At 64.4% G+C, this 52,850-nt stretch carries 37 protein-coding genes and 4 pseudogenes; 20 read left to right on the forward strand and 21 right to left on the reverse strand.

Annotation, left to right across the window (positions count from 1 at the left end; all coding sequences use genetic code 11):
* Window positions 1-52: 52 nt before the first annotated feature.
* Both CKO27_RS16000 and CKO27_RS16005 read right to left on the reverse strand, forming a co-directional pair.
* Complete coding sequence (locus CKO27_RS16000) at window positions 53-499, reverse strand: hypothetical protein (RefSeq protein ID WP_200375915.1); 447 nt, start codon at window positions 497-499, stop codon at window positions 53-55.
* 196 nt (window positions 500-695) lie between these two features.
* Complete coding sequence (locus CKO27_RS16005) at window positions 696-2,291, reverse strand: alpha/beta hydrolase (protein WP_200375916.1); 1,596 nt, start codon at window positions 2,289-2,291, stop codon at window positions 696-698.
* A 145-nt stretch (window positions 2,292-2,436) separates the two neighbouring features.
* Between CKO27_RS16005 and CKO27_RS16010 the strand changes: the two genes are divergently transcribed.
* Both CKO27_RS16010 and CKO27_RS16015 read left to right on the forward strand, forming a co-directional pair.
* Window positions 2,437-2,637, forward strand: coding sequence for a Trm112 family protein (locus CKO27_RS16010; RefSeq protein WP_200375917.1), 201 nt, complete (start codon window positions 2,437-2,439; stop codon window positions 2,635-2,637).
* Between the two features lie 115 nt (window positions 2,638-2,752).
* Window positions 2,753-3,907 (forward strand): GGDEF domain-containing protein, encoded by a 1,155-nt coding sequence (locus CKO27_RS16015; RefSeq protein WP_200375918.1) that lies wholly within the window; start codon window positions 2,753-2,755, stop codon window positions 3,905-3,907.
* A gap of 232 nt (window positions 3,908-4,139) precedes the next feature.
* Here the strand turns inward: CKO27_RS16015 and CKO27_RS16020 are convergent, their stop codons facing one another.
* Together CKO27_RS16020 and rapA are read right to left on the reverse strand one after the other, a co-directional pair.
* Window positions 4,140-7,658: a PPi-type phosphoenolpyruvate carboxykinase family protein gene (locus tag CKO27_RS16020; protein WP_242470952.1), complete on the reverse strand. Its 3,519-nt coding sequence runs from the start codon at window positions 7,656-7,658 to the stop codon at window positions 4,140-4,142.
* 186 nt (window positions 7,659-7,844) lie between these two features.
* Window positions 7,845-10,625, reverse strand: coding sequence for an RNA polymerase-associated protein RapA (gene rapA / locus CKO27_RS16025; RefSeq protein WP_200375919.1), 2,781 nt, complete (start codon window positions 10,623-10,625; stop codon window positions 7,845-7,847).
* Window positions 10,626-10,946: 321 nt separating this feature from the next.
* On the opposite strand from rapA, the gene CKO27_RS16030 reads away from it, so the two are divergent.
* The 8 genes from CKO27_RS16030 to CKO27_RS16065 all read left to right on the forward strand — a co-directional run bounded on the left by CKO27_RS16030 (window position 10,947) and on the right by CKO27_RS16065 (window position 15,479).
* Window positions 10,947-11,150, forward strand: a complete 204-nt coding sequence (locus CKO27_RS16030; protein ID WP_200375920.1) for a hypothetical protein — start codon at window positions 10,947-10,949, stop codon at window positions 11,148-11,150.
* A gap of 96 nt (window positions 11,151-11,246) precedes the next feature.
* Window positions 11,247-12,101: an STAS domain-containing protein gene (locus CKO27_RS16035; protein WP_200375921.1), complete on the forward strand. Its 855-nt coding sequence runs from the start codon at window positions 11,247-11,249 to the stop codon at window positions 12,099-12,101.
* Complete coding sequence (locus CKO27_RS16040) at window positions 12,098-12,490, forward strand: STAS domain-containing protein (protein WP_200375922.1); 393 nt, start codon at window positions 12,098-12,100, stop codon at window positions 12,488-12,490. The genes CKO27_RS16035 and CKO27_RS16040 overlap by 4 nt, the downstream gene beginning before the upstream one ends.
* On the forward strand, window positions 12,483-12,893 hold the full coding sequence (locus CKO27_RS16045) for an anti-sigma regulatory factor (protein ID WP_200375923.1): 411 nt from the start codon (window positions 12,483-12,485) through the stop codon (window positions 12,891-12,893). The genes CKO27_RS16040 and CKO27_RS16045 overlap by 8 nt, the downstream gene beginning before the upstream one ends.
* Window positions 12,894-12,939: 46 nt before the next feature.
* On the forward strand, window positions 12,940-13,392 hold the full coding sequence (locus tag CKO27_RS16050) for an anti-sigma regulatory factor (protein ID WP_200375924.1): 453 nt from the start codon (window positions 12,940-12,942) through the stop codon (window positions 13,390-13,392).
* Window positions 13,383-13,988 (forward strand): SpoIIE family protein phosphatase, encoded by a 606-nt coding sequence (locus CKO27_RS16055; protein ID WP_200375925.1) that lies wholly within the window; start codon window positions 13,383-13,385, stop codon window positions 13,986-13,988. The genes CKO27_RS16050 and CKO27_RS16055 overlap by 10 nt, the downstream gene beginning before the upstream one ends.
* Entirely contained in the window at window positions 13,981-15,093 is a 1,113-nt protein-coding gene (locus CKO27_RS16060; RefSeq protein WP_200375926.1) for a sensor histidine kinase, read from the forward strand. The genes CKO27_RS16055 and CKO27_RS16060 overlap by 8 nt, the downstream gene beginning before the upstream one ends.
* Window positions 15,090-15,479 carry a response regulator gene (locus tag CKO27_RS16065; protein WP_200375927.1) on the forward strand — a complete coding sequence of 130 codons (390 nt, stop codon included), beginning with the start codon at window positions 15,090-15,092 and terminating at the stop codon, window positions 15,477-15,479. Before CKO27_RS16060 ends, CKO27_RS16065 begins: the two co-directional genes overlap by 4 nt.
* A gap of 21 nt (window positions 15,480-15,500) precedes the next feature.
* On the opposite strand, the gene sbcB is transcribed toward CKO27_RS16065, so the two are convergent.
* The 5 genes from sbcB to rpsP all read right to left on the reverse strand — a co-directional run bounded on the left by sbcB (window position 15,501) and on the right by rpsP (window position 18,999).
* Window positions 15,501-16,940, reverse strand: a complete 1,440-nt coding sequence (gene sbcB / locus CKO27_RS16070; RefSeq protein WP_200375928.1) for an exodeoxyribonuclease I — start codon at window positions 16,938-16,940, stop codon at window positions 15,501-15,503.
* A 55-nt stretch (window positions 16,941-16,995) separates the two neighbouring features.
* Window positions 16,996-17,340: a 50S ribosomal protein L19 gene (rplS, locus tag CKO27_RS16075; RefSeq protein ID WP_200375929.1), complete on the reverse strand. Its 345-nt coding sequence runs from the start codon at window positions 17,338-17,340 to the stop codon at window positions 16,996-16,998.
* A 20-nt stretch (window positions 17,341-17,360) separates the two neighbouring features.
* Complete coding sequence (gene trmD / locus CKO27_RS16080; protein WP_200375930.1) at window positions 17,361-18,110, reverse strand: tRNA (guanosine(37)-N1)-methyltransferase TrmD; 750 nt, start codon at window positions 18,108-18,110, stop codon at window positions 17,361-17,363.
* A 93-nt stretch (window positions 18,111-18,203) separates the two neighbouring features.
* Complete coding sequence (gene rimM, locus CKO27_RS16085) at window positions 18,204-18,713, reverse strand: ribosome maturation factor RimM (protein ID WP_200375931.1); 510 nt, start codon at window positions 18,711-18,713, stop codon at window positions 18,204-18,206.
* Window positions 18,714-18,735: 22 nt separating this feature from the next.
* Window positions 18,736-18,999 (reverse strand): 30S ribosomal protein S16, encoded by a 264-nt coding sequence (rpsP, locus tag CKO27_RS16090; RefSeq protein WP_200375932.1) that lies wholly within the window; start codon window positions 18,997-18,999, stop codon window positions 18,736-18,738.
* A gap of 511 nt (window positions 19,000-19,510) precedes the next feature.
* Between rpsP and CKO27_RS16095 the strand changes: the two genes are divergently transcribed.
* From CKO27_RS16095 to cydC, 3 genes are all read left to right on the forward strand, one after another.
* Window positions 19,511-20,926: a sigma-54 dependent transcriptional regulator gene (locus CKO27_RS16095; RefSeq protein WP_200375933.1), complete on the forward strand. Its 1,416-nt coding sequence runs from the start codon at window positions 19,511-19,513 to the stop codon at window positions 20,924-20,926.
* A 132-nt stretch (window positions 20,927-21,058) separates the two neighbouring features.
* The gene (gene cydD, locus CKO27_RS16100; RefSeq protein ID WP_200375934.1) at window positions 21,059-22,858 is read left to right on the forward strand and encodes a thiol reductant ABC exporter subunit CydD; all 1,800 of its coding nucleotides are present in this window, start codon (window positions 21,059-21,061) and stop codon (window positions 22,856-22,858) included.
* Window positions 22,855-24,591: a thiol reductant ABC exporter subunit CydC gene (gene cydC, locus CKO27_RS16105; protein ID WP_200375935.1), complete on the forward strand. Its 1,737-nt coding sequence runs from the start codon at window positions 22,855-22,857 to the stop codon at window positions 24,589-24,591. The genes cydD and cydC overlap by 4 nt, the downstream gene beginning before the upstream one ends.
* Before the next feature lie 209 nt (window positions 24,592-24,800).
* Here the strand turns inward: cydC and CKO27_RS16110 are convergent, their stop codons facing one another.
* The 4 genes and pseudogenes from CKO27_RS16110 to CKO27_RS16125 form a co-directional block, all read right to left on the reverse strand.
* Window positions 24,801-26,027 (reverse strand): DUF1615 domain-containing protein, encoded by a 1,227-nt coding sequence (locus tag CKO27_RS16110; RefSeq protein ID WP_200375936.1) that lies wholly within the window; start codon window positions 26,025-26,027, stop codon window positions 24,801-24,803.
* A gap of 19 nt (window positions 26,028-26,046) precedes the next feature.
* A complete protein-coding gene (locus CKO27_RS16115) occupies window positions 26,047-26,391 on the reverse strand; it encodes a hypothetical protein (RefSeq protein WP_200375937.1) in 345 nt (114 codons plus the stop codon).
* A complete protein-coding gene (locus CKO27_RS16120; RefSeq protein WP_200375938.1) occupies window positions 26,363-26,812 on the reverse strand; it encodes a hypothetical protein in 450 nt (149 codons plus the stop codon). The genes CKO27_RS16115 and CKO27_RS16120 overlap by 29 nt, the downstream gene beginning before the upstream one ends.
* Window positions 26,813-26,825: 13 nt before the next feature.
* A pseudogene (locus tag CKO27_RS16125) lies at window positions 26,826-29,226 on the reverse strand (DEAD/DEAH box helicase).
* Between the two features lie 546 nt (window positions 29,227-29,772).
* Between CKO27_RS16125 and CKO27_RS16130 the strand changes: the two are divergent.
* Both CKO27_RS16130 and CKO27_RS16135 read left to right on the forward strand, forming a co-directional pair.
* A complete protein-coding gene (locus CKO27_RS16130; RefSeq protein WP_200375939.1) occupies window positions 29,773-30,966 on the forward strand; it encodes an AAA family ATPase in 1,194 nt (397 codons plus the stop codon).
* Window positions 30,963-31,520, forward strand: a complete 558-nt coding sequence (locus CKO27_RS16135; protein WP_200375940.1) for a DUF4276 family protein — start codon at window positions 30,963-30,965, stop codon at window positions 31,518-31,520. Before CKO27_RS16130 ends, CKO27_RS16135 begins: the two co-directional genes overlap by 4 nt.
* Before the next feature lie 65 nt (window positions 31,521-31,585).
* Here CKO27_RS16135 and CKO27_RS25315 read toward each other — a convergent pair.
* Window positions 31,586-32,441: pseudogene (locus CKO27_RS25315) on the reverse strand (DEAD/DEAH box helicase); the annotation flags it as partial.
* A gap of 414 nt (window positions 32,442-32,855) precedes the next feature.
* On the opposite strand from CKO27_RS25315, the gene CKO27_RS16150 reads away from it, so the two are divergent.
* Window positions 32,856-33,308 carry a hypothetical protein gene (locus CKO27_RS16150; RefSeq protein WP_200375942.1) on the forward strand — a complete coding sequence of 151 codons (453 nt, stop codon included), beginning with the start codon at window positions 32,856-32,858 and terminating at the stop codon, window positions 33,306-33,308.
* Window positions 33,309-33,433: 125 nt separating this feature from the next.
* Here the strand turns inward: CKO27_RS16150 and CKO27_RS16155 are convergent, their stop codons facing one another.
* Both CKO27_RS16155 and CKO27_RS16160 read right to left on the reverse strand, forming a co-directional pair.
* Complete coding sequence (locus CKO27_RS16155) at window positions 33,434-35,113, reverse strand: Eco57I restriction-modification methylase domain-containing protein (protein WP_420825838.1); 1,680 nt, start codon at window positions 35,111-35,113, stop codon at window positions 33,434-33,436.
* A gap of 78 nt (window positions 35,114-35,191) precedes the next feature.
* Window positions 35,192-36,286 (reverse strand): restriction endonuclease, encoded by a 1,095-nt coding sequence (locus CKO27_RS16160; protein ID WP_200375944.1) that lies wholly within the window; start codon window positions 36,284-36,286, stop codon window positions 35,192-35,194.
* Between the two features lie 758 nt (window positions 36,287-37,044).
* On the opposite strand from CKO27_RS16160, the pseudogene CKO27_RS25320 reads away from it, so the two are divergent.
* The 3 genes and pseudogenes from CKO27_RS25320 to CKO27_RS16170 all read left to right on the forward strand — a co-directional run.
* A pseudogene (locus CKO27_RS25320) lies at window positions 37,045-37,329 on the forward strand (methyl-accepting chemotaxis protein); the annotation flags it as partial.
* Between the two features lie 63 nt (window positions 37,330-37,392).
* Window positions 37,393-37,746, forward strand: a complete 354-nt coding sequence (locus tag CKO27_RS25325; RefSeq protein ID WP_242470954.1) for a CZB domain-containing protein — start codon at window positions 37,393-37,395, stop codon at window positions 37,744-37,746.
* A gap of 212 nt (window positions 37,747-37,958) precedes the next feature.
* Window positions 37,959-40,682, forward strand: a complete 2,724-nt coding sequence (locus CKO27_RS16170) for a cation-transporting P-type ATPase (RefSeq protein ID WP_200375953.1) — start codon at window positions 37,959-37,961, stop codon at window positions 40,680-40,682.
* A 278-nt stretch (window positions 40,683-40,960) separates the two neighbouring features.
* On the opposite strand, the gene CKO27_RS16175 is transcribed toward CKO27_RS16170, so the two are convergent.
* The 5 genes from CKO27_RS16175 to CKO27_RS16195 form a co-directional block, all read right to left on the reverse strand.
* The gene (locus CKO27_RS16175; protein ID WP_200375946.1) at window positions 40,961-41,899 is read right to left on the reverse strand and encodes a class I SAM-dependent methyltransferase; all 939 of its coding nucleotides are present in this window, start codon (window positions 41,897-41,899) and stop codon (window positions 40,961-40,963) included.
* Between the two features lie 116 nt (window positions 41,900-42,015).
* On the reverse strand, window positions 42,016-47,019 hold the full coding sequence (locus tag CKO27_RS16180; RefSeq protein WP_200375947.1) for an AMP-binding protein: 5,004 nt from the start codon (window positions 47,017-47,019) through the stop codon (window positions 42,016-42,018).
* Window positions 47,020-47,151: 132 nt separating this feature from the next.
* Window positions 47,152-48,519, reverse strand: a complete 1,368-nt coding sequence (locus CKO27_RS16185) for a GumC family protein (RefSeq protein ID WP_200375948.1) — start codon at window positions 48,517-48,519, stop codon at window positions 47,152-47,154.
* Entirely contained in the window at window positions 48,516-49,499 is a 984-nt protein-coding gene (locus tag CKO27_RS16190) for a sulfotransferase (RefSeq protein WP_200375949.1), read from the reverse strand. The genes CKO27_RS16185 and CKO27_RS16190 overlap by 4 nt, the downstream gene beginning before the upstream one ends.
* A 128-nt stretch (window positions 49,500-49,627) precedes the next feature.
* Window positions 49,628-51,238 carry a DUF4832 domain-containing protein gene (locus tag CKO27_RS16195; RefSeq protein ID WP_200375950.1) on the reverse strand — a complete coding sequence of 537 codons (1,611 nt, stop codon included), beginning with the start codon at window positions 51,236-51,238 and terminating at the stop codon, window positions 49,628-49,630.
* 614 nt (window positions 51,239-51,852) lie between these two features.
* Between CKO27_RS16195 and CKO27_RS16200 the strand changes: the two are divergent.
* A pseudogene (locus tag CKO27_RS16200) lies at window positions 51,853-52,850 on the forward strand (hypothetical protein); the annotation flags it as partial.

The following is a 52,850-nucleotide window of genomic DNA, read 5'->3' on the forward strand; positions in this document are numbered from 1 at the left end:
GGGCGAGGCTTGCGCCCCGCCCCCTTCGATTCACACCGAAACCAGCGTTACGTTACGCCACCTGTTTGTCCTCACCCTCGAGCTTGCGGATCAGCGGGTAGAGGTACTCGGTCTCGCGTTGCAGGCGGTCCATCACCAGGGCGAACATCTGCTCGGTGTCCTGTAGGAACGATGCGTGGTCGCTGATGGTCAGGGCGTGGCGCTTCTGCGAGCACCATTGCTTGACGTAGGAGGCGAAGATGCGCTTGATCTCGGTCGAGCCGGACAGGAATCGGTTGGCCGTGTTCTTCACGGACTGATCCGGGTAGGAGATCAGTTTGCCGCAGAGTTCGCGGTCCACCAGTTCCATGTGCTCGCGCACGCGATTGGTCAGGTCGAAGAAAACGTCACAGGCCACGTCCGTGTCGCACATGGAACGCTCGCGAACCAGGTAGAGGAAGACGTTCGAAAGCTCTGTAATCTTATGGTTTTGAGCGTGCAATTGGGCAAAGGCGACCATGGTAGATACTCCTCCGGTCGATCGGTGGATAGCGGTAACGGTTATTTTTGGTGTTCCTAGGGAAGAGGCTCCCTGTCGGGATAGCTGGTGGCACAGGCCGCGTTTGGTATCGTGGCTCAAGTAAACCATAGCGCTTTTCGTATCTTACGCGAAACGTCGGTGTGAATGTAGATTGCGCATGATCAATATTTATTTCTCAAGCACCAACCAGCGGGAAGGTCACGGCGGTCGCGATGGCGAAAACGACCGCGTTGGCGATGGCGCCGACCATGGGATGGCCGACGCGCCGGTAGATCCAGCCGCCGATGAGCCCGTAGACCAGGAAAAAGATCAGGATCGCGGGCACGATGATGATGAGAAAGAAGAGTTCGTTCAAGTTGAGCCCCACGGCCAGCAGCAGTGACAGCAGGAACAGGAGCTTGGTCAGGGCATGCCCCCCGCGCGCCGCGCCCTCTCCGCGCGTCGCCCACTCGTCGGCACTGAAATAGACGAGGGTTCCGATCAGCATCGCGATCACCACGCCGATGCGCTCCGGCCCTGGCAACAATGTGGTGACGAAGCGATCCGTCGTCAATCCGATCGCCAGCGTTCCGTAGGCGGTGGCCGCCAGGGTCGCCAGGATGAAGCCGCGCCATCCGAAAGCCCTCGGCTCGGCCGGCCGGGTCGCTTTGGGCGATCCCGACCAGACGCCGGATTTCATGATCCAGAGCCCAAGCGCCGTGATGGCGCCATAGAGCGCGAAATGCAGGGCCAGGTAGTCGCCGACCAGGATCGGCAGGAAGTCGCTCGGCAGCTTCCAGAGGATCAGCGGCGTCAGCACCGCCGGGGCGAGCGCCACCGGCCACAGGCGACGCCAGCACAGGCCGGCGCCCAGCGGGCGGGTCGAGAGACGCGGCAGCAACAGGGAGAGCGGCCAGGCCAGGACCACCAATCCAAGATAGAGCAGACCGAGCCAGGGACCGCGCTGGTCGAGATAGCCCTCGCCCGTGCGTCCGAACGTCTGGTCGAGCCAGGCGAGCGTCTCCGCGAGCCCCTCGCGGCTGTAGAGCACGCCGATGTGCTCGACTCCGTCGGCGAGGATCAGGCGGCGCGCGCGACCATCCGCTGGCGCGCCCTGGGTGACGCCCTCCTCGGCCGCGCCCTCGCCGGCCTCCGCGAGGATCTTGAACCCTTGTTCATGCAGCATTCCCGGTTCGAGCGCGCCGTAGATCAGAAGCAGGTTGCTCAAACTCTCCGTGACGACCTGTTCGGAGAGATAGGGCGATAGCAGCACCATGGCCGACACCGACCCAGGATGGGCCTGCGCGTGATGGGCCAGCACATCGCCGGCCATGGAGTGTCCGACTAGGGCGAGCCGACCATCCGCGCCTGGCTCGGCCATCCCCAGGGCGATGGCCGGTTCCAGCCCGGCGAGCAGGACTTGCAGCCGCTTGTCCCGATCCATGAGGCTGGAGACGAAGGGGTTGGCGTTGCGGCCATGACCGGCGAAATCGAAGGTGACCGCGATGTAGCCGTTGCGCGCCAGGGTGACCGCCTGGGGCTGCATGAGCGTCTGGGAACCGGCGAAGCCGTGGGCGATGACCACCACCGGGGCGGAGACCAGACCAGACGGACGGTAGAGCGTGACCGGAACCGTTCCGACCCAGGCGCGCGTGACCTGGAGCCCCTGCGTGCCCGCGAGCAGTTGCGAGAGCCCGACGGCGATCGCCAGGGAGGCCGCCAGGGCGAGAACCAGGGCGAGGCGACAGCGGCCCCGGCAACGCGCCAGGCTGGCCGAAATGATCCGATGCATTGAGTTTTCCGATCCGAGTAGGTGAATGAGGCGGGTCGATGGGCACCCGAGGCCGCTTTCCGAGTCGGTCTTGTACCCACCCTGGCCTCCGAGGGTTACACTTCCGGCTGTTCCTGAATCCGTCTCGCCGAGGAGCGATCAACCCATGCTAGACAAGAAATTACTGGATATCCTCGTCTGCCCCGTTACCAAGGGGCCGCTGATCCTGGACAAGGGGCGTGGCGAACTCATTTCGCTGTCCGCTCAACTGGCCTATCCGATTCGCGACGATATCCCGATCATGCTCGAGGAGGAAGCCCGACGGCTCTCGCTCGATGAGATGGACGCCTATCGCCAGGCCCGTTAGCCAGCGGCAGGACGCGCGATATCTGGCCGGCGATCGCGGATAGCCGGCCAGGGCTTGGAGAACGTGGCCGGACTTTCGCCAAGGCGGATGGCACGGGAATTGTCGAGGCGTCCTGTTGAAAAGACTCTTTTCCCATCCGACCGATCCCCTGGCCCAGCGCATCCGCGCGCTCAAGGTCGAGCATGCCTATCGCCAGCTCCCAACGTCCCTGCTCGTCAACACGATCAACGGCCTGATCCTGGTCCTGCTTCTTTGGGGCTCGATCGACGTGGAACGCTTGCTGGGCTGGTTGCTGCTCCTCTATGCGGTCACCCTGGTCAGGCTTTGGTGGCTCCGTCGCTATCTCGCCACGAACGATCAGACGACCCCGGCCGTCATCGCCTGGAGGATTTTGTTCGCTGTCGGCGCCCTGGCCTCGGGTCTGACCTGGGGCTCGGCCGCCCTGCTCCTCTTTCACCCCGACTCCTTGAACCATCAGATCTTCCTGGCCTTCGCCCTGGGAGGAATGGTGGCTGGGGCCTTGCCTCTGCTCTCGGCCCTGCCGCCCGCCTTTCCCTTGTTCGCCATTCCGGTCAGCCTGCCGATCCTGGTCCAACTCTTCCTCCAGGGCGAACGCCTGCCGGTCACGATGGCGATCCTGTTCCTGATCTTCACCGTCGCCATGCTCGTATCCTCGACCCAATTCAGTCGGATCTTCCGGGAGTCGGTCGAACTGCGACTCAGACTGAAATCCTCCATCGAGGAAAAAAGACAGCAGGCCCTGCTGGCACGCCTCGACACACTCACCGGCATCGCCAATCGGCGTCATTTCGATGAAGCCCTGGAGAGCGAATGGAAACGCGGCGCACGGATGCACACCCCGCTCGCGATGATCATCGCCGACGTCGATTACTTCAAACGCTATAACGATCACCTGGGCCACGTCGCCGGCGATAGCTGTCTGACGCGGGTCGCCCAGACCATGGCGACGGCGGCCAGACGCCCCGGCGACCTGGTCGCGCGGATCGGCGGCGAGGAATTCGCCTTCCTGCTGCCCAATACCTCGTTGCGAGACGCCGCCCTGATCGCGGAGCGCGTGCGCGAGGATCTGTTGGAGGAGCGGATTCCACACCCCGCCTCGCCGGTGGCCGATCGGATCACCCTCAGTCTGGGCGTGGCCAGCCTGATCCCCGACGATGGCGCCACCAAATCGGATCTCGTCAAGGCCGCCGACGCGGCGCTCTATCGGGCCAAGCAGGCGGGTCGCGATCGATTCGCCATGATGACCTGAATCAAAAGCCGCCGGGGCGCATCGCGCCCCTATCGGGTGCGACCAAAAGTGGGTAGTACCTTGATTCGTAGGATGACGACAAGCATGACGACAAACGAGCCCCCCGTGGGAGCGGCTTTTAGCCGCGACGAGCGCCGACGCGAGGTTTTTCGCGGCTAAAAGCCGCTCCCACGAAATCCTATCGATTGGGGCGCTACCCAAAAGTGATGCGTACCGGCCATCACACAACCTCTCAGGCCGCTCGGCGCTCCTCGACGACCCCGATCTGGCGGGCGGGTTGCAGGGGATCCGCTCCCAGTGTGCCGACCAGGGCGTCCAGATAGGCGGGATCCCGCGCCCTGGCGAGTTGGGCCTTGGCGCGCTCCAGACGCGCGGCGGCGTCCAGACGATCGGCCTCGTCGGCGTAATGGCTCAGCTCCAGGAACTGCTGGAGGTTGAACACCAGACGCCGGGCGAGTTGGACATCGCGCGCCTGCTTGACCTCCAGCCGCTCGCGATACCAGTCCGAGGCCAGCAGCGACTCGCGCGAGAAGAGATCCCGGACGGCGGGATCGCGGATGGTGCGCCCCTGATGATGACCCTCGGCCATGATGTGGATCAGGGCTTGGAGCGGCGGGCAGGCATCCTCGATGCTGCCGTCCTCCAGATAGCGCCGCGCGACCCGCTCCTGCGCCTCGCGGATATTCTCGACGCCATCCACGAAGACCCCGAGATCCTGGGTCTCGGGACGCAGGATGGCCGGGGTGAAGACCGCCTGGGGGTTATCGAAGATCTTGCCGAGGAAGTGGGCGACGAAACGCTCGGTGATCCGATAACCCAGCCGACTCGCCAGCACCTGGCGACCCTGGTAGTCGAAGTCTTTCAGCGGTTCCAGATAGCCGTGCTCGATCAGATAGGCGGGATCGCGCTCCTGCTCCGAGAGCCGCGCCCAGATCTCCGGAATCAAGAGGGACACGTCATGGGCGACCTTGACGTCCGGCCCGATGTAGCCGGCGGAGCTGGAGAAGCCCGCGTAGCCGGTCAGGATGTAGGAGACCAGGGCGTTGTTGAGGTCCACGGTCGGGCGCAGGGCGTTGAACGGGGCCTTGGTGAGCGCGCCCTCGCTACCGGCCCCGGTGGTCGAGGGGGATTTGCCGGTCAGGGAGCAGATGAAATCCATGAAAAGCTCTGGAAGCTCTTGATAGTGGATGGGGTTGTAGACCGCCAGCGCGCGCACGCCGGGTTCCGGCGGATTGTTGCGCCGTCCGGTGAGGACCGCGTTCACCGGGTGGCCGATGGGGACATCGAGCGGCAGTTTGCGATGAAAGCGGGCGCCGATCTCGGCGACATAGGCGCGCATCGGATCGACCAGGTCCGGACGGATCTGGAGATAGCGCGGATTCTTGGACGGCTTGCCGTCGACCAGCCGGGGATGGGCGGAAGAGACCACGGCGACCCGATCGCGCGCCGCCTGCTCCAGACGCTCGCGCATGGGCGCGCTGAACTTGCCCAGGGTCAGGACATCGTTCACCACCGCGTCCAGTGACTCGCCCTCCAAGGGCTCGTAGTTGGCCATGAAGTTGCCGGGCTGGGCCATCTCCAGCTCGGTCTGGCGGTCGAAGCCTGGAAGGATGGCGTCATCGGGACGCTGGAACAGCCGGTACTCGCAGTTCTTGGTCAGCTTGACGCTCTGGCCGGAGGCGCGGATCGCCGCCTTGCAGCCCTTGAGCGACTTGGCCGGAACCACGACCGAGGCGGTGATGTCGTCCTCCATCTGCACCTTCTCGGCGGCGATGAAGTCCTGACGCAGCTTGAAGGTGCGCCACTTGCCATCCAGGTCGAATCCGACCCGCAGATAGGAGGCGACGATGCGCCGATCGAACGCCTTGAGTTCGTGCCCCGGCGCGCCGTCCACCTCGTCCACCGAGAAATAGCCGCGCCAGTTGTCGCCCCACTCCCGACGATAGAGACGTTTGATCATGAAGGTCAGCGCCAGCAGACGCGGCGGGGTCTCTTGCAGCCAGGCGTTGAATTCCGGCCGGTAGCTCGGCGATGGGGTGAGGAGTTTGATGACCGATCCGAGACTGCGCTCCGGGGACAGGGGTTTGCGCCGGGGATCGCGATCCTCGTGCTCGTAGCCTGGCCGGAAGCGGTCCTGGTAATCGCGTTCGAGGATTTCCTGAACGCGGTCCAGATCCCGGCCCAGATCGTCCACGAAAATGGGGCCGTAGAGCACGGCATCGTTCAGCGACTTGGAGATCTCCGACTTGCCGCCGCCCGACACGGTGCAGGGCTTATGGCAGAAGGTTCCTTCCGGCTGGGTTCCGATCAGGCGCCAGGACGGCGCGCCCGGATGCTGGCGCATCTCGATGCGGTAGCCATTGGGCTGGACATAGATCCGGTCCGGTCGCAGACGGATCGACTGGGTGACGCCCTCCCTGTCCCAGGTGATGCTCTGGGCATTGAGATCCATGCGCAGCGCCTGCGGGACATAAATGATCCGCGGAAAACGTCGATCGATGCCGTAACCCTCGGGTCGCGGATCCATCAGATCGCCATAGCGCGCGAGCGTGTCGGCGAAATCATATCCCGGCTCGCGGGTGGTGCTGCCCACCCCGAACTCCTCGCCGTGATTGATCCGGGGGAAGGCGAGCGCCCCGCCGGCATGCTCCTCCTCCGCCAGCCCGAAGAGGTTGGCGGCGAAGCTGATCTGGGTCTTGACCTCTTTCTTGCAGTAGCCGAAGTAGTTGTCCGCCAGCAGGGTGAAGATGACTCCGGAGGCATCGCGGGCGGTGAGCTTGAACGCCTGACCGTCGTTATAGCGCTCCTCGGGGTCGCGCCAGCACATACCGTCCCGGCGCTGACGCTCGCTGGCCTGATCCCAGCGAGGCAGACCCAACGCCTGCTTGGTGAGCGCGGTCAGGTGCGGCGCGAGCAGGACGCAGCCGCTATGGCCGGACCAGTGATCCACGTCGAGCGCGGCATCGAACTCGGCGAGATGGGGGTTACCACCATTGCCGAAGATGCTCTCGACGAAGTCCAGATTGGAGACCAGATTGCCGGGGGCGAAAAAGCGGATCTCCATGTTCTTCTCGGGCTGGAACCCCGGCACCTCGGGACAGATCACCGGGCGCAGCAGCAGCGAGACGAACATCCGCGCGGGCCGTTCCTGATTGGCCGAGAAGGGGATGGTCATCAGATCCGCCGGGGGCTGGAGCGCGGCCTCCAGCATCCGGGCGAACACCGCCTTGGGCACCGCCTTCTTGTCTCCAGGGATCGGCAGGCCGCCCTCGGCGACGTGGAAGGAGCCCTCGGTGGTGCGCCGGTCGCTCGCCGGGTTGTGCAGCACACCCTGGGCGACGCGGTAGCTGGAGACGATATCGGAGTGAAAGCGGTCGCTATCGATGGGGATCGATAGCTCGCGCGCCAGACCATGACGGTCGAGGATGAACGACTGGACCGGAAGGGTCGGAGTTCGATCCAGCTCCAGTTCCTCGAAATAGCGGTTGAGGAAGTCCTGAAGGCGTCGATCCACCGGACAGTGATAGGACGACAGCAGACGATTCTTCTCGCGATAACTCAGCAGCAGGTCATGCGCGATCTCGATGAACCGGGCCGTCTCGCCGACGCCGCACGAAGGCTGACCGGACGAGACCAGCTTGAGGTTGATGTACAACTGGAGGTCTTGGCGCTCCTGCGACGTCAATCCTTCCGGACCCTGGTCGGTGGAAGCCTCCTGGGGGTCGAAGCCAAGCTCGCGGATGGTGGGCATCTATCGGATTTCCTGTATGAAGCGCGGCGTTTGGATTTCAAAAGCAAATATGGCGCCAACGCCTGTCGAAGCGGCGAGAAACAAGGGGATGGCTGGCTGGGCAGGGTGTGCGGCCTCGGATCGAGTCGCACCTCGATGGTGCGGGCGATACCAAGGCGGGGGCTTCGATCCCGTCGGGAATCCGGCTCAGGTCGTGACGATCACGCGCGCGGCGTCCAGGCGCGGATGGGTCTTGCGTAGCGACTGTCCCAGCCGCTCGCGCCGTCGCCGCAGGCGTTCGATCTCGTCCTCGCGGACGGATGGATTGACGCGGGCAAGCGCGATCAGACGGTCCAACTCCTCGCCGAGCACCTGTTCCATGCGCGTCATGGCCTCCTGCTCCAGACGCACGACCGCCTCCTGGGCCAGCGTCTCGCCACGCGCCAGCATGGCGCTCAGCCGCGGGGCCTGGGAGCCGATCACCGAGCGGGCAAGCTTGAAGTTACGGGTCAGACAGTCGCCGCGCAGCGCCTCGTGCGCGATCTCCCCGGCGTGGTCCCTACCCTCCGCATCCAACAGCAGACGCACCAGCGTCGGCGGCAGGAAACGCCCCACCAGCAACTCGGGCGGCGCCGGACATTCGGCCACGTAGAGCAGCTCCAGCAAGAGGGTGGCCCTTTTGAAGCGCGCGTCCCTGACCAGGATCAGGACCGAGGTTCCGAGATCCGAGGCGGTCAGCAACTCCATGGCCTCGCGCGCCATGGGATGCTCCCAGGTCAGGAATTCGCGATCCTCGTGAGCCAGGGCGCTTGAGCGATCGAAGGTCGCGGTCAGCCCATCCTCCGGCAGACGGGGAAAGGTCTCGTGGAGCATCTGGGATCCGGGGCGCACCACCAGCGAGCCACCCGGCCCGGATTCGTGCTCGACCCCGAAGGCATCCCAGAATCGCGTCAGATAATCCGACGCCTCGCGGCTGGCATCGATCTCCTCGATGGCGTCCACCAACGCGGCGTCCCGATCGGAGCGATGGGAGTGCAGTTCCAGCAGGCGATCGCGTCCGGCGGCCATCTCGGCGTTGAGTTCCTCGCTCAAGGCGCGCGCCTCGGCGACCAGGGCGTCGGTCAGCGACGGATCCGCCAGCGCCCGCCGCAGCGTCTCGCCCTGACGGGCGAACACGGCCGAGGCGGCCGGACAGACGCGCTCGAAGGCATTCAGGCCCTCGGCATACCAGCGGAACAGCACCTCGCCCGGTCCACCGCTTAGATAGGGGACATGGAGTCGAATGGTCTGGGTCTGGCCGATGCGGTCGAGCCGACCGATGCGCTGCTCCAGCAGATCCGGCTCCAGTGGGAGATCGAACAGGATCAGATGATGCGCGAACTGGAAGTTGCGGCCCTCGCTGCCGATCTCCGAGCAGAGCAGGAGTTGGGTTCCGTCCTCGACGGCGGCGAAATAGGCCGCCGCCCGGTCGCGTTCGACGATCTCCATTCCCTCGTGGAAGATGGCGGCATAGAGGCCGGCGCGACGCAGCAGGGCCTCGCGCAGGTCCAGCACCGTTTGGGCCTGGACGCAGATCAGCAGAACCTTGGCGGGGCGCAACTCGCGCAGGGTCGCGATAAGCCAGTCGACGCGGGGATCCAGGGCGTCCCATCCGGGACCGAGGACGCGCTCGGGCGTCAGACGGGCGAGCGGATCGCTCGTCGAGGTTCGGTAGGCTTGCGGCTCCGGCAGCGGATAGGGAACCAGCACGCGGCCCGGGAAGCCTGGAATCGAGGCGCGCGTGTTGCGAAAAAGGACGCGCCCGGTCCCGTGACGATCGACCAGACGCTCGATGACCTCGTCGCGCCCCATCCCCTCGATATCGCCGAGCAGGGAACCCAGGGTCGCCCAATCGGCGGCGGCGAGCGGTTCGTCGTCGAGCAGCCGGGCCGCCAGGGCGGCGATCGGTGCGTAACGCGCCTCTTCCTCGCGGAAGGCGGCATAGTCATGAAAGCGGGCGGGATCGAGCAGACGCAGACGGCCGAAATGTCCCGCGCGTCCCAGTTGCTCGGGCGTCGCGGTCAGCAGCAGGACGCCCGGCGTGCGCTGGGCCAGCGCCTCGATCAGGGTATAGGCGTGACTCGCGCCCGACTCCGACCAGGCGAGATGATGGGCCTCGTCCACCACCAGCAGATCCCACTGCCCATCCAGGACGGCCTGTTCCGCGTCGGGCCGGGAGACGAGCAGATCCAGGCTGCACAGCACCTGTTGCTCGGCCTGGAAGGGATTGGTCTCGTCGATCGCCTCGAACCGCTCGCGATCGAAGAGGGCAAAGCCGAGATTGAAGCGCCGGCGCATCTCGACCAGCCATTGATGCAGCAGCGGCTCGGGCGTCACCACCAGCACCCGCCGCGCGATCCCGGTGAGCAGCAGGCGGTGGAGGATGAGTCCGACCTCGATGGTCTTGCCGAGCCCGACCTCGTCGGCCAGCAGCACGCGCGGGGCATCCCGCCCAGCCACCTCGGCCGCGATATGGAGCTGATGCGCGATGAGCGCGACCCGCGCGCCCAGCAGCCCGAAGGTCGAGGCGCCGGCCTCGCGCATCCCCTGCCGCCAGGTCCGGTAACGCAGGCCGAACCAGTGGTCACTGTCGATCCGCCCGGACAAGAGGCGCTGCTGGGGCCGGTTGAAGCGCTGGTGATCGTCCAGTTCCGACTCCGGCAGCTCGTGGTCCAGTCCGTCGAGATCCTCGCAACGATAGGTGATGAGCCCGCGCTCGGCGCGCGCGCCGATCACCCGCAGCTCGCGCCCCTGGCGATCCCGGATCCGTTCGCCGACTCCCAGTTCCAGGCGCGCCAGCGGCGCATCGCGCATCGCGTACAGACGGGTCTCGCCCGTCGCCGGATAGTCGATCCGCACGCAGCGCCCATCGGTCGCCATGACAATACCCAGGCCCAACTCGGCCTGGGTCTCGCTCAGCCAGCGTTGGCCAGGCACGAAATCTTGCATCTTGGTCGGTCGCTCAAGCCGTTCGTGAAAAGCGGGGTATCCTACACCCAGTTCCCATTCAACCCAATTTCTCGGGGCCTTCGGGTGCGACCATAACTGATGCTTGGCCCGCGATGCGCCCCGTCATAGACAGGATTCACAGGATTTCGCAGGATTGACAGGATTTATAAGGAATCATCAGTTAAACGATTGTAAGAACCTGTTTTTAATCCTGTAAATCTTGAAAAATCCTGTGAATCCTGTCCAATTCCGGAGCTTTCGGTCGGGTACGGAGGGCGTTTTTCCTTTACGCCGTCGCCATCCGGGCGCCCGAGAAGCACGATGGAGGATTTCAAACGCGACACGCGGCGTCTGCTGATCGAGCATGCGCATGAATTCGCTCCGGAGGAACGCCAGGCCCGGCTGAAGCGCCTGGCGGTGGAGGATCGGCGGCGCGGACTGGATCCCGAGTTGATCAGGGATTGGCTCAAGCGCGGCGGCCAGGGCGCCTCGGCGGACAACGGGTCTCGCATCGATCTGTTTTGAATGCGCTACCATGCGGTTAGATGAGCGGCATGCCGGCCGAGTCCGCGCGCCCTTGAACCCCCACCCCCGGAATTTTAAGGAGGGCGAGACCCAACCATGACGACCTTACTCCAGCAACTCCTGCGCGAGCACCGCGCGGAGCTGCTCGCCGACTGGCTCAAGAGCCTGCACGCCCCTTGGGAACATCCGACCCCACAAGACGGCACCCACCACGAGCCAAACCAGCGGCTGCACGCCCTGTTCGAGGATATCCTCACGGCCCTGGAGCGCCCGCCCAGCGACCGTTTCGAGCTGGACGCGCTGGATCCGCTGGCCAAGCATTTGCGCCAGCTCGTCGCCGATCAGGCCCGCCGCGGCGCTGGCTCCAGCGAGACCATTGGCCTGATGCTGTCTCTGAAGCGACTGATCTCCAAGCGTCTGATCGAGCAATCACCGAGCGACTCAAGCGGCGATCTACTCTGGCTGGAACAGGTCTTCGAACAGTTGACGCTCCTGGCCTTCGCCGCCTTCCTCGATATCCGCGAACACCTCATCACTCAGCAGAGCCTGTCGCTGCTGGAGCTGTCCACCCCGGTGCTGCGGCTCTGGCATCGGATCCTGCTACTGCCGCTGGTTGGCGTCATCGACACGGGGCGCGCGCGCCAGATCACCGAGAGCCTGCTCGAGGCGATCGCCCGGCACGAGGCGCGGGTCACCATCCTCGACCTGACCGGGGTGCCGGTGCTCGACACCAGCGTGGCGCAACATTTGATGAAGACGATCGACGCCGCGCGTCTGCTCGGCACCCGCGTCGTGATGACCGGCATCAGCCCGGAGGGCGCGCAGACGCTGACCAAGCTCGGCATCCGCTTCGCCGATGTCATCAGCCGAGCCACCCTGCGCGCGGGCATCGCCGAGGCGCTGCTGATGGTCGGCCAGCGGATCACGTCCATCGAGGATGGGCGCCCATGAGGATCCCCATCCTGCGACTGGAACGGACCCTGCTGGTCTCGATCCAGGTCGACCTAACCGACAACGACGCCATGCAGTTCCAATCGGATCTGGTCGAGCGCGTGGCCGAGATCGAGGCGCTCGGGGTCGCGATCGACATCACCGCCCTGGACGTGGTGGATTCCTACATGGCGCGGGTCATCAACGACACCGCGAGCATGGTGCGCCTGCTGGGTGCCGAGGTGGTCATCTGCGGGGTTCAGCCCTTCGTGGCCCTGACCCTGATCGAGATGGGCCGCGACCTGATGGGAGCGGACTGCGCCTTCAACCTCGGGCAGGGTCTGGAGATCCTCAATACCCGTATCGCCACGCGCGGGGACACCCGCTTCAACGAGGACGAGGATGCCTGAGCTATTGGTCAGCGAGCGGATTCCGGTACGCATCGCCACCGACATCGTGATCGCCCGCCGCGCCGCCCGCGAACTGTGCGAGCGACTGGGTTTCGGCAAGGCCGACCAGACCCGGCTCGCCACCGCCGTCTCCGAACTCGCCCGCAACGTCATTCAATATGCCGGCGAGGGCGTCTGTCTCATCGAGGACCGCTCGGACGGGGTCTCCCGGCGGATCCGGGTCGTGGTCGAGGACCAGGGGCCGGGCATTGCGGATCTGGGACGCGCCCTGACGGATGGCTTCAGCACGGGCGGCGGACTGGGTGCCGGACTACCAGGCACGCGCCGCTTGGTCGACGAGTTCCAGATCGAATCGGCACCCGGCCGTACCTGCGTGACCATCGTCATGGCCAAGCCTTTTTAGCCCTGGCGGAAGGCCCAGGAATCAACGATTGGTGTCACGCCAAGCCATGAAAGATCGATTGCTGGATGAACCCTTCGCGTCTGGGCTCGTCGACGGGCGCGTGCGCGTCCTGGTCGGCGTCGAGCAGGACGTCATGTCGGCCTGCCGCCAGGCGCGCCAACTAGCCGAGACGCTGCGCTTTTCACGAACCGCCGCCTATCACATCGCGACCGCCGCCTCCGAGCTGGCGGCGAATCTACTGATCCATGCCGGCGGTGGTCTGCTCCAGGCCAGCGCGCTACTCAACCCGACGCTGGACGGCGAGACGCTCGGACTCGAGCTGCTGGCCGAGGACCAGGGTCCGGGGATCGCCGACCTGGCGCTGGCCCTGACCGAGGGTTACAGCACGGGCCATGGCCTGGGCTGCGGATTGCCCGGCGTCAAGCGGCTGATGGATGAGTTCGGCATCGAGTCTCGACCGGGGGTCGGCACCCGGATCAGGGCGGTCAAATGGCTCTGATCCCCAGCCAATCGGCGCCGAGCGGGCGAATCGGCCAGGCCCTCCGCGCCCTGCATGGCGAGAATGTTTGCGGCGATCAATTGGGCTGGTGGATCCGCGATGGCCATTGGCGTCTGGCGCTGGCCGATGGCCTGGGTCACGGGCGCGAGGCCCACACCGCCGCGGCCGCGGCCATGCGCCGGCTCGCCGAACGGGGCGAGCCCGGACTCAGGGAGGTCTTCGGTGACTGTGACCAGGCGCTCATCAACACGCGCGGGGTCGCGCTGGCGGTGGTGGATATCCGGCCCGCGGAGGCGACGATCGACCATGCGTCGGTCGGCAACATCCGGACCCTTCTGATCCAGTCGGGGCAGGTAAAGCGACTCGGTGGCGCGCGCGGCATCGTGGGGGCCGGGTTTCGCGGGCTGCGGCCGGAGCGCCTGGCGATCGCCCCCGGCGACTGGCTCGTCCTCTTCTCGGACGGCATCCGCGAGAACGCGGGGCTCGCCGAAAGCCTGATGGATGCACAGCCCTCCGACCGACTGGCCGAACGCCTGCTCGAACAATGGGCCGGCGACCAGGACGACGCCAGCCTGCTGCTCTATCGCCATGACTGAGGCCCTGACCGACTCCGACGTCTCCGCGGTATCGCCCGAGATCGCCCAGCGCTATGCCGATCTGCTCCAACGCGCGGTCTTCGCCAGGGATCCGCTCGCTTCCGAGGGCGCGCTGGCCGAGGCCGCCGATCTGGGCCGCGAGCTGGTCGCCCGCGAGATCCCGCTCGAGGAGGTCAGCGAGCTGCATCACGAGGCGCTGGTTCAACTCGCGCGCGCCAATCCAGAGCTGCGCTTGAGCCAGGTCGCGACGCGGATCACGGCCCCGCTGATGGAGACCTACATGGCCTACAGCCTGGCCTTTCGCCAGCAGCTCGAACGCCGCGCCGAGGCGACCGTCAACGCCCGGCTGGAACAGTCGCGCCGACTGGAGGCGATCGGTACGCTCGCCGCCGGCATCGCTCATGACTTCAACAACATCCTCGGCGCCATCCTGGGCTTCAGCGAGCTGTTGGGCGAGGATCTGCCAGCCGACTCGCCGGGCCAGCGTCACTTGGGATACATCCAGCAAGCGAGTTTTCGCGCCCGCGACCTGATCGCGCGTCTGCTGACCTTCGCGCGGGCGGTGGCCGACTCGCCTACGCCCGTCGAGGTCGTCGCCCTGGCCCAGGAGACCCTGAACCTGCTGCGCGCCTCCTTCCAGGCCGGCATCCGTCTGCGCTTCGAGCCCTCGGTCGCGGCGGCCTGGGTGCTGGCCGAACCGAGCCAGATTCAGCAGATCGTCATGAATCTCTGCATCAATGCCGCCGATGCCATCGGCCATCGCCAGGGCTGCATCCATGTGGTGGTCGCGCTCGTCCCAACCTCCGGCCTGGAGATGGATGGCGACAACCTGGTCAGGCTGACGGTCGGCGACGATGGCGAAGGCATGCCTGCCGAGGTACGGCAGCGCGTCTTCGAACCCTTCTTCACCACCAAGGCGCCCGGCAAGGGCAGCGGACTCGGACTCTCGGTCATCCACGGTCTGGTCGGCAAGCTCGGAGGCACGATCGCGATCGACAGCACGCCCGGAGCGGGCAGTCTCTTCACCATCGACCTGCCGAGTCTGCCGCCGCACAGCCATCGCCCGAGCGCCCCTCCAACGATTCAGCCGGAGACCCCCGCATGATCAAGGTATTGATCGTCGAAGACGACGAGATCTTTCGCGCCATGCTCGAGGAAATGGTCCGGCGCGAAGGCTACCAAGTCAGCGCCGTCACCAACGGAAACGAGGCGCTCGCGGCCATCGAACGGAACCCTCCCGACCTCGTCATCACCGACATTCTCATGCCCGAGAAGGATGGCATCGAGCTCATCATGGATCTGGCGCGACTCGGCAGCCAGGTTCCCATCATCGCGGTCTCGGGGGGCCGGCGCGCCATCAGTCTGGAGTTCAATCTGGAATCGGCCAAGCTCCTGGGCGTGCGCGCCACCCTGCCCAAGCCATTCACCCGCGAGGCCCTGCGTCGCGCGATCGCGGAAGCCCTGACGCCGACGGATGAGACGGATTCCTGAGACCGGCGGATTCGCGCCGCTTCAGCCTTCCGCGTCGAGCACCCGCTCGGCCCATTGCGTCAGGGATTCGAGAATGGCGAGCTTGGCTGGATCGCCGGCATGGATCCTGGCCAACTCCGCCAGGCGCGTCTCGTACTGGTCGATCTGGAGGCTCCCACCGCCGCCGGGATCGGTCAGCCGGTCGAACCGGTAGGCGTCCCAGTCCTCGCGCTCCTCGGGCGTCAGGGTCTCTGGCCAGTTGCGGGCACGATAGCGGAACAGCAGCGTGGCGAGTCGCGGATCCTCGAAGCTGGGCGAGGATTCGGCCAGCTCGGCGGGCGTCGAGCGCTGGATCTTCTCCATGGCGCGACGATCCGCGTCGGAGAAAAAGCCACCGGAATAGAGCATCAGGTCGGGATCGGTCTCGCCCGAGGTTTCCGGCGTCTGGTGAACGGCCTGGACGCGCCGTTCGATCTCGGTCGCGGCGGCCGTGATCTGTCGGGCACGGCTCGCGACCAGATCCGGATCGATGCGCCAACGCTCGGCGGATGCCGGGGTCAGGGTCGACATCGGCGCCAGAACCGGCGCGCGATTGAGATGGATCGTCTTGAGCGGGACGCGCTCCGTCCCGGCGGGCAGATCGGAGACTGGGGTGAAGAGTCGCCGCCGGATCTCCTCCACGGACAGATCCAGGAGTTGGGCCGGATCGGCGCGCAGATCGAAGACGATGACGCCATTGCCGTTGGTGGGATGCCGGGCGACCGGAAAGACCGGCGCGAGGCAACCGAGCGCGGCCGGAAAGCGGGCCGAGACATGCAGCAGCGGCTGGCCCTTGTCGAGCCATTCGCGAACCCGGCGCTTATCGCGCAGGGTCAGGGCATAGTCGAAGAGTTTCGGTTGAACCCGGCGCAACAGACGCGCCAGGGCGATGGTCGCCCGCACGTCGGCCAGCGCCTCATGGGCCTGCGCATGTCCGATACCGTTGGCCGCCGTCAGATGCTCAAGCTTGAAGGAGGTCGTGCCGTCCTCGTGGGTCGGCCAGACGATTCCCTCGGGACGCAGCGCGTGGGCCAGCCGAAGCACGTCGATCAGATCCCAACGAGAGTTGCCGTTCCGCCACTCGCGGGCATAGGGATCCTGGAGATTGCGATAGAACAGATGACGGGTGATTTCGTCGTCGAAACGCAGGCTGTTGTAGCCCACGCCGCAGGTCGCGGGCCGGCTCAGCTCGGCTTGAATGGCCGCCGCGAACTCGGCCTCGACCAGTCCTTCGCGCTCGGCGAGTTGGGGCGTGATGCCGGTAATGAGACAGGCGTCCGGTTGCGGCAGCAGATCCGCCGCGGGACGACAATAGATAAGCAATGGATCACCGATCTCATTGAGATCGGCGTCGGTGCGCAGGCCAGCGAACTGGCAGGGGCGGTCGCGACGCGGATCGGCGCCCCAGGTCTCGTAGTCGTGCCAGTAGAAGGTCTCGGACACAGGCGGTAAGCCCAGCGCCGACGGACAGCCGCCCGGAGGGACGGCCGCCCGCGAATCAGATCTTTTCCTTGATGCGAGCCGCCTTGCCGGTCAGGCCACGCAGGTAATAGAGCTTGGCGCGACGCACATCGCCCTTGCGCTTGACCTCGATCCCGGCGATCGCGGGGCTGTGGGTCTGAAAAACGCGCTCCACGCCCTCGCCATGCGAGATCTTGCGCACCGTGAAGGCGGAGTTCAGGCCGCGACTGCGAATGGCGATGACAACGCCTTCGAAGGCCTGAAGACGCTCACGGACGCCCTCCTTCACCTTGACCTGAACGACGACGGTATCGCCGGGGGCGAAGTCAGGGACTTCGCGGGTCATTTGCTCTTGATCGAGCTGCTGAATGATATTGCTCATGGTTTCCTTGGCTCCTGTGCTCACCCGGCGCCACCCTCGCGATGGGCCAGCATAAATTCATCGAGTAACGCCCGCTCGGCCTCGCTCAGCCCGCGGCGCTTGAGTAGATCCGGACGCCGCCGCCAGGTCCGTCCAAGCGCCTGTCGCAGCCTCCAACGTTCGATCGCGGCATGATCGCCGCCGATCAGCACCGGGGGGACCGAGATTCCGTCGATCGTTTCCGGGCGGGTGTAATGCGGACAATCCAGGAGCCCATCCATGTGCGAATCCTGCCGCGCGGAATCGGCATGTCCAAGCGCGCCGGGCAGCAATCGGATGACCGCGTCCATGACCACCATGGCCGGCAGTTCACCGCCGCTCAGCACATAGTCGCCGATCGACCATTCCTCATCGACATTGGCCTCGATCAGACGTTCGTCGACTCCCTCGTAGCGACCCGCGACCAGGATCCAGCCGGAGCGTGAAGCGATTTCGAGCATCGCCGCCTGATCGAGTCGCCGCCCCTGAGGCGAGAGATAGGCCACCCGACTGTTCGGCGCGACCGCGCGCGCGGATCGGATGGCGTCGCGCAGCGGCTCGACCTTCATGACCATGCCGGGTCCGCCACCGTAGGGGCGATCGTCCACCGTGCGGTGCGGATCCTGGGTGAAATCCCTGGGATTCCACAGATGCAACTCGGCCAGCCCGCGCGTCATCGCCCGCCCCGTGACACCCTGGTCCGACAGAACGCGGAACAGATCCGGAAACAGGGTGATGACATCGAACCGCATGAACTTGCCCTTCGGTTGGCGGCGCTGCGGCTCGTCCGCCGATTTGCCCGGTCCGGGCCGGTGTCGAACGGCTTGGCCGAACGACGGAACAGGCTAGAAGTCGGCGTCCCAATCGACCCGGATCCGCCCGCGCTCGAAATCGACATCCTTGATCACATCGCCCCAGACGAAAGGAACCAGGCGCTCTCGATCGCCTTGGATGACCAACACGTCGTTGGCTCCGGTCGAAAAGAGATGTCCGACACGACCGAAATCGATTTCCTGCTCGTTCACGACGGCCAGCCCCTCAAGATCGAACCAGTAGAACTCGTCCGGTCGCGGCGGAGGCAATTGCGAACGCCTGACGGCGATCTCCTGACCGATCAGCAAGGCCGCCTGATCGCGATCTTCGCAGCCCTCGAAACGGGCGATGACACCCTTGCCATGCCGCCGGCCCTCGACGATGCGACGGGGATGCGCGTCCGGACCCACGAGCCAGGGCGCGTAGCGAAGAATTCCCTCGCGCGGGTCGGTATCCGAAAAGATCTTGACCCAACCCTTGACGCCATGCACACCGCTGATCCGCCCGAGAGGGATCCGCGCCTGTTCGTCCCGCTCGACCACTGTGGGCGTCCGAGGCGTCTGGCTAGGCCGCGATCGCCGCAGCCTCGCGCGCGGCCTGTTTGATCAACTGCTTGGCGCGATCGGTCGGCTGGGCGCCTTGACGGATCCAGTGCTGGGCGCGCTCGCCGTCGATGCGCAGTGGAATTTCACCGCCACGCGCGTTCGGATTGAAGAAACCGAGGCGCTCGATGTAACGACCATCCCGCTTGGAGCGGATGTCGGCGACGACGATCTGATAGAAAGGGTTCTTCTTCGAACCACCCCGAGACAAACGAATCGTGACCATGTGCTGTCCTGGCTCAAGACTGACAATAGGGCGTCGCAGGGAAGGCCCCGCGGGTAAACGCGCCAATATACAGAACCAGGCGAAAAATGGAAGAGCCGATTCATCCATCCCAAGCGCGCCGAATTGGCGCAAACCCCCGTAAAACGGCCGGATTCACCGACCCGCACGATGGACGTGAGCCTTCCTCAAGCAAGCGACCCATATAAACGACGGCTCGATTTGGCCATTGGACCGGAATCGCGCCGCCCGAGGCGGGTCTCCCCAAGCCACGGATGCGTGCCATCGCCGTGGGTCCGCGACCAGAATTGCCGGCAGCATCACAATTTTGCTTAAAAAACAACAAATACGTCTCTAGGGGGTGACATTTAGTGTCTCAATGTTGTTATGCTTCATTCTCGGAAGCCCATCGGGATTCGCATTGCCGCGCCGACACCGAGTCGGCTGGCGAGGCCCCTGGATAAAGGTTCGGCATGACGCCGACCGCGGACCTCATGTAATTGGACCCATGCCAATGCGTAAGCTACTCGTTGTTTCGCAGGAAGATTTACCAGCGGATGTCGTTTCCATCCTAGAGCGGAAACATTGGTCCATTACCTACGCGCGGGAGATCGACAGCCTTGATTCTCCAGCTTCAGAGGAAGCCTTTCTCATCGGTCTGGTCGTTTTCCCCGACTCACGCGACACGCGGCACGAGACCTATCTGCAACAGCGTGTCGAGGCGCTGACAGGAGTCAAATGGGTAGCGGCGCTCACCGAGGAGCAACTCATCCAGAGTGGCATCAGACATTTCATCGCCGATCATCTCTATGATTTCCACGTCTTCCCGTTCGATGCCGAGCGGTTAACGACGGTTCTCGGACATGCCTACGGGATGGCCCGGATCGAACGCGAGATGACCAGCAAGTCGAACGCGCGTCAGCCGACCCGTTTCGGACTGGTGGGAGAAAGCCCCGTCATGCGGTCTCTCTACCGGATGCTGCAACGCGCCGCCGAATCGGAGGTCTCGGTGCTCATCACCGGGCCGACGGGCACGGGCAAGGAACTGGCCGCGCGGGCGATTCACGACCACTCGGCGCGCTCCAAGGGTCCCTATGTCGCCATCAACTGCGCCGCGATTCCACCCTCCCTGCTCCAATCGGAGCTGTTCGGCCACGAAAAGGGCTCCTTCACGAGCGCGAACGCGCGCAAGCACGGATACATTCAGAGCGCGGCCGGAGGCACACTCTTCCTCGACGAAATCGGCGACATGCCGATGGAGTCGCAGGCCACCCTGCTGCGCTTCCTGGAGGACAAGATCGTCACCCCCATCGGAAGCACACGCGGCCAGCGCGTGGACGTGCGCATCATCGCCTCCACCAACGTCGACCTGGACCAGGCCATCCGGGACCGCACCTTCCGGGCCGATCTCTACTATCGGCTCGCCTTTCTCACCATCCAGACCCCGGAGCTGCGCGAACGGGGCAGCGATATCGAACTGCTGGCCAGCCATTTTCTGGACGAGGTCACCGCCGACGCCGGAACGCGCAACCTCAGGCTCGGCAAGGAGACGCTTGCCAGGCTGCGCGGCTATGCCTGGCCCGGCAACGTGCGCGAATTGCGCAGCGTGATCTTCCAGGCCGCGCTGAGCTGCGAGGGATTGTCGATCCGCCCGGACGACCTGAAGATCCAGCTCGACGGAGCGAAGAACGGCGAGAGGCCTGGAGAGCCCAACTCCCCGCCCCCCGAGAAACTCAACGGCTCATCGCGCCACCACGTCATGGGAACCCTGAAAAGCGCGCGCGAGCAGTCCGAGAAGCGCAATCTCGAACACGCCCTGGCGCGCAACGCGAGCAACATCACCCGCGCGGCGCAGGATCTGGGGGTCTCCAGGATGACGCTCTACCGCCTCATGTCCAAGCATGGCGTGACCCGCGCCACCGCGGACTGACAGCCCCCCTTGTCGCTCGATTCCCAGCGCGCCTCCAAGGGCGATGCCTGAATCGCGCATTGCCCAGCGAGGCCCTGGTTCCGTATCCTCCCGGTTCCGATAGCGACCGAGGTCACGTACGGAACGCCTCCCATGTCAGTCAACGCCTGGCTCAAATCCCAACGGCCCCTCGCCGGCGGGGCACTTACACGGACCCTTTGGCTCAATACAGCCAACGGGCTGCTTGCCGTCACCCAAGCCTGGGCGCTGGCGGTGATCCTGAACGACGTGATCTTCGAGGGAGCGGGGCTGACGGACATCCGCGCCTGGCTGTGGGGACTCCTCGGGCTCTTCGCCCTGCGCGCCCTCATCGTCTGGCTCGCGGAACGCTCCGCCTTCCAGGCCGCGGCGGACGTGCGCGCCACGCTGCGCGACCAGGTCCACCGGCATCTGCAACGGCTCGGACCCAGCTATCTCTCCGGCCAGCGCAGCGGCGCCCTGGTCGAGACGCTGACCAAGGGCATCGACGACCTGGAGGGCTATTACGCCCGCTTCGTCCCGGCCATGACGCTGGTCATGATCCTGCCGCTCGCCATCCTCACCGTCGTGATGCCGGTCGACTGGCTGGCCGGCCTGGTGCTGCTGCTGACCGCGCCCATGATTCCGCTCTTCATGATTCTGATCGGCTCGGGCGCGGAGGTACGCAATCAGCGCCAGTGGAAACAGCTCGCGCGCATGAGCGCGCACTTCCTGGACGTCATCCAGGGATTGACGACGCTCAAGCTGTTCGGCGCCAGCCGACGCGAGGTCGAGGTGGTCGCCCGCGTATCGGACGAGTATCGCCACAGCACCATGCAGGTGCTGCGCGTCGCCTTCCTCTCATCGGCCGTGCTCGAATTCTTCGCCAGTGTCGGCATCGCCATCGTCGCCGTTTTCATCGGGTTCCGGCTCTACGGACTGGCCGTTCCCGTGGCTCCCTGGCTGCATGTGCCGGAGATCGGCTATCTACAGGGGCTGTTCGTACTCATGCTGGCCCCCGAGTTCTACGCGCCCTTGCGCAATCTCGGCACCCAGTATCATGCCCGCATGGGCGCCGTGGCCGCCGCCGAACAGTTGATCCGGGTGCTGGAGACCGAGCCCGACCGGACCAATCCGGGAACCGAACCGCTGGCCGCCACCCGCCCGCTCGGCGTGCGTTTCGAGGCCGTGCGCTTCCGTTACGAGGAGGGTCGCGAGGCGCTCCAGGATCTCAGCCTCGAAATCCCGCCCGGTCAGCGGATCGCGCTGGTCGGCACCAGCGGGGCCGGCAAGACCACGGTGGTCAATCTGCTGCTCGGCTTCCTGGTGCCGACCGAGGGGCGGATCCTGATCGGCGCGCAGTCCCTGTCCGACATCGATCTGGACGACTGGCGCCGGCACCTGGCCTGGGTGCCCCAGCAACCCCGGCTCTTCCAGGGCAGCATCGCCGACAACATCCGCCTCGGGCGACCCGAGGCGGATCTGGAAGCGGTGCGCGAGGCGGCCCGCCGGGCACGCGCGGATGGTTTCATCGAGGCGCTTCCCGACGCCTATGACAGCCCCGTGGGCGAGCGCGGCGCCGGTTTCTCCGGTGGACAGATCCAGCGGATCGCCCTGGCGCGAGCCTTTCTGCGCGACGCGCCGCTGGTCATCCTCGACGAGGCCACCGCCAATCTCGACCCGGAAAGCGAGCGCCTGGTGCAGGAGGGCATCGACGACCTCGCCCGCGACCGCACCCTGCTGGTGATCGCGCACCGCCTAGCGACGGTGCGCCGCGCCGATCGCATCCTGGTGCTCGATCAGGGTCGGGTCGTCGAGCAGGGCCGGCACGACGAGCTGATCGAGACCGGCGGACTCTATGCCCGCATGATCGCCGCCGACGGCGCTTCCCATCTTGCCCAAGGGGGTATCGGACAGGGGATCGAGGACCGATGAACGAACTGCTGCGTCTCTGGAAGCTCTTCCAGCCCTACCGTCACTGGATGCTGTTCGGCACCATCGCCGCCATCCTCACCCTGCTCGCCAACGTCACCCTCATGGCCGCCTCGGGATGGTTCCTGACCGCCATGGCCGCCGCCGGACTGGCCGGCGTATCCATGAACTACTTCACCCCGGCGGCCATGATCCGCGGCAGCGCCATGCTCCGCACCGTCGGGCGTTACGGGGAGCGGCTCGTCAACCACGAGGCCACCTTCCGGCTGATCGCCAGTCTGAGGGTCTGGTTCTATCAGCATCTGGAGCCGCTGGCCCCGGCGCGTCTTCAGCAGTACCACAGCGGTGATCTCCTGAGCCGCATCCGCGCCGATATCGATGCCCTGGACAATCTCTACGTGCGGGTGCTGGTCCCGGTCGTGGTGGCCAACGTGAGCATCCTGCTGTTCACGCTGTTTCTCTTGCTTTATCACCCCTTCCTGGCCCTGTCCGGCCTGACCTTCCTGGTCATCGCCGGCGTGGGCCTGCCCATCTGGTCGCAGGCCAGGGGCGCGCGGCCGGGGCAGCGCATCGCCGAGGACGAGGGCGCCCTGCGCGCGGCCGTCATCGACGGTGTCCAGGGCATGGCCGAACTCACCCTCTACGGGGCGACCGAGCGTCAGGCCCAGCGCGTGGACGCCTTAAGCCGCCGCATGATCGCCGACCAGACGCGCCTGAGCAGCGATCACGGATTGACCCAGGCGGCCGTCGGACTCTGCGCCAGCCTCAGTCTCTGGGTGCTGCTCTGGCTCGCCATCCCCATGGTCAACGATGGACGCCTCCTGCCACCCCAACTCGCGATGCTCGCCCTCTTCACGCTCGCCAGCTTCGAGGCCGTCGCCCCCCTGCCCCACGCCTTCCAGCTCCTCGGACGCTCGCTGGCCGCCGCGCGCCGGCTCTTCAGCATCGTCGACACCCAGCCCGCCGTACCCGAGCCGACGGGCCTCTCCCCGCGACCCGCGCACTTCGATATCGAATTCGCGGATGTGGGTTTCAGCTATCCGGACGCGCCCCGGCCAGCCGTGACGGACATCCGGCTGCGGGTCGCCGAGGGATCGCGCGCCGCCGTGATCGGCGCCACCGGCTCGGGCAAGAGCACCCTGTTCAACCTGCTGCTGCGCTTCTGGGCGCCGGACTCGGGGACGATCCGCATCGGCGGCCACGACATCCTGGATTTCCATGGCGACGACCTGCGCCGTCACATCGCCGTGGTCAGCCAGCACACCCATCTATTCGACACCACCATCCGCGAGAACCTGCTGATCGCCAACCCCGAGGCCTCGCAGGGCGCCATCGAGGCGGCCTGCCGGGTCGCCCAGATCCATGACTTCATCGCCGAGCTACCCGAGGGCTACGACACCTGGGTCGGCGAGACCGGCGTGCGGATGTCCGGCGGACAGGGCCGACGGATCGCGGTCGCCCGCGCCCTGCTCAAGGACGCCCCCATACTGCTCCTGGACGAGCCGACCGAGGGCCTGGACGCCGCCACCGAGCGCGATCTGATGCGGGCGCTGGACAAACTCATGGTAGGGCGCACCGTCCTGCTCATCACCCACCGCCCGGCCGGGCTGGACTGGGTGGACCAGGTACTGGTGCTGGATCAGGGCCGCGAACTGGCCCGAGGCGACACCTCGGTCATCCCGGCGGCGATGCAAGCGACGCTGCTGCCGCTGCGGCCCAGGATAGAGTCCGCCTGATGGATCGGAACGGCCGTGCAAGACAGGGACCGTGAAAGTGAACCCTTCGCCTTTGACGCGAACAACTGAAGATCCGAAACCTGACCGACCCCTCACCCAGACGTCTTACCGCGACTCACGGGTACGCCCGATAGAGCGAAATGCCGAGCGGTCAAGGGAAGCACGAACGGCTGGATGTTCCGCGGTCTCGATTCGCCACCTCAATGACTCTAAATCGCCTCCGGCGTATCCCGCGCCAGACAGCGCCGGTAACGTCCCTCGACCCGCTCGGCGAACCAGCGGGTGGTGAGCTTGCGGGTGATCTTGGGACTCTTCAGGGCGATATCCGGAACCGCGGCGACCGGAACCGCAAGTCCACGCTGCCGGGCTAGATCCCGCACCCGCCCGTACAGCTCGGTGCGCTCGAAATCGAAACTCTTTTCCAACAGCAGGTCGCGCTTGATGGCCGCACGCCCCAGGCCGAGAGCGGGGATGTCCTCCAGCGCGGCCTGGGTCTGGCTGCCGCCGACCGGCTGGCCGTCCTTGTAGCGCAGGAGATCGCCGTCGGGCGCCAGCTCATGCCCCGACAGGGCCGCCGCCAGACGCTGGAAGGCGGCGTTGCGGCTGGCATAGCGGCCGGCGTTGAAGTCGGCGAAGCGGTAGATCATGCGGTCGTAGCTCACCGGATAGTCGAGCAGCATGGCGGTTCCGAAATAGACGCCGCCACGGCGGGTGAAGACCTCCTCGCGGGCGCTCCCGGCCTTGCGCCAGGGATAGGGTCGCTCGCGCATCACTTGGGCCGCGAAGCCGACGCTCACCTGCATCGGGCCGCCGGTACGCACCGGATTCATGCCGCCGAGGAAGCGTTCGCCTTGCGGCAGCTCGGCGATCATCTCCTCGTAAAGCAACGAGAGTTCGCGCTCGGTGCGCAGCCCGGCGATGCGTTCCGCATAGGTCTTGCCGTTGGCTGACTCCTTGCGCAAGGCCACGTCCAGGACCGCGCCGGGGATCATGTAACGATCCAGTTTCTTGTCCATCTCGCGCCGCGCGATGCCCGGAAGGTCATGCACGACCGGGTCGGCCTGCCAGCCCGATTCCTGTTCGATGATGGCCGCGACCGCGCAGATCTTGTGCGGCTCGGAGGGAATGGACAGGGCGACGAGACTGGTCGCGATATCGCGCGCCCAGCCGTCGCGGTCACGGAGATCCGGCGGCAGCAGCTTGTTGGCGAGCGCCAGCGCCCGCGCGCGAGGGGATTTCGGGATGGCCGGCGCACTGGGCTTGGACGCGGATCGCGGCGCCCGCGTCAAGGGCTCGGGAGGACGCGCCGGCGTGTCGGCGCCCTTGCTGGATGTGACCGGCTTGCTGGCGCAACCCACCAGCATCGCCAGCACCGAGCCCATCAGCAGTAAACCGACCAGCCTAGACCATGCCTTCACCTTGGTTCCAACCGCCATCGCTATCGCCTTTCGTTGTTCAGCCGACATCCCCCTTCCCTATCGCCAGCTTCTCGCGCAGCCGCTCGCAGCGCCGCTCGCGCTCGGGTCCGGCCGGCAGGTCCAAGGCAAACGCCAGAACCTGACGCCGGTCGTGGGTCTGGTGCTCATGATACTTGGCGAGCGCCGCCCGCGCGCTCGGATCGCCCTCGGCAGCCAACGCCTCCCAAATCCGGACGGCTCCGCTCCAATCGCCACGCCGCCGATAGAGCCGCGCCAGTTCCAGCCGTCCGGCGGCCAGCGCGCCCTCCTCCGGCTCGGGCCGCGCCGGCTGACCGCGCGGACGCCTCAGGCGTTCAGCGACGGATCGGTCGGGCCTGTCCATCGACCACGCGCCGACGCGGCAGCGGTTGCCGGAAAAACTGAATCAGACCCACCACCAGACAGGTCAGGGAGACGCCCAGCGCGAACGCCGAGTAGACCGCCTTATGGAGCAGGGACGCCTTGACCGGCGCCCAGTTGTTTAGACGCACCTTGAACAGTTCGGGTGCCACGAAATAGGCCAAGCCGTTCGTGTCGAGGGCGGTCAGCGAGCGACGCTCCAGATGGTTCTGGATCGGCTCGTTGTCGAGGAAAAGCTGGAAGCTTCCGCGCGTCTGCTCCAACGGCAAGGCCATGGTCGCGGGGGTCCACCAGATCTGGTCGTCGCCCCAAATGGCGCGGCTATAGTCGACGCCGAATTGGGCTCCGGCGACGGGGGCACCGATCAGCCCGATCAGCATCAAGGCATTCATCTTACGTGTCATAGCTTGGGTGTCATCAAAGGAGATCCAAAACGGTCAAGGCCGCCTGACGCGGGGTGAGCGCGCGACTCGTCGCCCGGCGGTATGGGGCCAACACAGGCCGGACAGCCGCCGACGCAGGCGCAGCCAGTCACCAATTCCCGCGCGTCGGCGACCAGCCGTCGGGCATCGTCATAGAGCGGCGCGGAAAGCCCGACGCCGCCCGGATAGTTATCGTAGAGAAAAAGGGTGGGCTCGAAGCGGTCGGCCGCCGCGACGTCGAGCGTGCTGTTGTCCGGACCGCTCATCCGACCGCGTCTATCGCCGATAGCGAACCAGGTGCCCTGCCCGTCCCCCACCGCGCGCCCGAGATCGCGCAACTCGGCCATCGCCCGCAGGGCCGCGACATGATGCAGGACATAGGCCGCGCCAAGGAAGCCCTCGATCGCCTGCTGTCGATCCGGCAACGCGATCTCCAGCGCGACCGGATCGGCCTGCCACCAGACCGCCGTGGTGTGCATCTCCTGATCCGGGAGCGCGATGTTGCCATAGCCGATGTTGTCGTGGCTGTAATAGCGGATCTTTTTATAGCCGGAATAGCGGCGGACCAGATGCACCTCGCCATTGGCCACCGCGCCCCGACCCCGAGCCCGGCCCTCGAAACGGTCAAGGATTTTAAGCCGGCTGTAATCGATGGCGTCGGTGTAATAGTCGGCTCGGGTGGGGGTGACGAACGCCTTGCGGCCGGTCCAGTCGAGCCGTTCGACCTGGTAGGGCTGGGACTGGACCATGTAGATGGCCCCTTCGTAAAGGGTGCCCGGCGCGCTGCTGAAATCCACCTCGGCGATGATGGTCTGACCGCCCCCGGTCGTGTCGATGACGACAAAGTTGCCCTCCGCGACCGAACGCAGCGAGACGGCGTTGGCCGGGTAGCTGTCCGCGACCCAATACCAGTGCTCCCCCTGGTGCTGGAGCACGCCCTCGTCGCGCAGATAGCCGAGCATCTCGCCCAGATCCTCCGCGCCGAAGGTCTCGCCGTCGCGAAACGGCAGCTCGAAGGCGGCGCAGCGCACCTGCTCCAGCAGGATGAGGAGTTGATCCGGGTGGATGCGGGCGTGCTCGGGCGAGGCGTCGAACAGAAACTCGGGATGGCGGATGAGGTATTGGTCAAGCGGATCGCTGGTCGCCACCAGCACCCCGAGCGAGGGTCGCAGCCGCCGCCCGGCCCGCCCAAGCCGCTGACGGGTCGCCGCCACCGTGCCCGGATAGCCGTTGAGGATGGCCACATCCAGCGCCCCGATGTCCACCCCCAGTTCCAGCGCCGAGGTCGCGACGACCAGATCCACCGTGCCCGCGCGCATCGCCTGCTCTCCACGCCGCCGCTCGCTCGGCAGATAGCCGCCGCGATAGGCCAGCACGCGCGGCGGGCGGCGCGGGTCGCGGTCGAAGACGTCCTTCAGATATTTGGTGATGACCTCCACCATGAGCCGCGAGCGGGCGAAGACGATCACCTTGAGCCCCAGCTTGGCCGCCAGGCGGGCGATGCGGGTCGTCTGCGAGCGGGCCGAGGCGCGGATGCCGAGATCCGGATTGATGACCGGTGGGTTCCAGAGCAGCAGATGCCGCTCGCCCTGAGGCGCGCCGCTCTCCAGGATCGCCTCGACCGGCGCGCCGATCAGCCGCTCCGCCAGCTCGGCCGGATTGGCGATGGTCGCCGACGCGAAAACGAAGGTCGGCTCGACACCGTAGAAGCGGCAGATGCGCCGCAGACGGCGAAAGACGTTGGCCACATGCGAGCCGAAGACACCGCGATAGCTGTGCAGCTCGTCGACCACCACGTACTCCAGCCCCTCGAAGAACCGAGCCCACTTGGTGTGATGCGGCAGGATCGCCTGGTGCAGCATGTCCGGGTTGCTGACCACGATGTCGCCACGCGTGCGCACCGCCTTACGCGCATCGCCCGGCGTGTCCCCATCGAAGGTGAACGCCTTGACCCCCTCCCCGCCCGCCTCGGTCAGCGCCCGGCTCAGCTCCATCAGTTCCGCCACCTGATCCTGGGCGAGCGCCTTGGTCGGGAAGAGATAGAGCGCCTTGCGGCCTTCGCTCAGGACGGATTGCAGCACCGGCAGGTTGTAGCAGAGCGTTTTACCGGACGCGGTCGGGGTCGCGACCACCAGATGGCGATGGGCGCGCGCCAGATCCCAGGCGGCGCGCTGGTGGCTGTAGAGCTGACTCAGACCGCGCGCTCGTAGCGCCTGGCTTAGGGTCGGATCCAGATCGAAGGGCAGATCACGCCAGCGCGCCGCGCAGGCTGGCTGTGTCTGCTGGGCGGTAATGCGGTAGGCATATTTGGCGAGCAACCTAACACTCAAGCGTTCGATCGGCAGAATCGCCGATTCAGCGCGATGGCTGACTGTAGATTCATCGTGCGATTTCAGGAGTGTCACTTCCGGATGGCCTGCGTCTCGTCGCAAAAAATTGGGCACTACTTGGCCACTGCGCAACGCGCTGGCATGGTCGAGAGGATCAATAACGGTAACTGTTGATTACACGGCTTGGAAAACCACTTCGCCAAACACGCACGACCAATCGCCTTCCGCGCACCAGCCTCGCCGATTGTGTTACAGCCGAGTGCGCGACACCGTTCACGTTCCCGACGAGTCATCGAAATGCCGAAGAATGGTCGGATCAGACCCAGTTGCTCCAAACAAACTTCACCCAGCTCCCGACATGCCGCAGAAAGGCTCGACGGCACGCGCAGTGTCGATCTTACTCGGCGAGCGCCGACACTGGTACGTCATGGCGATGAAACATCATTTGCCAAGAACACACAGCGGTTAGCTGATCGACCGCCTTTCGATGCAACCACAGCAATTGAATTGGCATCCATTGGTGTCCAACGGGGCCAGCAATGAGTATCTTGATGCACTGTTGACACTCCGACAGACCGCATCCTCGAAAACAGCAAGCTCAGGATCTTCGCCATGCAGATCGAATCCATACGCCTGAAGAACTTTCGCGCCTTCAGGGACGTGCATCTGAGAGAGCTTCCGCGCTTCTGCGTGCTGGTAGGCGCCAACGGCACCGGCAAGAGCACGCTGTTCTCGGTGTTCGCCTTCCTGCGCGACGCGATGACGACCAATGTCACGGCGGCGTTGGGACGGTTGGGCGGTAGCCGCGGCCTGACCGAAGTCCGCAGCCGGGGATGTTCGGATCCGATCGAGATCGAGATCAAATTCCGTGCGACGCTCGCCAAGGGTCAGTCGCGGCGAATCACCTATGAGCTTCACATCGACGAACAGGCGGGCCGGCCTGTCGTCAAGCGGGAGATCCTGCAATACCGGCGCGGCAGCCGGGGACAGCCTTGGCGCTACCTCGACTTTTCCTGCGGAGTCGGCGATGCGGTCACCAACGAACTGGAGTCGGTGAGCGACGAGACCCAGTTGCAGCGTGATCAGCAGACACTGAAGAGCCCGGACATCCTGGCGATCAAGGCGCTGGCCCAGTTCGAGCGTTTCCCCGCCGTGGTCGCGCTTGGCAATCTGATCGAGAACTGGCACCTGTCGGACTTCCACATCAGCCGTGCACGACCCGAGACCGACGCCGGCTATGCGGAACACCTGTCACGCGAAGGGGAGAACCTCTCGCTGGTGGTGGACTACCTCTACAAGCAGCATCCGCCCGTCTTCCAGGACATCCTGGATCGGCTGAAGCATCGCATCCCAGGCATCACGCGCGTGGAAGCCAAGCCCACCGAGGAGGGACGGGTGCTGCTGAGATTCCAGGATGGGGCTTTCGAGGATCCTTTCCTGGCGCGTTATGTCTCGGACGGGACGATCAAGATGCTGGCCTATCTGGTCCTGCTCTACGATCCGCATCCGCACCCCCTGCTCTGCGTCGAGGAGCCCGAGAACCAACTGTATCCATCCTTGCTGTGGGATCTGGCGGAAGAGTTCAGGGCTTACGCCCAACGTGGCGGACAGGTGTTCGTCACCACCCATTCGCCTGATTTTCTCAATGCCGTCGGGATCGACGAAGTCTTCTGGCTGGTCAAGGAACAGGGTTACACACAGGCCTATCGCGCCGCCGACGATCCCCAGATCCAAGCCTACATGGAAGCAGGCGATCAGATGGGTTATCTCTGGAAGCAGGGACTTTTTCCAGGTGTGAACCCGTGATCGAGCATCTTGTCTTCCTGCTCGAAGAGCCGTCCGCCGCAGACTTTCTGAGAGGTACGCAACAGCACTGGCTGCCGCTCGGAGTGACAGCGCATTTCCTGGTCTTTGAAGGCAAACAAGATCTGGAAAAGCAGATGGTGCGGCGACTGCAAGGGTGGTTGCGGCCCAACAGCCGCTTCCTCGTCCTGAGAGATCAGGACAGCGGCGATTGTGTGCAGATCAAGATGCGCCTGGCCGACCTGTGCTCTCAGGCCGGCAAACCAGAAGCCATCGTCCGGATCGCATGCCGGGAGCTGGAAGCCTTCTTCGTGGGTGACTGGCAGGCGGTGTCGGAGGCGTTCGACAAACCCGCGCTCGCGGCGCACGACCGCAAGGCGAAGTACCGCAACCCGGATAGCCTAGGCAGTCCGTCACGCGAACTGTCCAAGGCGATTCCAACTTACCAAAAGGGCGACGGCGCTCGCCGGATCGCACCGCTGCTGATACCGCAGCGGAACCGCTCGACGAGCTTCCTGGCACTGTACCGGTCACTGATCCAGTTGGCAGAGTCGTAGCCAGAACGGCTCGTCGTGTCAGGACCTCGCATCTGCAACGCGAACTCAGATCCAGCGCTACCGAGGGACGCAAAGATGAAGGTCGGCTCGACCCCATAGAAACGGCAGATGCGCCGCAGACGGCGAAAGACGTTGGCCACATGCGAGCCGAAGACACCGCGATAGCTGTGCAGCTCGTCGACCACCACGTACTCCAGCCCCTCGAAGAACCGAGCCCACTTGGTGTGATGCGGCAGAATCGCCTGGTGCAGCATGTCCGGGTTGCTGAGCACGATGTCGCCGCGCGTGCGCACCGCCTTGCGCGCATCGCCCGGCGTGTCCCCATCGAAGGTGAACGCCTTGACCCCCTCCCCGCCCGCCTCGGTCAGCGCCCGGCTCAGTTCCATCAGTTCCGCCACCTGATCCTGGGCGAGCGCCTTGGTCGGGAAGCAGCAATTCCCGGCGAACGCTAACCTCTTGAAAAGATAGGTTACTATTTTGCAAACCTTGTTGCTTCCAAAAGCCAGATTATTTCTAAATCAGCGGCTTACGATCCGTTCGCCGGGAATTGCTGGTCGGGAAGAGATAGAGCGCCTTGCCGCCTTCGCTCAGGACGGATTGCAGCACCGGCAGGTTGTAGCAGAGCGTTTTACCGGACGCGGTCGGGGTCGCGACCACCAGGTGGCGATGGGCGCGCGCCAGATCCCAGGCGGCGCGCTGGTGGCTGTAGAGCTGACTCAGACGGCGCGCGCGCAGGGCATGGACGAGCTGGGGCGAGAGGTCCGAAGGGAAATCACGCCAGCTCGCCGGGCGCGCCGGCTCGACCCGCTGGGCGGCGATGCGGGCGCGATACTTGGCCGCGAGGCGATACGTCAGGCGAGAGACCGCATCCTCGGAGAAATCGCTCCGCCCGCCAGGGGCGTTGCTCGACATGGAGCGCATTGGCCTCTACCTGCTCGTTTCGGTTCACATGGATTCGCCAAACAGAAGTCGACCCGGCGGCGCGACTCTTGCCGTCGGTCCTTGGCTTTGGCGCCTGGTCTCACCAAAGAGTTTCCACGGGTCACGACATGGGGGCATTTTGGTATTCCTGACAGGCACCGCGGCTCGCGCGACGGATCGACGATCCGCGCGCCAGCCTCGAACCGATCCCCGAATGTCTGGTCAAGCGTTTCGGTGCGGAAGCCTCGTAGATGGGTCGAGCTTGTCCTGAGCGAAGCCGAAAGGCGCGGTGAAACCCATCGCCCCGCGCCGCCCCGAAAAACCGGGGGCCGGGCTTGTGCCCAATGGCCTTGCCGGGTCGCGCCGCGATCCGCTAGAGTTTGTGTATTCAGTGGTTTGACAGAGGACACGGGCATGGCCCTGGCCCAGGAAGACATTGCCTTTATCAAGGCCCACCTCGGGGACTGGCTGGCCGAGCAGAGCCTCGGCAAGCCGCCGGTGGTCTATGAGATCGAACTGCGCGAGCGCATGGTGCGGGTGGAGGAAGAACTCAAGCACCAGCGCGAGTTGATGCGACAAGGCTTCGAGCAGATGGACAAACGCTTCGAGGCCATGCAGACGAGCATGGACAAGCGCTTCGAGCAGATGGACAAACGCTTCGAGACCATACAGACGAGCATCGACAAGCGCTTCGAGCAGATGGACAAGCGCTTCGAGGCCATGCAGACGAGCATGGACAAACGCTTCGAGCAGGTGGACAAGCGCTTCGACGAGATGCTCAAGCGTCACGACCAGCAGTTTTTTTGGCTGGTTGGCTTTATCGCGACCGGAGTGGGACTGGTCATCGCCGCCCTGCGGTATCTATAGCAGGGATGGGTAGAGCGACCAGGCCGCGACGCCGATCCGCGGGCTGCCGCGAATCATCCACGGCACTGTCGGGTTGGAGGCCGCTCGACATCCGCGTCGCGCGTCGATCCAAGCCTTGGAACCGATCATCGCGCGCCCGGCATCCTCGGCGGCGCGGTGCGCCACAGCAGGTCGATCTCCGCGTCGGTGAGTTGATACGCCTGGATGACCAGATCGGACATCCGCCGTTCCAGGGCGCGCCGTTGGGCGGCGCGGGCCTGTGCGGCGGTGGCGTAGCGACGGTGGGTGTCGGTCAGCTCGGTCAGGGTCCGGGGGGTGAGACGGGGCGCACCCTTGGGACGGCGTTTGCAGACCTCGGCGGCGAACGCCTCGCCGGTCAGGTCGGCGAAGGTCTCCAGACGCTGACCGGGCTTCTCCACCCCCAGTTCCAGACGCAGCCAGGTCAGCAGTTCGCCGGATTCCCGCTGGGTGAGGCGCGTCAGCTCCAGGGCGGCGGCGGCCCGCTCCTCGACCTCGCGGCGGATTTCGGGGGTCGGGTCGGCGATCGGCAGGGTGGTCGTGAAGGAGTTGAACAGGCGCAGCGCTTCATCCTTACCGTGTTGAGCGTGACGCCACATATAGGCCCACATCACCGGGGAGTTCATGGCGGCAAGGGCGAACAGATCCGCCGTGGGCCAGATGTAGCAGGTGTTGACGAAGTAAAGCGGCCCATCCGAATAGGCGAACTGGGGGTACCAAGCAATGTCCGTGTGGATGATTTTCGGCTCATCGAAGATTCCGTAGTAATCGCAGGATCGCAGTTCCCACCAATACCGCCCCTGGTCCTGACGCGCCCGCAGACGTTCCTCCATACCCTTCATGTGACCATGGAGACTCGGATAGGTCCGTGCGAAGACCGCCTCCGCCTGGTCGCCCGACTCCTGCCAGGGCCAGGCGAAGTTGAGGCTCGACTTGAGCACGATCATCCACAACCCCTGCCAATCCGGTGCCCAACGCTTGATGTCCTGACCCCGCAGATAGGGCTTAATGACATCCGCGCAGCCGGGATCCTGGCGGATCAGCTCGGCGCGGGTCGTCTCGTCGATCAGGAAGGCTTCGTTGAGTCCGGTCTTGATCCCGTACATGGGCTTCACGCCGACGAACTCGGCCAGCGGCACCCCGCGCTCGCGCAGCCGGCCCATCAGGGTCTCGACCTCGGGCGACTCCAGGCTCCAGGGTTCGGCGCCGTAGCGCGACCAGGGCACGGGGTAGCCGTGCTCGTGGACATAGTTGTCCAGCGACAGCTCGGCGGGACGGTCGCGCGGAACCGGACAGACCCGCACCAGGGATGGCTCCGGCCTTGGCTCGGGGGGCCGATGGCGGGCGATCAGGATGCAGGGAAAGGTGTCGGCGTCCTCGAAGATGGGCGCGTGACCGAAGTCCAGGATCTCCTCGATCTCAGCGCGCTCGGCGAAGAGTCGGCGCAGTGGCTCGCCATAGCCGGCGCGCAGCCATTTGTTGGTGACGATGTAGCTCAGTTTGCCCTGGGGGGCGAGTAGCTCCAGGCCGCGCTCGTAGAAATAGACATAGAGATCGGCGACCCCGTGATAGCTGGCGTAGCGCGCGGCCAGATAGGGCTTGAACGGGCCGAGCGCTGCCTGGCGCACGTAAGGCGGATTGCCGACGACGATGTCGAAGCCGCCCTGGGCCATGACCTCGGGAAAGGCGGCCTGCCAGTCGAAGACGCGGCTGTCCGCCGGCAGGCTGGCGAAGGCGTCGCGCAGCGCGGGCCAGTGACGGCGGTCAACGCGGGGGGGCCGTGTCAGTGGGTCAGACGGTGACGATCAAAAACGGCGCGGCCTATCCTGTGACCAAGGTGGGGGTGAGGTATGCATTGTGAGGGGTCAATTAACGGCTGTCAGTGAAAACCCCTCACGATGCCAGCGCGTCAGACGTTCACCGTCCACCAGCAGGAGGCGGTCAGTTTTGGCCGCGCTCTCCATCGCGCGCGCCGTAAACGCACTGGTGGTCACGAACACGCCTAAATCCGCTGCGTTTTCCTCAACCACGCCCTTGAATTGCTGAATCGCTGGGCGTCCGACCGGGTGATCGAGCGCGTAGCGCTTGCATTGGATCAGCAAAACGCGCTGGCCATCCTTGGCGACGCCATCAATGCCGCCATCGCTACCAGCGGGCGTGGCCCACGCGGTCATGCCCGCTTCGGCAAAAAAGGCCATGACATGACGCTCAAAATCGAGCGAGGATAAGCTCAACAGTTTTGCGAGAATGTCCGCTTGTGCTTGTGGTATCGACTGCCTGCAGGGGACCGTGATGTCTTGAGCGACGGCTTCGCGGGTGGCTTGCTTCAAGCGGAACAGCGCGCCATCGGTCGCCAGAATCGCCAGGATGCCTTGCATGAACAATGCGGACTCGTCGTCGGTGTGCAGCAGCGCGGCGATGATGCTGGTGATTCCTGACGCGCCCAGAAAAAACACCAGAAGCGCTGGCAGTCCGATGGCACCGCCAAAGGCGGCAATGCCAACGCCGGTTCCGCCCAGAAAAGGGATGGCGGCGACCGTGGCGGGCAGTGATAAGCGCAACGCCAGCGGTAGTCGTTGGTAGCCGTTCCAAACCGCGCCGCTGGCTGTTTTCAGGATAGAGAGCGTCGCGCCCGTGGGCTGGCTGTCGTTCAGTTTGTCCAATTTTTCGGTAATAGAGAGCTGCTCGCTCGCCAGAATATTCCGCGCGGAGAGCAACCAGGCGATGACAGATGCCTGACTTTGCTCGTCCTTGCCGGTGGCGGCGAATGTATTGGCGATGTCGTCAGCCGCCGCTGCGGATTGATCACCGTTATGCTTCAGCCAGTTCAAAAGCGCTTGACGTTCTGACGCGGACAAATGGTCTAAGTTTTTCGGCACAAAATCGGTGTGGTCAACTGGCTTGACCGGGCTGTCCGTCATGAGCCAGTCGAGAATGTCTTGCGGTTGCTTTGACGCCATGTGTGCCTCCTGTGATAAATCTGTTATTGCCTCGCGTCGAAAACTATACCAGGCCGGACGGGGCATTCGCCCCGTCCGTAACGTTTGATGACCAGCCAGGGGTTCGGCGGTGGCCGATCCGTTCGGAAAATGTTCAGGACGGGGTGTATACGCCGTACCGCCCTAGATCCTCGGCGATCACGCATCCCCATGCTTATCGCATGTAAGCATATTAGTGAACCTTGATGCGATTAGACCGCTCGATGACCGACTTGAATTAGGTAGAATCCCGTGACGAGCCTCGGCGAAACGCGCGCGACCTTAGGCGAGACTCTTTCGACAGGGGCCATGATCAGACAATCCTCGGAGGCACGATGTTCGTTACCAAATCAAGACATGAACACCACGTCCGCGCCTTGATGGAGAAAAACAGGGGTTTGGTGGCTGAAAACGCCCTACTGCGCGAGGAGCTTGAGCAATTGCGCGAGGAGATCGCGTTATGGCGTACTAATGAGCAACGCGAGCAGCAGCTCAACGTGCTCATGACCTTTCAGGATGAACAGCTCAAGACCGGACTCGTGGACATTCAAGGTAACCTTGCCGTCTCCATCGGCGAGGCCAAGCAGACGTTGTCAACCATTGACAACCTCGCCGGCGATTTCAATGCCGTCGCCACTGAAATCGTTCAGATCACGCATTTTCTCGATTCATTGGCGAATACCGCCCAAGAGTCCAATCAAGTCGTCAGCCAACTATCCGCCCATGCGGCCAAGATCAATGCGGTTCTGACGCTGATCCGCTCCATCGCCGAGCAAACGAATCTCCTGGCCCTGAACGCGGCGATCGAGGCGGCCCGCGCGGGCGAAGCCGGTCGGGGTTTCGCGGTCGTGGCGAGCGAGATCCGTTCACTAGCGGATAAGACACAGTCCGCGATCCTGGAAACGCGCGATGTCATTCATAACATGCTAACCAATATCACCAGTGTGCAGGAAACCTCGCTGACGCTCATGGGTGGCGTTCAGGAGATCAATGGCAATGTCGTCGGATTCGAGAAAAACCTGAACACGCTTCAGACTCACGTCAACTCGTCATTCCATGAGGTTCGGACCATGTCGGACAGTGTCTTCATGAGTCTGGCCAAACTGGACCATGTGATATGGAAGGTCAACACCTACCTGTCCATCAGCAAGCATGAACCGGCCTTTCAGTTCGTCGATCACCATAATTGCCGGCTTGGAAAATGGTATGAAGAAGGTGATGGAAAGCTGTTTTTCGCCCACACGCGATCCTATCGCGATCTGGACGCGCCACACGCCAAGGTGCACGATTGCACCCATCAGGTCTTCGATCTTATCGGACAATCGCCACTTGACTACCGGGCGCTGCTGGACACCCTGGACGTGATGGAACGCAATAGCCGCCAGGTCTTTGAATCGCTCGACCGGATCCGTTCCGATCTGGGATCATCCAAGGCCCCATGAAGAGGGCCGAGCCTGTTTCGTTCATTGGAAATCGCAACGCCAGAATCCAGGATGGTCCATGAACAGGATTGCAATCCGGGTGATTGGATGAATGACCGAGACCGAGGATTCGACAATACTTGTCGGTGATCGCCCGGACCAGAGGCCCGAGGCGAGGATTCAGGCCAAGGCAAGCCGGGAGTACAAGCAAGTCGGAGGTCTTCGTGGAATCCATGCACTGGCACCGTTTGACCCCAGCGGAAACGTTCGAGCGGCTTGACGCCCACGAGAAAGGTCTCGCGTCCGACGAAGTCCACCGACGCCTGGCGCGCCATGGACCCAACCGGCTTCCCGAGGCGAAGCCGCGCGGCGCCTTGAGGCGTTTCCTGGCCCAGTTCCACAACGTCCTGATCTACGTTCTGCTCGCGGCGGGAGTGATGACCGCGTTCCTGCGCCATTGGGTGGACACCGGTGTCATCCTGGGCGTGGTCCTGATCAACGCGGTGATCGGCTTCGTGCAGGAGGGCAAGGCGGAAGACGCCCTGCGGGCGATTCGCCGGATGCTCTCGCCGCGCGCCATGGTCTGGCGCGATGGCCACCTGATCACCCTGGATGCCGCCGAGCTGGTGCCGGGCGATCTGGTGCAACTGCAATCGGGGGACAGGATCCCGGCCGACCTTCGGCTCATCCGGGTCAAGGGCTTGCGGATCGATGAGGCGGCCCTGACCGGCGAGTCGGTTCCGGTGGACAAGGGCGTCGATCCCCTCCCCGTCGGCACGGTGCTGGCCGACCGGCGTTGCCTGGCCTATTGCGGAACCCTGGTGACCCAAGGCCAGGGCCTGGGCCTGGTGGTCGCGACCGGCGCCCGCACCGAGATTGGACGCATCAGCGCCCTGGTGGCCGGCGTACAGCGATTGACCACGCCGCTGCTGCGCCAGATGGACCAGTTCAACCGCTGGCTCACCGCCGCCATCCTGCTGGTCGCGCTCGCCACCTTCGCCTTCGGCGTGCTGGTGCGCGACTACAGCGCCGCCGATATGTTCCTGGCCACCGTCGGTCTGGCGGTCGCGGCCATCCCCGAGGGACTACCCGCGATCATGACCATCACGCTGGCCATCGGCGTGCGGCGCATGGCCGGGCGCAACGCCATCATCCGCCGCCTGCCGGCGGTCGAGACCCTGGGCACGGTGGCGGTGATCTGCTCCGACAAGACCGGCACCCTCACCCGCAACCTGATGACGGTCAATCGCATCCTGACCGCCGAGCGGACCTTTACCCTGAGCGGAAGCGGTCATGATCCGCATGGCGCCATCCTGCTCGATGGCGAGGTTCGCTCGCCCCAGGACGATCCCGCGCTGTCGGAGACCTTGCGCGCCGCGCTCCTGTGCAACGACGCCGCCCTGGAACAGGTCGATGGAGGCTGGCGCATCCACGGCGATCCGATGGAGGGCGCGCTGCTGGTGGCGGGCGTCAAGGGCGGTCTGGATCCGGAGCGGCTTGGGCGGGAGTTTCCGCGCACCGATCTCATCCCCTTCGAGTCCGGGCACAAGTTCATGGCGACCCTGCATCGGAGTCACGCCGGCGAATCCTTCATCTTCGTCAAGGGGGCGCTGGAGTCAGTGCTGGGACTGTGCGCGGCCCAGCGCGCGGATAGCGGTGCCGTCGCGCTTGACCGCGACTTCTGGCTTGAGCGCATGGAGGCACTGGCGGCGGACGGTCAGCGGGTGCTGGCGGTCGCGTCCAAGCCGGGAAGAACGCACGCCTCGGAGCTGGATTTCGAGGATCTGGGCGAGGATCTGGTCATGCTCGGCCTGCTCGGACTCATGGATCCGCCCCGCGAGGAGGCCATCGCGGCGGTGCGCGCCTGCACCCTGGCCGGCATCCGGGTCAAGATGATCACCGGCGATCATGCCACCACGGCCAGGGCGATCGCACGGGCGGTCGGACTCGCCAATCCCGATCGTGTGCTGACGGGACCGGGCATCAAGGCCCTGGACGATGCCTCGCTGCGGGCGTGCGTGGCCGAGGTCGATGTCTATGCCAGGGTCACGCCCGAGCACAAGCTGCGACTCGTCGAGCGCTTGCAGGAGAACGGCCAGGTCGTCGCGATGACGGGTGACGGGGTCAACGACGCGCCCGCGCTCAAGCGCGCGGATGTCGGCGTGGCCATGGGCGTGAACGGCACCGAGGCCGCCAAGGAGGCCGCCGAGATGGTGCTGGCGGACGATAATTTCGCCTCCATCGCCAATGCGGTCGAGGAAGGCCGGACGGTCCACGACAACCTGAGAAAGGCCATTCTCTTCATCCTGCCGACCAACGGCGGCGAGGCGCTGGTGGTGCTCGGCAGCATCCTGTTCGGCTTCCAGCCGTTTCCGCTGACACCGGTCCAGGTGCTCTGGGTCAACATGATCACGGCGATCACCCTCGCCCTGGCGCTGGCCTTCGAGCCACCGGAGCCGGGCGTGATGAGGCGTCCGCCGCGCAAGGCCCGCGATCCCATCCTGACGCCACTGTTTCTCTGGCGCATCGCCTATGTCTCGCTGATCCTGACGGCGGGAACCTTCGGCCTTTTCCTCTGGGAAATGGCGCATGGCGCGAGTATCGAGCAGGGCCGCACGGTCGCCGTGAACACCCTGGTCCTGTTCGAGATCTTCTACCTGTTCAACTCCCGTTATATCGACGCTCCCGTGCTGAACCGGGCCGGTCTGTTCGGCAATCCTTATGTGCTGATCGCCATCGGGCTGCTGATCCTATTCCAACTCGGCTTCACCTATCTGGGATGGATGCAGACCCTATTCGGCACCGTCGCCATCGATCTGGACGACTGGCCGCGCATCGTCCTGGTCGCCTCCTCGGTCCTGTTTCTGGTGGAATTGGAAAAGCTGGTGGTCCGACGTCTGAACCGAGCCGGTTCAAGCCGGGTTGGCGATCCCGAACCGGCGAATCTTATTGAATAGATCCTCGCTCCCTGAGTCGCGAGGCGCCGATGGGGGCGACCAAAAGTGAGGCGTACCGGCTATCATTTGATCGGGGCGGGGTGAACGGGAGTGAACCCCAACGTCCCCGCCGCCGGCTGAAGGTTGGTTGTATCTTGAGCCTCGGAGCGTACAGGATGGGCATCGCTCTCGCTCTGCCCATCCTACATTCGGTGGACGCTGGACGGGGGCGGTTGGAGGCGGTATCAACGTGATTTCCCGACCGTCGACATCCGTCCCGGCCAGGATTCCAGTCCGTCCTAGGCTTCCTTGAGCGGACGAAAATAGATCGCGGCTGGCTTCATGAAATGGTAATAGATCGGCCGCAGGATGGACTTGACGAAAATCTTGGCGTTCATCGCCGGAATGATCGAGTATTGATACCAGAATGGGACCGCGATGGCTTCCAGCCCCAGCGTTTTACCGAACGCCCGCAGACTGGAATAGCTGAACGTATTCACATGCTGTCCGGGAGTGACCGGAACCAGATAATTCCGATGCCCACGCGGAGCGGAAAAGTCCATATGCTTTAGGCGCTTTTCAATACCTCGTCCGTTAGGCACGGAAATCCGAATGATCCCGTCTTGCTTCAAGAGTGAAACCAGTCCCTGAAGCTGCTCTCTAGGGTTACCCAGATGCTCGAAAACCTGCTCGGTATTGATGAAATCGAACTTTCTTCCATTCAGATCCTCCAGGCGACTCGTTTCAATACCGTCCTTCGCCGCCGACTCAAGGACTTCGACCGAGATATCGGAGCCCGTGACCTGAAAACCCATGGATTTGGCAACCATGCAGAATCGCCCTTGCCCCATGCCGAAATCCAGTATTGAAATATGCCGCGACGGACGCCCCATGAGCTTGGCAAGCACGAATAATTCCTGCGTCAGCTTGGCATGCTGCTCGGCCTGATCCTTGGCGGCCACGGCATGAATAATGGGAGAATTCGGAAGCCATTCATTGTAGAAAGCCATCATGCCCGCGTCATTGAGTATCGCCCGCTGAAAGATCAGCTCGCAACGAGGACACTTCATGAGCGTATAGTCTTCGTTCGAGAACTCCCGAGCGATCACATCCTCGGGCAGCGTGGTTTTAATGTAATCAACGGCCGGCTTCTCGGTGAAGCGGCCATTGAATACCACGAGGTTATCATGATTGCCGCAACTCGGGCAGGCGTCTCGTCGGGTAAAGAAATCATTCATGGCTTATTTCTCCAAAAGGCCCAGTATCCAGGGGCGGTTTAAATTCATCCCATGACGCCTATCCTCACGAGGACTTTTGGAGAAAACCGGGATATCGCCCAAGCAAGTCTTCCGCGTCATGACGCTGCCAACCCTCTTCGAGTTTTTCTTTCACTCCGATGCAAACCATGCAATATTTCCGCATGACGACCGATCTGTTCCGCGACTGTTCGAGCATGCGGATGCTTCATGATTTCGTAGTGATTGCAAGGAATCGGGTGAATCCGAGCACTCCCTCCGGCCAGCGCAAGCCATTTCAGGTCATCGCCCCTCTCGTTCCCGCCTTCATTTTCGCCCACGCACTTCCAGTACACCAGGCTGCCCGAGTAGGATCGAGGCTCGTAATTGTCATATAACCGCCGAGCCCTCAGCGAAATCGGAAGATCGCTTTTATTGCTCGCGAACAGGGTCTTCATGTGCCTAAGCCGCTGAGCGATCCAACGCCCAGGCTTGATGGGAGCGTCCATCCTGGCTGGATTGGATAGAATCGCGAGCCCTTTGGTCATCTTTCCGAACAGTGAACTCCCGCCCGTCGTCGGATAATAGGTGTCGATCAATCCGACCAAGGGCGCCCCCTGACCAAGCGCGGACAATTGCCGCGCCATCTCATAGGCCACCAAGCCAGCGGCGGAGTGTCCGATCAATAAATAAGGCCCCCGCGGTTGAAGACCGAGCACTTCAGCGACATAGTGCGCCGCCAGATCCTCGAGCCTCGCGGGCAAGTCGGGTATCGACTCCTCCCCCCTCGCGCCCACTCCATAATTGAGTCCGTAGAGAGGTTGATCCTGGTCGAGGTAGCGAGCCAGATCCCAGCTACTCGACTGGACCACGAAGATCGGTGGCCTGGATCCCTCGGGCTTGATCGGAACCAGGGAGAACCAGTCCGAAGGCCTTGAAATCGCGGTGATCCTTCCCGCGAGCGCCTCGATCGTGGTGGCGTGAAAGACGGTGCTGACGGGCAGCGACAGGCCGAATTCCGTTTCGATCTCGGCGACCAGCCGAACCGCCGACAGGGAGTCTCCACCAAGGTCGAAGAAGCTGTCCTGGATGCCGATATCCCGCGTCTCCAGCAGGCGCGACCAGATGGCGAGCAGCTTCTCCTCGGTCGGACTGGAGGGTTTGCGCTTGATCCCGGCCTCGGGATCGAGGATGGCGGCCAACCGGGCTCTGTCGACGCCATCGGCCGGCCATGACGGCAGTGTTTCGCGAACCTCCAGACGGCAATCGAACTGGGTTCCGAAGCGATCGCGGAGAATCCGGGTCTGGGGTAGCGAGGCGCTCGACACCCCATCGCCCAGCTCAAGATAGGCGATCACCGAGGGTCGCGGATCATCCGCGTCCGTGAGCAAACGCCGGACCGGCCGCTTCGAGTCGTCCAATCCAACGATGGCCTCGGACTGGCCCGTATTCAGCAGCGCGAGCAGCGAGCGCAGACCCTCGTCCAAGGCCAGCGGCCGAAACCCCTTGGCCGCCGCGATGGAGCCGACATTGGCCTCCCGGCTCATGCCGAGACCATCCCAGGGACTCCAGGCATAGCTGTGAACGCGAAGCCCGAAACGATTGCTCCGGTGGCAATCGGCCTCCAGATAGGCGTTCGCCGCCGAATAGCCGCCGGTCGAGGATCCGCCAAAGCTGGCATTGACCGATGAGAAGGCGACCAGGAAGGTCGCGGGACGATCGCTCAAGAGCCCCGTCAATACCCGCGTTCCCAGAATCTTGGCGCGTGCCGCCGCCAGGAAGGACTCGGGGCTCTCTTGCGCGACCGAGCGCTCATGGGCCATCCCGGCCAGATGGAAAATCCCGTCGAGCGCCCGGCCCCAGCCGGCTTCCGCCCGCGCCACGCCGTCTCGCACCGCCGCCTCGTCGGCGATATCCGCGAACACCAGGGCGCAGTCGATACCTTCGTCGCGCAAGGCCAGGTAGCGCGTCCGAGGCGCTTGATCGGGGCTCGATAGCCGATCCGCTGGATCGGTTTCCAGGTCGAAGGCGTCCCGCTGGACGATCAACAGCCGTGCCTGACAGATCCGCCCGAGCCAGCGGCAGAGCTCGAAGCCCAAGCCGCCCAGCCCACCGGAAATCAGATAGAAACCACCGCTCTTGAGCACGACCGGTGCCTGACGCTCCGCGACCAGATCCAATCGGCGCAGCCTGGCCACTCGCCGCTCGCCATGCCGATAGGCCACGAGGGGATCCTTGGAGAGGGCGTTCAGTTCCGCGAGCAAGAGATCGCTGTTGAGCCGCTGGTCGTCGACCCAGGGCAGATCGATGTGACGCGCGTCGATCAACGCCTGCTCCAGCCGCAGCGACTGAATGAAGCCCGTCATCATGGCCTTCGCTGGCGAGCCCTGGTCGTTGACCTCCAAGGCCTGACAGTCGTTGCCGACCAGGATCAGCCGCCATGGCCCGACCGCCGCGCCGGTCTCGAGCACCGCCTGAACGGTATACAGGAAGGCGGCGACCCGCTCGGTCAGCCGGTCGGACAGCTCGTCCGGACTCTCGGTCGGCGCTTGGTCAAGGCGATAATCCAGAAGATCGAGGATCTCGCCGACGACGACGCCAGCCTCCCGGAGTTGGCGCATCAGGGCGAGAAAGGACGCCTTCGACCAGGAGTCGAGCCGGTAAGCTCCGGCATAGGTCGGAACGGGCGCGACGCCGGTCCGGATCTCGACACAGGTCTGTCCCAACGCCCTCAGTCGATGGGCGAGTGCCCGACCAAGTCCGGCCTCATCCATCAGAATCAGGGTGGCTCCGGGCATCGGGTAGCGCCCTTCCCCGCTGGCTCGCTTGGCCACCCAGATCCTGCGATAGAACCAGGACGGCAGGGTGTTGGCATTGCCGAGGCGTTGGTCGATGCGTTTCAAGCGCGCGTCGAATTCACCGGACGCAAGCCCGCGCGCGAGCTGGGTGCGCTGAATCTTGCCGATCCCGGTCTTGGGGATCAGCGGCTTTTCGAGCGGCACCAGATAGGTCGGCGTGATTCCGAAGCGCGTGGCGATCCGGGTGCGAATCGAGCGGATCAGCTCACCCTCGTCGACCGAGCCATCGGGGACGAAGAAGAGCGCGAGCCGCTCATCGTCGTCACCGGCGCGGCGCGCGCCACAGGCCGCGGTGAACGAAGGCTCCAGTCCCTCGATCCCCTCGGCGGCGGATTCGATCTCGTGGCAGGCGTAATTGGCGCCATTGACGATGATGGTTTCCTTTTCGCGCCCGGTCAGCACCAGACGCCCCTCCGACAGAAAGCCGAGATCGCCGGTATCGAGCCAGCCATCGCGCAGGGCGCTCGCGGTCGCCTCGGGATTGCCGAGGTAGCCCTGGAAGACCATGTCGCCCCGGACCTGGACCCGCCCCACGCAATCCACGGGCAGGGGTCGATCCTCGCTGTCGAGAATGCGCAGCGTCACGCCCGGAATGGGCGGCCCCAGATCGGCGAAGGCGGCCGCGTCGGATTGCCCCTCCTCCGCCGCCTCGACCCGATCGCCCAGCGATGGCTGACGGATGCGGTGAAAACGCAGCGGCTGGTCCTTGGTGGGAACCTGGTAGGTGATCCCGGAGGCCAGCTCGGCCATGCCGAAGGCCGGCCAGATGGTCGTGGACCTGAGACCATAGCGAGACGCGGCACGCGCGAAATTAAGCACCGATCGGTCCGAAACCGCCTCGCCGGCGGTCAAGAGGCCCTGCACGCAGGAGAGATCCAGGCTGGACGGTGGCGACTGGCTCAGTTGTTTGTTCACTAGGGCGAAGGCGAAGCTCGGAGCCCAACTGTGGGTGACCCGGAAGCGATCGATCAGGGTCAGCCAATTCATCGGATCACGCAGCACATACTCCTTGTCGACGTAGATCAACTCGCATCCCAGCAAGACGCAGCGGATGTGCCAGTCTGAGAGACTGCCGATGTGGTCGAGCGGGAGCCAGTTGAGGATGAGATCGCGACTGGAATAGGGACAGAGTCGATTGGTGCCCTGGGCGCGCGTGAGCAGATTGCGGTGACTCAGCATGATGCCTTTGGGCACGCCGGTACTGCCGGAGCTGAGGTTGAGCAGCGCGATATCCTCCGGCCGCGACTGGTGCCGCACGGGGCGCGCGCCCGAGGCGCGCAGATCGCCGATCGCCTGGACGCGGATCCCTCGCGGGAAAGACCCGTCGTCGAGGCACGCCAGCGCGGTCACGACGGACCCGTCCCCAATGATCGTAGGATCCCCGAGCAGCCGAATCAGGCCGAGCAGTCTGTCCAGCGCCTGACTGGGGCGCTCGTAGCTCATCGGAACCTCGACGATCACCGGGGTCAGTCCGCCCATTTGGCAGGCCCAGAACGCCGACAGGATGTCCTGGCTCTCGACCAGTTGCAGAATCACCCGATCACCCGGCCTCAGGCCAAGCTCCGAGAGTCCCGCCTGGATGCGCTCGGCCTGGTGCCACAAATCAAGATAGGTCCATTCCACGAGCGCCCCATCCGCCGCGATGAACCGCAGGCGCCCGTCGCCGCGACGCTCGACGGTCTCGCGCAGCACCTCAACGAGTGTCATGTCCCGCAGGCGCCGGTCGGCCTCGACCGCGGGCACGCTGACGATCGCCGGCGGTCCGGTCCGGGCGGATCGAACCGCCGCGTCGGCGGCCGGCGTCTCCTTTGGGTCGCCGTCGGGACGGCGACCGTCCGCGGCTGGATGCAGGTCGGTCAGGTGATATCCCGGCACCTCCTCGGGGGGAGGCTCGGCGGCGATCATAAGCACCTGCTTCACGCCAAGCCGCTGTCGCAACAGCCGTTCACGGCTCGCGAGCCAGGGCTCGTCGAGCACCGGGATGGACTCCAAGGCCCGCTCGTCGAGCGAACCATCCGGGCGAAACGGAAGCCTGACCAGGGGCACCAGACGCATCGTCGGCCCGCCCTCGCCGACGACCTCGCGCAGACGGGCCAGCAGATCCGCTTGGTTGACCGGGCCGCTCGGCTCCCAGTAGAGGATCAGCTCATCGTCACCATCCTCCGACCGTCTCGCCAGGCAGGTGCAATCGGCGATATTTGGATCCTTCAGCACGGCGGACTGGATCTCCCAGTATCTTGCCACCGAGCCGGTTTCTGGCTTCATTGTCCGAACGTCCATCTCCTTAAACCTCGACATCAACCTCGCCTGGAATGGAAAACAATCGACCCGAGTAAGGGCGATCGTCGATTCGGGACGATCGCGCCTCATGCACCCCAGCCGATCCAATACCCGCGACTAGGCCCTGGGCAACTCGCCGAGGAACGGCCCCGCCCCCATGTCGAGAATGTCGTAGCGGGTGCGAACCCTTCTATCCAGGAGTTCCCAGGCGAGGATGAGTCCGATCGCCAGCACGAATCCGCCCATGAACGCGGCGGCCAGGCTCATCATCAGGCTGGAGTTAGCGGGCAGGAAAGGCGGCTCGGCCGGATCCAGCACCGAGACATTGCCTTGATTCAGGCGCCCGTGGGTGGCGTATTCGCTATGCATGCGCAGCGACCTGTCATAGCTCTCGCGCGCGCTTTGCATTTCACGCAGCAAGGGCTGCAGGCCGTCGCGACTGGTCTTGAGCCCAAGCACCTTTTCTTTCTGCTCGGCCTCGCTGCGCCGCGCACCCTCGGCCAACCCGCGCACCTCGCGCAGCTCGCGCCGGAGCGCGCCGAGCAGGCTCGTCTTCTCGGCCTCCAGACTGGCGCGCGTCGTCGCCAGATCCGCCTCCAGCCGCTGCATCTCGGGATGACGCTTGCCGAGCGTGGTCGCGCGCTCGGCGAGCACCGCCTCCTTGCGCGCGATCTCGATCTGCAACCGCTCGATGAGTTCGTTGCCCCGCATGTCCGGCAAGGTATCCGGCATCTTGCCCCGCGATTCCATCCGTTCCAGCGAGGCCAGTCGGCTCTCCGCTTCGCGCGCCTTGGCTTCGGCGACCAATCGCTGCTCTCCCAACACCCTCAGTTGCGAGGTTTCGAGGTCGAGTTGCTCGTCTGTGGCCAGGATTCCCGCGCGCTGTTGATAGCTGCTGAGCTTGCGCTCCGCGTCCTCCAACTCGGCGCGAAGCTGTCCGATCAGCGGCTCGACCGCACGCGCGGATTCGATGGCCGGGGTATGTCCGAGTTCTTGATTGATCTCCCGATAGGCGTCCACGAAGGCATTGGCGATGTTCGCGGCACGCTTCGGATCCGTGTCGCTGTACCAGAGACTCACCAGTCGACTGTCCTTGCCGATCGTCACGACCAGGTTGTCGAGCAACAGGGGCACGGCCCAGGACTCGAAGCTTTGCCCTGGCAGCCCCTCCGCCTCGAATCCCTCGACCCAATCCGGGTCGTTCGCCAGACGCAGCTTGACGAGCGCATCGTTGGCCACGCGCTGACTCTTGATGATCTGCAACTGGGTGGCGACGTAGCTTTCCTGGAGTCCGACGGGCAGCAGTTCACCCGCCAATTCGCCTTCCAGGGGCGTTCGGTAGTCGATCAGCAGCTTGGCCTGCGCGGCGTAGACGATGGGCTGCCGCTCCAGGAGCGCGAAGGCGATGCCGGCGGAAAGGAGCGGCAGGAGCAGGATGACCCACAGCCGAGCCCTAAGGATTTTCAACAGGCTTCGAATATTCATTGCGATCCCCCAATCTCTGAAACCAGAAGTGATCCCGACCGTTCCGAGCCAGAGCCAGGCGCTCGCAAGCTGGCGCGCGGCGCGATCCGATCGTCATGTCCACCCATGAGGGTGGCGCCGGCCTCCGCCCGAGTCCCGGTCCGCCAGGTCGGCAGGGGGCGCTCAAGCAATTCCTCGACCAGACGGATCTCCCCTTCCAGACGCTCGCGCAAATGCTGTCTGGTCGCTTCCGACACCCGAGGGATGGCCAGCGTGGAGGCTCGGCGGTTGAGCCGACGGTAGAGGGGTTGCAAACCGGCGCGTTGAGCGGCCCGCCAGACGGCATCCATCCCCAGGGAGCGCGCCGTGCCGCGCAGCCCAAGGCGAACCGACTCGAGTCCGCGCGAGCGGTGCAGATGGCTCTCGTTGGAGCGCGCATGCAGCGCCGCCGACAGATGCCCAGGATCCAGATCGAGAAAACTGTATACCTGTTGCGCCACTGAAACGGGATTGGCCTCGATGTCTTCCTGGAGCACCACCAAGATCCGCGAGGCTGGGAAATGACTTCTCCATCGGAGCAGGTGGGTGCCGTAGCGGCTTTGCTCGAAATACATCGGATTGTTGTCCAGACCGGCCTCGAATCCGAGATCGGGACCGGAGAAGTTGCCGAGCCGCACCTCGTGCCGATGATTGGAGATCGCGCGTTCCACGGGATCCCTCAACGACAGGAGGATCTTGACCGAGGGGTTGTACGCCCGGAGACGCGCGGGCACGTCCTGGGTCACGAAGTAGGAGGGCGAGATCTCTCCCGCCAGAACCCCCTGACGGAGTTCCGGAAACTGCCGCTCATACCACTGGTGGCCGCGCCCGTAGTGGTAGGAGAAAAAATCGATTTCCTTGCGCTGACCGAGCACGACGCCCGGATGGTCAAGCAAGATGTCATGGAGCCAGGTGGAGGCGCATTTCTGCGCTCCGATCCCGATGAAAAAATTCTGAGTCATGGCCGCTCCGCTGTTCGGTCAATCCGTCGCTTCGGATGACTCGCGCCGACTCCTCGGCCGGCACGGTCACGAGGGTCTCCTAAGCACGGAGGATGCCATGCGACCTTGAAGCCGCTCGCGGCGAGCGGTCAATCGGTCTTGCCGGATCGGAAGCGCTCGGAGCCCGCGTCCGCGACGGCGCCGGCGATGACCTGGACGGAACCCAGCGCGCACCAGTAAGACTCGTCGATGAGGGCACAGTCCTCCGGGTCATGCGCCAGCTTCAGAGGCCGCACCTGCGTAAAGCGTGGGTCTTGAACCACGCCGATGGAGATGTCGTAGGTGCCGGCCCGCCCAAGCCTGGCATCCGAGGTCGTGAAGCTCAGGGGCGCGGCCTCCGGAAGCACCGAGGTGATGTCCCCGACCAAGGGAACGAGGATGTCCCCGCCGTCCGTGCGTGGATGAAAACGCAGCCAGACACGATACCAACGCCGATACACCGGCGCCGTTCCGGTGTTCTGGAGATCGATACGGATATCCAGGGGCAGACCCGCGTCGACAGTGTCGGGAATCGAGCCGCCCGCGACCGCGAGCCGATAGCCTCCGATTGCCCGCCATTCGTCGATGGCCGCTCCATAGGTGGCCGCGTCATCGGGATAGGCGTGATATTTCGTATTCCAGGCGCTGACATGCCAGGCCGCCAAGCGCTGGTTCAGCGCCTGGTATTGCGTGCGACCATTGGACCAGGGATCGCGATTGACCGGCGACTCGGGGGCCAGGGCGGTCCCGTTCAGCTCGCCATGCACGGGGCCCTGCCTCCAGCAATCACGGGTAAATGGGTAAGCCGAGAAGACCGCGTCGATCAGATATTTGGTCGAATCGAGACCATCGGTACGCCAGCCGACGACCTTGTCGCGCCGACGCGCCTCTTGGCAGAGATAGACCCATTGGCTTTCCAGCGGCGCCTCGAGCGCCGTTTTGCCATTTCTCACATTGGCCAGGATCGGCAAATGCGTGAAGGCGAGATAGGCATCCGCGATCCTGATCTTGTTGACGTACGAGGGCCTCGGCCAGGGGATGTCGGTTCCCGCCAGATAGACGCCATCGACGTGATTCTCGGTCCATGAGCCGAGTCCGCCCCGGACGTCGACATAGGCGATCCTCCCCGCCCAGTCCGGCGTGTCGTAGCGTTCCCCGAGCGCCTCGATCAGCTCGATCTGCTGGCGGATGTATTCCTCGTCATTGTGATTGAAGGTCCAGATCCGCGCGCACTGCTCGCCCGCCTGACAGCCGAGCCGGTAGTCCGTGAGGTAATGGGTGCATCCGCCCGGAGTGCCCGTTCCATCCCCCGCCCCCGAGCAGCGTGGCCCGCGCCGTTCGGCGGCCTCGATATACCATTGGGGAATCGCCTGAGTGTATTGGCTCCTTCCGCCAAGCTTGGGCACATGACCCATGATGGCGATCGCCGCCTGCTTACCATCCTCCGCCGATTGAATGATCGCCTTGTCGAGCGGGGCGAAATTCCACTGATTATCGCCGTCCTTCTCGATCAATGACCATTGCAAGCGAATATAGCGAATCGTCGCGATCGCCTCGACGTCTTTATTGACATTGAGCACGCCGGACGGAGTGAGAAGACGCGCGGCCTGTTCAATCCCGATTCCTGGATTGCTCAGCGGCCTTTCGGGCGCAAGAAGCCTGGGGGCGATGGAACGATGACCTGGGCGGATTTCCGCCAGGTCCGTTGGATCGGCCGCCACGCCAGACGTACCCAAGGCGCCGGTCGCGATCGAGCCCGGCGCGATCAGGAGGATGAAACAGGCGGCCCAGGCGCGCCATATTCCAAAAACACTAACCGAGGATCCCGCGAAGACCTGGCGCCCTGGATCCGCACGCCCCGCATGGCCCAAAAAAAATAACTTAAAATCATGTTTTTTAAATAAAAAAAATAATGATTTTAGCATTTCGTCATTCTCTTTCGAGCATTAAAAGTAAAACAAGATCAGAGTAACTCTATGTGACCCTGCTCATTGTCTGGCGTGACGTGTGCGAACGGTCCAAATCCCTATCCTGAACGGGAATCGGCGTCGCCATTTTTAGCTTAATGACCATGATTGGACATAAGGATTTAATTTCTGGTCATTACCGCCTTCAGTCGTGACCCAACTCACAGTTCACACCCCCGCCACGCTCATCGGTCGACTTAACCTCGACTGCATCACAAAAACCCCCGCCCCCCGTCGATAGCATTGCCACATCCGGAAAGTCCATCCGGGCACAGGCTCACCGCGAGACACCGAGGATCATTCGCGGGAGCGACTAGACAACTCTTTTTCGTTTCATTCACTCACTCCTCCGTGAGGGAGTCAAGGCAATGCTACAGAATTCATTCCGGCCAATCCCCGTTCAACAGCGCCAGGACCGATTCGCCACCAGTCAATCGACCGTCCTGCGAGAGGCCATCCGCCGCGAAATGCCGTCCTGGAAATACGCCGGGGCCATCATGATCGCTGGCAGCCTCTTGTATGGCCAAGCGCAGGCCGCGCCGGATGTTTGCGGCGCGCCGCCGCTCAATCTCGATTCCGAAGCCGCGGTTCTGCTTTGGAAAGACTGCGCGACCGATACCTGGAGCGTCGTGGCCTCGGCCGGTGGCAACAGTAGCGTGCTGACCTTCGAAGGCCGCGTCAGCGCCGATCAGCCCGTCAGCCTGGTCACGGGCGTCGCGCTAGAATCCAATGATGTCCTGAACGCCAGCGATCCTCGCGACATCGCCTACAAGCTTAATGTCACTCAAACCTGGTACGACGGTTTCGACTTCCGGCACCCGAGCACGGCGAACGCCTGCTTCGACGTCACCACCCCTGGCGCGAAGGTGCTGGTCGGTCCCGGCCGCGTCCCCGTGACTTCTCCGGTGAACCTCAAGACGCTCGGCCCCTGCGGGGAGACGGAGACGACTTGCGGGACGCTCGATTACAAGGCGGCCACCGACGGCGGCACCTTCCTCTGGCGCGATTGCGACACCGGACTCTGGCACCTGCGCATCGCGGGCGGCGGCAAATCGAGCTACACCAGTAATGATGGAAACCTCACGTCGGATAAGGCTCTAGCGTCCGTCACGGGATTCTCGATGGAAGCCAACGACGTCCTGGATACCAGCCAATCGGGGCGGATCAACTACAAGCTGACCGTTGGCGGAACCTACGAGGACGGCATCGACTTCGCCCTGGCCGATGACGCGAGCGCCTGTCTCGACACCGGCAACGGCGACGCCCAGGTTCTGGTCGGCCCCGAGCGTATCGCGGTGTCATCCCCGTTCGATATCCGCACCCTGGGCGCCTGTGGCACGACCCCGGTCGAGCCGCCGCCACCCCC

Source organism: Thiocystis violacea (genome assembly GCF_016583575.1).
Lineage (GTDB): Bacteria > Pseudomonadota > Gammaproteobacteria > Chromatiales > Chromatiaceae > Thiocystis > Thiocystis violacea.

Bases quoted from the DNA above. Each gene is read 5' to 3' on its own strand.
- CKO27_RS16150 (WP_200375942.1), top strand. From the start codon at position 32,856: ATGGCCCTGGCCCAGGAAGACATTGCCTTTATCAAGGCCCACCTCGGG.
- CKO27_RS16005 (WP_200375916.1), bottom strand. From the start codon at position 2,291: ATGCATCGGATCATTTCGGCCAGCCTGGCGCGTTGCCGGGGCCGCTGT.
- CKO27_RS16050 (WP_200375924.1), top strand. From the start codon at position 12,940: ATGAAAGATCGATTGCTGGATGAACCCTTCGCGTCTGGGCTCGTCGAC.
- CKO27_RS16175 (WP_200375946.1), bottom strand. From the start codon at position 41,899: ATGAATGATTTCTTTACCCGACGAGACGCCTGCCCGAGTTGCGGCAAT.
- CKO27_RS16065 (WP_200375927.1), top strand. From the start codon at position 15,090: ATGATCAAGGTATTGATCGTCGAAGACGACGAGATCTTTCGCGCCATG.
- CKO27_RS16010 (WP_200375917.1), top strand. From the start codon at position 2,437: ATGCTAGACAAGAAATTACTGGATATCCTCGTCTGCCCCGTTACCAAG.
- cydD (WP_200375934.1), top strand. From the start codon at position 21,059: ATGTCAGTCAACGCCTGGCTCAAATCCCAACGGCCCCTCGCCGGCGGG.
- CKO27_RS16185 (WP_200375948.1), bottom strand. From the start codon at position 48,519: ATGAATATTCGAAGCCTGTTGAAAATCCTTAGGGCTCGGCTGTGGGTC.
- rpsP (WP_200375932.1), bottom strand. From the start codon at position 18,999: ATGGTCACGATTCGTTTGTCTCGGGGTGGTTCGAAGAAGAACCCTTTC.
- CKO27_RS16045 (WP_200375923.1), top strand. From the start codon at position 12,483: ATGCCTGAGCTATTGGTCAGCGAGCGGATTCCGGTACGCATCGCCACC.
- CKO27_RS16055 (WP_200375925.1), top strand. From the start codon at position 13,383: ATGGCTCTGATCCCCAGCCAATCGGCGCCGAGCGGGCGAATCGGCCAG.
- CKO27_RS16115 (WP_200375937.1), bottom strand. From the start codon at position 26,391: ATGGACAGGCCCGACCGATCCGTCGCTGAACGCCTGAGGCGTCCGCGC.
- cydC (WP_200375935.1), top strand. From the start codon at position 22,855: ATGAACGAACTGCTGCGTCTCTGGAAGCTCTTCCAGCCCTACCGTCAC.
- rapA (WP_200375919.1), bottom strand. From the start codon at position 10,625: ATGCAAGATTTCGTGCCTGGCCAACGCTGGCTGAGCGAGACCCAGGCC.
- CKO27_RS16030 (WP_200375920.1), top strand. From the start codon at position 10,947: ATGGAGGATTTCAAACGCGACACGCGGCGTCTGCTGATCGAGCATGCG.
- trmD (WP_200375930.1), bottom strand. From the start codon at position 18,110: ATGCGGTTCGATGTCATCACCCTGTTTCCGGATCTGTTCCGCGTTCTG.
- CKO27_RS16000 (WP_200375915.1), bottom strand. From the start codon at position 499: ATGGTCGCCTTTGCCCAATTGCACGCTCAAAACCATAAGATTACAGAG.
- CKO27_RS16160 (WP_200375944.1), bottom strand. From the start codon at position 36,286: ATGGCGTCAAAGCAACCGCAAGACATTCTCGACTGGCTCATGACGGAC.
- CKO27_RS16170 (WP_200375953.1), top strand. From the start codon at position 37,959: ATGCACTGGCACCGTTTGACCCCAGCGGAAACGTTCGAGCGGCTTGAC.
- CKO27_RS25325 (WP_242470954.1), top strand. From the start codon at position 37,393: ATGAGTCTGGCCAAACTGGACCATGTGATATGGAAGGTCAACACCTAC.
- CKO27_RS16120 (WP_200375938.1), bottom strand. From the start codon at position 26,812: ATGACACGTAAGATGAATGCCTTGATGCTGATCGGGCTGATCGGTGCC.
- CKO27_RS16035 (WP_200375921.1), top strand. From the start codon at position 11,247: ATGACGACCTTACTCCAGCAACTCCTGCGCGAGCACCGCGCGGAGCTG.
- CKO27_RS16190 (WP_200375949.1), bottom strand. From the start codon at position 49,499: ATGACTCAGAATTTTTTCATCGGGATCGGAGCGCAGAAATGCGCCTCC.
- CKO27_RS16095 (WP_200375933.1), top strand. From the start codon at position 19,511: ATGCGTAAGCTACTCGTTGTTTCGCAGGAAGATTTACCAGCGGATGTC.
- CKO27_RS16040 (WP_200375922.1), top strand. From the start codon at position 12,098: ATGAGGATCCCCATCCTGCGACTGGAACGGACCCTGCTGGTCTCGATC.
- CKO27_RS16110 (WP_200375936.1), bottom strand. From the start codon at position 26,027: ATGGCGGTTGGAACCAAGGTGAAGGCATGGTCTAGGCTGGTCGGTTTA.
- CKO27_RS16020 (WP_242470952.1), bottom strand. From the start codon at position 7,658: ATGCCCACCATCCGCGAGCTTGGCTTCGACCCCCAGGAGGCTTCCACC.
- CKO27_RS16060 (WP_200375926.1), top strand. From the start codon at position 13,981: ATGACTGAGGCCCTGACCGACTCCGACGTCTCCGCGGTATCGCCCGAG.
- CKO27_RS16180 (WP_200375947.1), bottom strand. From the start codon at position 47,019: ATGAAGCCAGAAACCGGCTCGGTGGCAAGATACTGGGAGATCCAGTCC.
- CKO27_RS16130 (WP_200375939.1), top strand. From the start codon at position 29,773: ATGCAGATCGAATCCATACGCCTGAAGAACTTTCGCGCCTTCAGGGAC.
- rplS (WP_200375929.1), bottom strand. From the start codon at position 17,340: ATGAGCAATATCATTCAGCAGCTCGATCAAGAGCAAATGACCCGCGAA.